Here is a 53,977-nt window from a genome sequence, read left to right on the forward strand (position 1 = left end):
TGCGCTCAATCGTCCGGTCATAGCTGTTGTCGCGCATCGGATCGTCCTCCGCTGGAGCGATCCAATCAGCGAATTAGTGAACATGCACAGCAATGACGACGTGTGGCGAGCAACATCGTGATGCTCGCGCCGCGGGCAAGAGCGTGCAAGGCTCCGCCTATTCGTCCTTGCCGCGCGTGATCGCGATGGACGCGTCCGACTTGGTGCGGCTGCATTCCATGTTGAGCCGCCGGTAGCGCATGCTGATCTTGTCGCCGCGCAACAGGCCCATCCGCTTCAGGCAGCGTGTCGCGCCCGTGGTGGTGTCGTCCTTCGTCACGGTGAAGACGATCGCCGCCATCGACCCCACCAGCGCATAGAACTCTGGCTTGGGCTTGCGATCGCCCTTGGCATAGAGCTCGATCGAATATTTGTCGCCGCGGCAGCCAACGGACAGGTCCTTGGCCGCCGGGTGCGTCAAATAGACGATGTTGGCGGCCCGGAAATTCACCTTAAGTCGATCGATCTGGTTCGCCAGCTCCTTGGCGCTGTCGTCGCAGCGGTCGGCGCGCGCGGGGAAGGTGAGAGCCACAAGGCCGGTGATGGCGGCGGCGACCAGGATCGCGCCGCGGAGGTTCAAGTTCAATGTCATGATGAAAAGCCCCTTGCGGCGTGCATTCAAGCGTCGGCGGGCGCGAAGCGCAAGGGTGGGCGCCGGCCTTTCCACGTGCTGTGCCAATGCCTTCCCGAGCCCCTAGCCACCCTCTCCCATGCGCCCCGGTCCCTTTCTTTTCCGTCCAAAATGGGCTTAGAACGCCTCTATGCCGAGGGCCTATGAGGCCACAAACCCCGAGATCCGCTATGAACGCTCCCACTGCCTTTCCCGACGAGTCAAAACCCGTGCCGCCCTACAAGCACACCCCGCTGTTCCCGCTGGGCAAGGACGAGACGCCCTACAAGAAGATCTCGTCCGAGGGTATCAGGGTTGAGAAGGTTCTGGGCAAGGACATGCTGGTGGTTTCGCGCGAGGCGCTGCGGGCGCTGTCGGAGGCCGCTTTCGGCGACATCAACCATTACCTGCGGCCGGGCCATCTGAAGCAGCTTCGCGCGATCCTGGAGGACGGCGAGGCGAGCCCGAACGACAAGTTCGTTGCCCTCGACTTTTTGAAAAACGCCAACATTGCCGCGGGCGGCGTGCTGCCGATGTGCCAGGACACCGGCACCGCGATCATTATGGGCAAGAAGGGCTGCAACGTCATCACCGACGGTGACGACGAGGCGGCGCTGTCGGAGGGCGCGCGCGATGCTTACTTGCGCCGCAATCTGCGCTACTCGCAGGTCGCCCCGCTCTCGATGTTTGAAGAGAAGAACACCGCCAACAACATGCCGGCGCAGTGCGAGATCTACGCCGAGGGTGACGACGCCTACAAGTTCATGTTCATGGCAAAGGGCGGCGGCTCCGCCAACAAAAGTTTTCTGTTCCAGGCCACGCCGTCCGTCCTGACCAAGGACCGGCTCCTCGCGTTTCTGAAGGAAAAGATCCTGACGCTCGGCACCGCGGCGTGCCCGCCCTATCACCTCGCCATCGTGATCGGCGGCACCTCGGCCGAGCTCTGCATGAAGACGGTGAAGCTCGCCTCCGCCCGCTATCTCGACGCGCTGCCGACCCACGGCTCGCCCGACGGAAATGCCTTCCGGGACGTCGAGATGGAGAAGGAAATCCACAAGATGACGCAAAGCTTGGGGGTGGGCGCGCAGTTCGGCGGAAAATATTTCTGCCACGACGTGCGCGTGATCCGGATGCCGCGTCATGGCGCTTCGCTGCCGATCGGGCTTGGCGTGTCCTGCTCGGCCGACCGCCAGGTGCTCGGCAAGATCACGAAGGATGGCGTTTATCTCGAGGAGCTCGAGCACAACCCGGCGCAATACCTGCCGCAGGTGGAGCAGTCGCTCGGCGGCGAGGTCGTCAAGATCGATCTCAACCAGCCCATGAAGGACATTCTGGCGACGTTCTCCAAGTACCCGATCAAGACGCGGGTCTCGATGACCGGCACCATGATCGTCGCGCGCGATTCCGCGCATGCCAAGCTGCGCGAGCGGCTGGAGAGGGGCGAGCCGCTGCCGGACTATTTCAAGAACCATCCGGTCTATTACGCCGGACCAGCCAAGACGCCCGAAGGCTATGCCTCCGGCGCGTTCGGCCCGACCACCGCAGGCCGCATGGATTCCTTCGTCGACCAATTCCAAGCTGCGGGCGGTTCGATGGTGATGGTGGCGAAAGGCAACCGTGCTCCGGCCGTGCGCGAGGCCTGCAAGAAATATGGTGGCTTCTATCTCGGCTCGATCGGCGGGGCCGCGGCGAACCTTGCCGAGCACTGCATCAAGAAGGTCGAGGTGCTCGAATATCCCGAGCTCGGCATGGAAGCGATCTGGCGCATCGAAGTCGTCGACTTCCCGGCGTTCATCATCATCGACGACAAGGGGAATGATTTCTTCAAGGAATTGAATTTGGGCTAGCGGCTTCACCCTGCTTGCGCGCTCGTGAGCGTGCATGTGCCCTTACGGAAGTCCGTGATGCCCGGGATTGCACGGATCTTTCTTGCTGCCGCGAGCACGTGAATGGCCGAGGCAGTCCCGGCCATGACGATGCGGAAAGCTTAGGCGCGCCCTGTCGCTGTCAGCGGACGGCAGACCGGCCTTAAGCGCGCGTGCCCGTAAACGGGAAGCTACCCATCGGGCCGATGCCCATCTCGCCACTGATGCTGTCGCCCGAGACGGTGCCGGTGAATTCGAGCGTGAGCGGCATCGGATTGGTGATCGAGACCTTCCAGGAGACGTTGTCGCCGCTGACGTTGCCGTCGAAAATCTCGGCGGTACTACCTTCCGCACCCTGCGTGCCCGTGAGCGTGCCGCCCGCGGCCTTCAGGCTGAGCGTCGCCTGGCGCTCGCCCATCGGCGTCGTCATGGTCAGATTCCAGTTGCCGTCCACGGCCATTCCCGTCTCCCGAACAAATCCCGGCGGGCCGCGACGATCCGCGGCCAGTCCTGTGGCGAGCCTATAACCCAACTCGCAGCTCCTGCCTAACGCTCCGATGGGGCAATTAGGCGCGGGCAGCGGCGCGCCGGCGGCTGGTGACGATGAGGCGCAGAACGACGTATTGCACGGCAAATGCCAGGATCTTGGCGCCGCCCGCGACGACGGTGAGATAGAACGCCCACAGCTTCAGATCGCCGGTCGAGGCGACGGCGATCACGCCGACGCCGATCGCGAACATCAGCACCGCCCAGGCATAGCCCGCAGCCGTCACATATTCCGGAACGGTCTCGACGACGATCGGCGGCATGTAGCGCAGCATCCAGCCGCGCTTGAGCATGATGAGTCCGATCGCGAAATGCGCGATCGCAGGCTTTGCCAGCATGAAGCGGGGATCATTGGTCAAGAGTGTGATCGCGCCCAGTCCAACAACGAGCGCGAGGCTCGCATAAGTCATGTAGTTGAGCTGCTGCCCCTTGACGCGGGCATAGATCACCTGCGCGATCGCGCCGGCGATCGCCACCGATGTCGCCAGGATGACGTTATCGGTGATGAGGTAGACGGCGAGGAAGACGATGGCGGAAAAGAGGTCGGAGGCGAGGCGAGCGAATACGTCCTTCATCGTCGATCCTGTTCAGCGGGCGCTGGGCAATGCGCGGGCGGGCGTACCGTACTTGATCTGGCGATACTCGGGATACCACTTTGTGAAGTAGATTGCGCTGTTGCGGGCGGCGAAGGCGACCGCAACACTCGACCAGAGCGGCAGCCCGGGGACGTAGAGCAGCACGAGATTGGCGCCGGCCATCAACAGCGCGGCTGCGGTCCAGGCGCCGGTTATGACGTAATTGGCGTAAAGGAAGCCAGGGATTGCCGCGGTTTCGGCCGGGACCGATTCAAGCGCATATTGCAGTGTGAAGGGACGGCGGGCCAGCATCGAGCCGAGTGAAATGACGAAGATGCCGATATCGACCGACAGCTTGACCCCGAGCGTGCCGAGCCCGGGATCGACCAGCGCGAGATAGAGGCCGATTGCGGCGAACACGGTCGCCGAGCCTGCAGCCAGGATCTTCACCGAGCGGCCGCGCGCGACATCGATTGCAACGGTGGCGAGGCAGATCGCGGAGGCCGCGAACACGCTGATCGTCGCCGAGGTCACCAGCATCAGCAACGCGAAGACGGCGTAGGGCGCGAGGATCAGGAAAATCGCCACATGCCACCTCGTCAGGCCGAATCTTTACAACGTCAAGATACGTAGCCGAACGCGAAAATTGGGTCAAGCGAAATCTTTACAGTGTCAAAATGACGAAGGCGGCCTCTAGAAGATGAATTGCTGCAGTGGCTTGTTCGGACGCCTCCTCGGCCAATTCCGCCCAGGGGAGGCGCGACAGGATCGGCGCCGCTGCGGCGCTCAAAAGAGCCGCGGCGAGCAAGATGCCGCCGTTGAAGATGGTATGGCTGCTTCGCTTCAGCCGGATCATCTCGAATGCGAGCGCGGCGCAGGAGAGAGCGAGAACGGCGAGGCAGGCTGCTGTGATCGAGGGCACGTGCATGTGGAACCTCTTGGTGATGCATCCGCGCCGTCATGCCGGCCTCGCCGAGTGCGCGCCCGGAATGACGAGGAGGGCGTTACGCCGCCCCAACCCAATTGCCGTGAAAGCCGTCGGGCACGCGGTGGCCGAGCTGGACAAGCGCGACGGGACCGGCCTCGACATCGGTGGCGTTGAACACGGCGAGGTCGCTGCGGTTCTCTCGCGCGCGCCAGACCAATGCGAGCAGCCAGCCGTCGCCCTCGGCCGCATCCTTCGATCGTTCGACGAACACCGGCTCGGAGATGGTGTCGCCGGCCGGCAGCAGATAATGGCCGAGCCGTCTACCGCTGCCGTCGACATGGACGATGCCTGAGAGCGCGTCGAACATCGGCAGCCGCGGATTGGCGCAGGCATACCAGCCGTGGCGGCTCTTCAGTCCGGCGCGGCGATCGTCGATGCGGGGGAATTCGCCGGTGAGATCGTCGAGATAAGTCTGCTGGAAGCGGTCGGTTTTTCCCGAAAGATCGAACGTCCAACGGCAGTGGCGGGCGCGCGACTTCTCCGGATCTGTCGGCCGACCGTCGGGACGCGGAAACAACGGCGGCTCCTCGAACTGCATGACGTCGGCGATGATGCGCTGATCGTCCTCCCACGCATTCATGACGTGGAAGACGTAGCAGGCCTCAGCTCGAAACCAGACGATATCCTTTGCCGTACCGTTGCGCTTCATCACGCCGACATAGGCGCCCTTGTCCGGCTCCCAGGCATAGGGCGGTCGTCCGCTCATCGCGCGTTCCATGCTGCCGGTGATGGGGAGGATCGGAAACAGCACATGGTTCGCGGTAACGATGAAGTCGTGCACCATGCTGGCATAGGGCGCCTCGAAACGCTCGAAGCGCGTCGCCCGTCCTGACGCATCGATCGCTCCGTAGGAGAGGGCAGGGGTCAGCGGTCCCGCCGCATTGTACCCGAAGAATACGAGTTCGCCGGTCACAGGATCGATCTTCGGATGCGCCGTGAAGCTGCCGGCGATGCGGCCTTGGTAGTTGTGATAGCCGCGCGTTGCCAGCGTACCCGGCTCGATCTCGGTCGGCAGGTGTGCTTCTTCCAGCGCCAGCAGCTTGCCGGCATGGAAGATGATGTTGGTGTTGGCGACGCCGCCGTCAGAGAGATCCGCCGGGGCATCCGGCAGCTTGCGGCCGAAGCCGCCGAACAAAGCGCGGCCGGCGTCGTGCTCGGCCAGCCATTTCGGCGTGCGGACCCAGCGGTTGCGGTAGCTCGCGCGTGCGTTCTCGAGGTGGAAGGCGTGCAGCATGCCGTCGCCCACAAACCAGTGCGCACCGGGCGACGAGAACTGCGGATTGGGGCCGTTGCGATAGAGCGTGCCGTTCAACTCGCGCGGCAATTCGCCGATGAGCTTGAGGTACGCCGCGTCGGCTTCGAAGGGAATTGGCGCGATATTGTTGCGCTGCTCGGTGACGACGTCCTGCTGCACGGCGTATCCTTCCCTATCTTTACATCGTAAAGATCAGATAGTGCCGATTGCCGTTGCGGTCAAGGGAAATCTTTACACTGTCAATATGGCGCCTTATAGCTTGAGCATGGGCAAAAGCGAAACCAGGGCGGCGCGCGGCCTACGCCCCCCGAAGAAGACATCGTCGACCTCGCACGTCTTGCCGCGTCTCGCGCGGCGCCCGGCAGTTGCGAAGGCTGAGACACCCTATCATCACGGCGCTCTGCCGGAGGCGTTGCTCGAGGCCGCCGAACGGGTGCTGGAGCGCGACGGGCTTGCCGGCCTGACATTGCGCGCGGTGGCACGCGAGGCGGGCGTCTCGCACGCCGCTCCCACCCATCATTTCGGAGACCTCACGGGCCTGCTCAGCGAGCTCGCGGCGGTCGGCTTCCGCCAATTCCACGCGGCGATGGCAGCTTCATCCGATGCCGCGTCCACGCCGCTTGAACACGCACTGGCGCGGCCGAAAGCCTATGTTGCCTATGCGCAGGCGCATCCCGGCATGTACGGCATCATGTTTCGCACCGAGCGGCTCGATTATTCCAGGCCCTCGCTGCGCGAGGCGGCCGAAGCCTCCTTTGCCGGGCTCGCCAATGCCGTCGGCATGATGCGCCAGGAGCAGATCAGCGGCGATGCGCTGACCTTGAACCAGGGCGCGGCGATCGCGCGGGCCTGGTCGCTGGTGCACGGCTTCACCATGCTGCTGCTCGATGGCCGGCTCGAAGATATCCTGGAGAGGTTGCCCGAGGGAACGACGGCCGAACGGCTGCTCGAGGCGATGCTGACGTCGCCCGTGACCACGAAATTGCCGCCTGGCGGCTGTTTGCCCCCGGCGAAGACCTAGCGCATGGTCGCGAGCTCGACGGCGCGGCCTCTTGTGCCGATGATCTTGACCTCGTCCTTGCCGCACCTGAAGCCGCGGGCGAAATCGTCGGCGGCCTTGCGCGCGAGCTCATTGGCGGTGGGATTCGCGATCGCATCGACATAGGCGACGTGACAGACCGGACCCGGCGGCAGCCGGGTCACGACCAGCATGGCTTTGGTGTTCGGCCGCCCCTGCTTGTCGGGATCGCTGCTGTCGGCGATGTGCCAGCGCTGAATGATCGCAAATGGCTTGGCGCCCGCAGCTCGCCATTCGACAGTCGTGTCCGATGAATTGAAGGGAGCGAACCAAACTTTGGCCGCCGGCTCCTCGGCCGCTTCCTTGCGATTGCGGCCGACCGAGACGACCTCGCGAAGATCATCCTCGGCGATCAGCACTACGAGGCCGGACTTGCCCGGACAGACCCGCATGGTGCTGCCGTCGAGCGCGCTGGGCTTACCGATCTGGCGGCAATCTTTCGGCGCGGTCGAGGTGTAGATGCCGCCCACGGACTCGGCGCAGGCCCAATTGACGGCGGCGCATATCAGCAACACGGATAGGCATGTGGTGACGATGCGGATCATGATGACGCTTCGATGCAGCTGGAACTTCGTAGCATCAGACGTCTTGACTGTGGGCAAGGTTCAAAAGCGCCTCCAGGCACCTGACAGCGGCGCGGAATCGTTCTAGAAGAGCGGCTCGCCTGGGCCGCTCCGGCCCCGTTCGCGTCCTCGTTCTCTTGATCATGCCAGCCATATCCTCGAACAAACCTTATCGCGTCGGCCGTTCCAAGACAGGGCTCGGCCTCTTTGCCACCAAGCCGATCAAGAAGGGCACCCGGATCATCCGCTATTTCGGGCCGATCCTGGACTCGCGGATTCCGGCGCACGACGAGATCGAGAACAAATATCTGTTCGAGCTCAACGGGCGCTGGACCATCGACGGATCGGTGCGCAAGAATCTCGCCCGTTACATCAATCATTCCTGCCGGCCCAACGCCGAGTCCGACGTCCGCCCGCGCGAGCGCAAGGTCTTCATCCGCGCCATCAAGAACATCGAGCCGGGCGACGAGATCAACTACGACTACGGCACCGACTATTTCAAAGCCTATCTGAAGCCGATCGGCTGCAAGTGCGATTCCTGCGAGAAGAAGCGCAAGAAGCTGCGCGCCGAGGCGCGGGCCCAACGCACCAAGGCGAAGGCGCGGGCCGAGCGCAAGGCCGCGAAGGCGGGCGCCAAGAGTGCGAAAAAGAAGGCTCCCAAAAAGAACCAGCTCAACGGTCACGCCGTCGCCAAGACGAACGGCCGCGCGCGGGCGTAGGAATCCAAGATTCCGGGGCGGTGCGCAGCGAACTAGGGTGCGCCCTTGCGCACCTGAGAATCTCGAGATTCCGGGTCTCTGGTGCTGCCGCACCAGCCCCGAATGGCAGTGATCGGTAGGTCACGCCGCCACCGCACTCGCGCTCCTCCGCAACCCCACATATTGCAACTCCGCGAACACGCCGGTCGCGATGGCTTGCGCCACAACCATCAGCTCGCCCATGAGGTTCGGCGACACCGCGCCTGAAAGCAGCAGCGCGATGCTGCCGACCGTCCAGGCCGCGTTGCCGATCACGACCAGCAGCACGAGCGCCTTGGAAACAGATGCACGCGCGGCGAGCCAGCCGACCAGTACGGTGTAGGCAATCAGGAAGAGGCCGGTCTCACCCAGCAGCGCTTCGGGAAGGTTGAACAGCGAGGCGAACGTGCTCGCGCCGAAAGTGAAACCCAGCGCGGCGACGCCGCTGAAGACGGCATCGGCGAGCAGTGCACGGCGCAGGAAAGTGGACGCTTCGATCATCGTGGTTCTCCTTGGTTGAGGTCGAGGGACATCACCGCAATCCGCGCCACCAGGCGCGGACGAGGCGGGCGAGGCGGAACGGGCACAGGCTCCTGCCGACGCCGTGCTCGAAGGCGATGACCTGCGCGACGACATAGTCGCCGGTCGAATGCACGAGCGGCTCCGGGACGTTGAGGCTGCCCGCCAGCATCCGGGTTGCGAAGGCCATGGCCCAGGGCAAGACGTGGTCAGCGATGGTCCGGTAGAGCAGCAGCGCGATCATGGTCATCTCCTGTTGCGACCGACGATGCGCGCGTCCGCGCCTCAATTCGATTACCTCGCGGGTAATGGAAGGGCCGAAATTCGCATGCTAGGTTTTCGATCATGAACGCACATGCATCCACGGCACGTACTGAGCGCAGCCAACCGGTCCATATCGGCGACCATTTGCGAGAATGGCGGCAGCGCCGCCGCATGAGCCAGCTCGATCTCGCCGGCGAGGCCGAGATCTCCGCGCGCCATTTGAGCTTCGTCGAGACCGGCCGCGCCGCGCCCTCGCGCGACATGGTGCTCAGGCTCGCCGAGCGCCTCGACGTGCCCTTGCGCGAACGCAACGTGCTGCTGGTCGCGGCCGGCTATGCGCCGGCGTTCCCGCAGCGCCCGCTGGAGGATCCCGCCTTGACATCAGCCCGCCAGGCGATCGACATCGTCCTCAAGGCACATGAGCCCAATCCGGCACTGGCGGTGGACCGGCATTGGAACCTGGTCTCGTCCAACCGCATGGTGGCGCCGCTGCTCGACGGCATCCCGCAGCATCTGCTCGGCCAGCCCTTGAACGTGTTGCGACTTGCCTTTCATCCCGAGGCGCTGGGGCCGCGTACCGTCAATCTTGCGGAATGGTGCGGGCATCTGCTCGAGCGGCTGCACCGGCAATGCGAGGCGACCGCCGATCCTGAACTGATCAAGTTGTATAACGATCTAAAAAGCTACCCCATCCCGGCGCGTGCGGCGCCGCTGCCGAGCGACAATGTCGCGATCCCGTTCAAGCTGCGCCACCAGGGTGAGATCCTGAGCTTCTTTTCCACCACCATGGTGTTCGGCACGCCCGTCGACATCACTCTGTCGGAGCTGGCGCTGGAGACCTTCTTCCCGGCGGACGAGCGCACTGCCGAGCGGCTGAAGCAGATGGCGGCCACACTTTCTTAGCCGCGTTTACAGGGTGCACGAGGGCCCGCATAATCGGCGGATGGATACACGCTCGTCCCGGTCCTTGCGGCCGGCCAATCCGGTCGGCAATCTCCTGCGCGCCTGGCGCATGCGCCGTGCGTTTAGCCAGGCGGAGCTGGCGTTCGAGGCCGGCATCTCTGTCAAGCATCTCAGTCATGTCGAGACCGGCAAGGCGGCGGCCAGTCGGGACATCCTCCTCCAGCTCGCCTCCGCGCTCGATTTGTCGCTGCGCGACCGCAATGCGCTGCTCGAGGCCGGCGGCTTCGCGCGGCAATATGGCGAGCGCGACCTCGCCGCGCCCGAGCTTGCCGATGCGCGGCGTGCCATCGATCTTCTGCTCAGCCGTCACGAGCCATTTCCCGCGATCGTCACCGACCGGCGCTGGAACGTGAAACAGGCCAACCGCGCGGCCTCGCGTCTGATGACGATGCTGCTTGGCTCTGAACGTATGCAGCGTCCGCTCAACCATATGCGCATGTTCCTCGCGCCGGACGAGCTCAAGCCGTTCGTCGAGAACTGGCCAATTGTCGCGGCAGCGCTGTTGTCGCGGGCGCGTCATGAAGCGATGGCCGCCCCGCTCGACGATGCCCTGCAATCGACCTGGCGCGAATTGATGCGCTTGCCGGAGCTGCCGGCGCCTCAACTCGAGGACGAGGCCGTGCCGGGGCCGTTGTGCGAGGTGCGCCTGCGCAAAGGTGAGGTCGGCATCGGCCTGATCGGTGCGGTCCTGACGCTCGGCACACCGCAGGACGTCACGCTCCAGGAGCTTCGTGTCGAGATGTTCATGCCGACGGATGCAGGGTCCGAGACGACGCTGATCGCGCTTGCGTCTCAGGACGCCTGAGCCTGCACGGCCTCACGCCGCTCGAAGCTCAGGGCCTGCATCACCTCGGCAAACGGACCGTTGCGATCGCTCAGCGTCGCCGTGGTCAGGCCCGCGCCGTTGGCGCCGACGCCCGTCGCCGCGCGGATCAGGATCCATTCGCCCTCCGGCGGCCGGACGAAATAGAGGCTGATCTCGGGATTGATGAAGGTCCATTGGCGCATATCGACCATCTGCGCGACGCCGCTGGAGAAGTCAGCGGCCTGCACCGCCTGGAGCAGCGGCGTGTTCGGCTCGCCTTCGACCAGTGCGGCGTCGAGCCGCATCCAGGCGGCGGCCGGACCCGGCTTCTCCAGTGCGCCCTCGATCAGCCGCACCGACACATTCTGGAAATAGCGGCTCCATTTCTGCGCGAAGGCCGGCGGCGGCGTGCCTGCCTCGGGCGCCTGGTCGAGCGCTGCGGGCGCCGCGAAGGGATCGACCGGCGATTCTCCGCTCTGCGCCGTCAGCAGCGCCGTGCAGCGGCCGATCTCGGTCTCGCCGTCCATCAGCCGCACTTGCGCGGTCTTGGCCTTGCGCCCGTCGCGCAGCAGTTCAGTGGTGGTCCTGAAGGCGCGCAGGCCTGCCGGTCGCCAGAGATCGAAGGTCAGGCGCCGCACCGCAAAGCCCGATTCGGTTGCGAGCCGCTCGACCTCACGGGCCATCAGCGCGGTGGTAGCGCTTCCCTGCAACATGTCCGGCGACCACGGACCGCCGGCATGCTCCGTAGCCCGAAATTGATGACCTTCCGGCCTGAAAATGGCTGTCATTGCAGTCTCCCGCTGGTTCGATCGTGCAGCGAGTATCGGGGCGGGTTGCGTTTCCTACAATAACCGCAGAGGTGAAGTCGTGAGCCATGCGGGATGGGCGCCTTGCGCGGCCTCTGGTTCGGCTTATCTTCCGACGGACCCGTAGACTGCCCGAAGGAGGCGCCGCCATGAGCACGCTGAAACCGCTCCAGATCGACGTCGTCTCCGACGTGGTGTGCCCCTGGTGCTATATCGGCAAACACCGCATCGAGAGCGCGTTGGCGCTCGTGCCTGATGTTCCGGTCAAGCTCAATTTCCGGCCCTTCTTCCTCAATCCCTGGGTGCCGCGCGAGGGCATCAGCCGCGAGGACTATCTCACCCAGAAGTTCGGCTCGGTCGAGGCCTATAAGGGCATTGCCGGGCGCGTCGTCGCGGCCGCAAGCGAGGAGGGGCTCGTCTACCGGCCTGAGCTCGTGGCGCGTCAGCCCAACACGACCGATTGCCATCGCCTGATCCTCTGGGCCGAGGCGATCGGCAAGGCGCCCGAGATGAAGCAGCGCCTGATGGAGCTCTATTTCCGCGACGGCGGCGACCTCACCGAGGTCAACGTGCTGGTGCAGGCAGCCGCCGATGTTGGCCTCGATACCGACGACGTGCGCAAGCGCCTTGCCACCGACGAGGATGTCGCGCGCGTTTCGGCGGACGCACAGGAGGCCGCCGAGAAAGGCATCTCCGGCGTGCCGACCTATGTGTTCGCACAGAAGTACGCCGTCTCCGGCGCGCAGGATCCGAACCTGCTCGCGCGCGCCATCCGCCAGGTCTCGGCGGAGGTCAACGCGCAGGCGGCGGAGTAGCTTTCTCTTATTTGCGGAGCCGATGGACCACGCCTCGCGCGGCCTGGTGCGCGACGTTGAGGCCGGCCAGCGCGGCATGAATGAGCGCGACGACCGGATCATTCCGCCGCAGCGGGACCAGCACGTCGCCGATTGCGAAGCGCCCGCGCCAGATCGGGTTGATCATGGGGTGGTTGGCGCTGGCCATCGAATCCGCGCTGGCAATGGCCGGATCAGCGCAGAGATGGCGAGTGAGGTCGAGCGTGAGCTGCACGCCCGGCGAATATCTTGCAAAGCGCTCGTCGATGCCGAGCTTGAAGAAGAAGGCGCGGTCCTGATGGCGCAGCACGACGCCGGCGGCGACCGGTGTCGTGCCGGCGCGCAGCGTGATGATCTCGCATTGCGCGGTTTCCGCCAGCGCCGCGACGGCGCGGCGGATGAAGGTCGCATCGCCCGCATGCTGGATCAGCGCGGTGCCGCGCTTGCCCTTCCAGCCGCTGGCCTCGAGCTGCAGGAACGTTTCCAGCGCGGGCCCGATCTCGTCGCGCCCTCGCGCGACCTCGAACACGACCGCGCCGTTTTCTTCGAGCCGATGGCGCTGGCGCCGCAGCTCCTTGAGCTTCCTGGCGCCGAGCGCTTCGCGCAGCAGCGCATCGCCGTCTTGCGTCGCATCGAGGCTGGCACGGATGTAGGAGCTGAGCAGGCGCGGTCTCAGGCCGTCGCGATTGAGAACCTGATTGAGGGCGATCATCGCAGCGCCATCGAGCGCAATGTCATTCAGCACCAGCGCATGGGCTCCCGCCTCGCGCGCCTGCTGCAACAGACGCATAGCGGCCTCGATCGGGGCGTCGCGGTCGATCAGCGGGCTACACAGCGTGCCATAGGGATGCGCGCTCACCAGCGCGGGCAAGGGAATCTTCCAGGCGCGCCACAGCGAGATCACCGGCATCAGTCCGATCAGCCGCGCCGAAGATCCGTCGAATGCGGGCAGTGCCGAGGCCGAGCTGCGGCCGCGCGCGGTTGCGCTGACGGCAAGCTCCCAGCCGGGCAAGTAGTAGCCGTTCGGCTCGACCGCCCGCTGCGCGAGCGCGCGCCATTGACCGGGGTCAATGGAGGTGAGCGGAACGAGCGCGCGCGCGGCCACAGCATCCCTTGCCGATGGCGGCTTGACCGCTGCCTGCTGCGCGATGTCGACCACGTCCCGTCGTTCCCCGTTCACGCAGGCCAAGGCCGCGTTACGGCCATGCTTAGCGCAACGATTGGAAAGATACCGTTGGGATGCTGCGTCAATTCGAGCGGTCGTGTTAACGTCTCGTTGACATTCCGGCGGCACTGCGCCGGTTGTAGCGGATGGGCGAGGGGTGCTCGACCGGAGGGATCAGGATGATCGCCACACCTTTCACGCCGCTGGCCTCGCTTCTGGGCGGGGCGCTGATCGGAATGTCCGCGGTGCTTCTAATGTGGGCGACGGGACGAATCGCCGGGGTCAGCGGCATCGCGGCGCGGCTGTTCCCGCCTTATGAGGATAGCGAATTCCCCGGCCGGCTCGCCTTCGTCGCGGGTCTCATCCTCGCGCCCGTGCTGGTTCGACTCACCACCGGAGGCCTGCCGGAGCAGACTATACTGGCGGGAACGCCGGTGCTGATCGTTGCGGGATTACTGACGGGATTTGGCGCAGTGTGGGGCAGCGGTTGCACGTCCGGCCATGGCGTCTGCGGCCTGTCGCGGCTGTCGGCGCGCTCGCTGGTCGCGACCATCGTCTTCATGGCGGCAGGCATGGCGACCGTCTTCGTGATGCGGCACGGGAGCTGACGGCGATGGCAATTTTCGTTCAGTTCGCGATCGGCCTGATCTTCGGCGTCGGCCTCATCGTCTCCGGAATGTCGAATCCAGCAAAGGTCTTGAATTTCCTCGATGCCGCCGGCATCCCGGCAGGGACGTGGGATCCGAGCCTTGCGTTCGTGATGGCCGGCGCTGTGGCCGTGACTTTCGTCGGGTTCAATCGCGTCCTGAAGGCTGGGACGTCCATTTTTCGCCGAGCGATTTTCTCTTCCCACGCGAGCAGACGTCGATCGGAGAATAGTGGTTGGTCCGGCGATCTTCGGCATTGGCTGGGGATTGGCGGGGTTCTGCCCGGGACCGGCGCTGACGGCGCTCGGATTTGGCTCGAGCTCCGCCCTCATTTTCGTCGCGGCGATGTTTGCCGGCATGTTGCTTGCGCGGTTCACCGCGCATTTGCCATCGAGGGCGCGCGTCACGACGCCGGCCGATCCGCACGAAACCTGATATGAAGGGACCGGGCGAGTCGTCTCGTCCGGTCCCGGCCATCAAGCGTTCATGGATTACCAGCGGTCGTCGACACCGACGCCGACGCTGACGCCAGGTGCGCGAATGCCGACGCCGGCGCGCGGTCCGTCATCCCAATCGCGATGATAGGTCCGACGCTCGTAATAGCGCTCGCGCGGCATGTAGTTATAGGAATCCCGCACGATCACGCGCGAACCGCCGCGCGTCCGATAGCAGCGGCCAGCGTCGTCACAGACAAGTCGTACCTGCTGGACGAGATCCGGATTGGTGTACTCGCTGCTCGTATAGATATCGGAAGCCTTCGCACCCGATGCGGCTGCCAAAGCACCGACACCCGCCAACAGCGCAATAGTCAACATCCTCATCATGTCCTCCTCGAAACTGCCCTCGGCGGTAACAAGAAGGGGAGGCGGTGATCGTTCCCGTCCGCGATGCTGGTTTTTCCCGGAACCGCAGCTTCGTTACAGCAATTTGTTCCTAGATCGGCTCGTAAGTCTCGGTCCCGCAGATGTCGTCGGCGTCCGCCCGCCGGCGGTCGACGACCTTTCCGCCGTTGATGGTCACGATGTAGGTCTGGGCGCCAAGCGGCGTGCCGGTCGCGGAGGTGAGCTGCGCGCGGACGCAGGCCGTCCAGCCCGGCCCTCGCACCTCGCGATGAGGCGGGGCGACGTGCACCTCGCGCGGATAGGAGGTGGCGAGGAAGACGACGTCGATCTGCTCGCGCACCAGGCGCTTGACGTCCGGGGGCGGCTCGGGCGGCGGCTGCTCGGCCTCGTTCATGCGCATGAACTCCGGCACCGGCGCGCGGCTGTCGGCAAAGCCACAGGCACCGAGCGCGAGCGCGCCGGCGAGCAGCGCGGCATGAGCAATGATCCGCAACATCCCTTGAAGGTCCCCTGCGGGCCAACAGATAGGCACGAATGCGATCCGGCGAAGTCCGCTCCGTTCAAAATTTGCTGAAGACGCGGAAACCGGGGCATTTGCGAATACGGGATTGCGGGCTAGTTTGTATCCCACATCAGGGGGATTGCACGGATGAGGATTTTGGTCATCGCGGCCGCGGTGCTGGCGCTGGCAGCTGGATCGGCGGAGGCGCAGGGCCGGCGCCAGCCCAGTGAGGGTGCAAAGCCGGCTGACACCAAACCCAAGGTCGACGAAAAGGCCTACAAGGCTGCGCTCGAGCGCATTCCCGAGCCAAAGGAAAAGTACGATCCGTGGGGCGGGGCCCGCCCTGGCGAGCCCACCAAGAAGCCGAAATAGAACGGGGCGGGGCGTTGCGGATCCACCTGCGCGCTGCGGTCGCATTCGTTACGCTCCTGTTGCTTGCCGTGCCGCCATGCTTCGCCTGGGAGAGCTGGGGCGGCGATCCCGGCGGCTCGCGCTTCTCGCCATTGCGGGAGATTTCGCCCGGCAATGTCGGCCAACTCGTCCGCGCCTTCGAATATCACACGGGCGATCTCACAGCGCGCGCACCCGAGCTGATGCGGCGAACCAAATTCCAGGCGACGCCGCTGTTCGTCGAAGACAGCCTGATCTTCTGCACGCCCTTCAACGAGGTCATCGCGCTCGATCCCGGCACCGGCGTGCAGAAATGGCGTTACGATCCGAAGATCGCGATCAACCAGCGGCCGGCCAATCGCTATGTCTGCCGCGGCGTCACCTATTGGGTCGACGACACGGCGCCGCCGGATGCTGCCTGCCGCGCGCGCATCTTCATGGGCACGAACGACGTCCGCCTAATCGCGCTCGATGCGAAGACAGGCGTTCCCTGTGCCGGTTTTGGCAATGGCGGGCAGATCAAGCTCGATACCGGAATGACCCTGGAATGGCCGGGCGAATTCCAGATCACCTCGCCGCCGGCGGTCGGCCGCGGTGTCGTCGTGGTCGGGTCTGCAATCGGTGACAACCGCCGCGTCGACGCGCCGAGCGGCCAGGTGCGTGCGTTCGATGCGCGAACCGGCCAGCCACGCTGGACCTTCGAGCCGCTCAAGCGCGATGGCATCGAAGCCGGTCACGCCAATGTCTGGGCGCCGATGTCGGTCGACGACAGGCGCGGATTCGTGTTCCTGCCGACGTCGTCGCCCTCGCCGGATTTCTGGGGCGGTAGGCGGCCGGGCAATAACGAGCACGCCAATTCGGTAGTCGCGCTGCAGATTGAGGCCGGCGACCTCGTATGGGCCTTTCAGACCGTGCATCACGACGTTTGGGACTACGATCTGCCGGCGCAACCGACGCTGGCGCGCCTCGACATTGGTGATGGCGAGCGCGACGTCGTGATCCAGCCGACCAAGCTGGGTTTCGTCTTCGTGCTCGATCGCGACACCGGCAAGCCGGTGTGGCCCGTCGAGGAGCGCGCCGTGCCGCAGGGCGGCGCGGAAGGTGAAGCGCTATCACCAACGCAGCCATTCCCGACGCATGTACCGCCACTAACGTCGCAGACGATCTCGACCGACGATGCGCTCTCGCTAATACCTGCACTGCGTCGCTCGTCCTGCGAGCGCCAATTCGCGGCGGCTCACAATGAGGGCCTGTTCACGCCGCCTTCCGTGCAGGGCACGCTGTTTTTTCCGTTCACCGGTGGCGGGGTGAACTGGGGCAGTGCGGCCTTCGATCCGGTCAGCCAGGTCCTCTACGCCAACACCAGCCGCGCCGTTCATCTCATCAAGCTGATTCCGCGCGCGGACGCCTTCGGGTTCAATCCGCCGCCCGGTCACGATTTCGGCCAGCAGCGTGGCACGCCGTTCGCGATGACGCGCGCCATGGTGACGTCGCCGCTCGGCCTGCTCTGCAACAAGCCGCCATGGGGCGAGATGGTCGCGGTTGATCTGAAGGCCGGAAAAATCCTCTGGCGCTCGACGGTCGGCACCACCGAGGATCTTGCGCCGCTCGGCGTGCCGCTGCCCTGGGGCGCGCCGCTCGTCAACGGGCTCGCGGTCACCGCAGGCGGGCTCGTCTTCACCGGAGCGATGGACGCCTATTTGCGCGCCTTCGATGCGCGGAGCGGCAGGGAGCTGTGGCAGGGCCGGTTGCCCGTCCCGGGCGTCGCCAACCCCATGACCTATCTCTGGCAGGGGGAGCAATATGTCGCGATCGGCGCCGGCGGCCACTCCGAGGCAGGCACGTCGATCGGCGACAGCGTCGTTGCGTTTCGTCTGGCGCGGCCGGGCGAGGGACCGTCATTGTGGTCACGCACCGTCGATCGTCCCGGTGGACGTTTCTTTGCGGCGTCCTCGGCGATCGCGCTCGCGGTCGTCGCGCTTGTGATCACGGGCCTGCGCTGGCGCCGCCGCCATCGTGTCACGCGATCATGATCGTGTTGTGGAGGCGATGCGAACGATCGTTCACATCGCGCGCGCTCACCCTGGCAGCATCGCGAACGCGCTCGACACGATCGCAACCGGCTTGTTGTCGAAGGCCGAGAGCAGCGTGACGCGGCCGAAGCTTATGGTGCGGCCGAGCCGCACCACGCGCGCGTCCGCCAGCACGTCCGACGAGGAGGCTGCGCGCATGAAATGCGTGGTTTGGTCGACCGTGGTCATCGGACGATAGCCGCGGTTGGCGGCGAGGATCGCGATCACCATCGCGGTGTCGGCGAGCGCCATCAGCGCCTGGCCGCAGACCACGCCGCCGTTCCGGCACAGCCGTTCCGAGAACGGCATGCGCAGGAGCGCGCCCGGCTGCCAGTCCGGCGCATTCGCTGGCTGTGCGTGCTCGATGCGCTCGACCGAGAGGTCGAGATCCTGGACCCAGGGTGCAAAGACCTCGCCGAGGATGCGTTTCGCATCGGTGATGCCGAACTCGGCGTCTGGCTGCGTTTGCATTGCTGTCGTTCCCTCCATTGTTGCCGGATGTTTCGTCTCATTCTGCGCGCATCGGCGCGGCAAAGTCACCGGGTCTGCTGCCGGCCGCGTCGGCTTGAAAATGCCCGACTTTGCCCGATATGATGGCCTTGCTTGGGTACGGGTGGATGATGTTGCGTCGATGTGTCCTGGTCTTTTGTCTGGCCGCGCTCGGCCTTGCGCTGAACGGCTGCACCAGATGCGGCCCGATCTGGGACGACTGGCTGCATGCGCCGAAATCGTGCAGATCGGACCGGATCTAGCGGCTATGCGGCCCTGAGCTTGCGGTCGGCCGCCACAAGGACGACAAGGCGCGGGCGATCCGCGCTTCGTGGATGATCAAGGAGTGAATGATGAAGCTTTTCCGTTTGGCCGCGGTGCTGGCCGTGCTGGCGGGACCGGCCTATGCGCAAATGCCCAATCTCAATTTGCTGCAGGATGGTCCGAGCAAGAGCCCCGAGGAGAAGGCCGCGGAAGCCGAACGTGAAAAGGCCTACAAGGAGACACTGAAGAAGATTCCGGACTCCAAGGCCTCCAACGATCCCTGGGGCGGCATGCGCTCCGATCCGCCGAAGCAGTCGGCGGCGCCGAAGGCCTCGGCCGCGACCAGTGCGCCGAAGAAGAAATCCGGCACGGCTGCCAATTGACCTTCCGCCGGTCGGAGGCGGTAGACGCCTCCGGCCGGGGACTCCTCTTTGCCCCACAGGCCTCCTACATCTCGCAAGAGCGTATTTGCGTAGAGGAGGGCGGCACATGGCCGATCGTCCGCGGGATCTCGCCGAACGGATGGCGCGCCGGCGCAAGATGGGCGGCAAGCCAGACCACGCGACCGGCGACGGCTATCTGCGCGAGACCTTCACGCTGCCGCGCGCAGCGGCACGGGCGAGGGCGGAGGCCTTCTTCGCCCGCTACCCCAAGGCGGGCTATATGAGCGCAGTCGAGAGCTGGCGCGAATTGCCCGGCGGCGACATCGAATTCACCATGCGGCGGCTGCCCAGCGCGGATTAGGGTCTCACCTTTTCGAGCGTTTCTGCGACGATGCGGATTCGGAATACGGGCTCCTTGGCCTCGTCCAGCAGCTCCATGTGCCATTCGGAATTTTCCTGGAGCTTGCGGGCGATCCCGGCGGCCATGTCGGCGCAGACGCTGGTCATCTCCTTCCAGGCCGAATCGCGATCGGCAAATTCGCTCGCCTGGTCCGCGCAGCCGGAATAACGGCCGTTCCGGATTCGAAAGAAGTAGAGCGGCATGGCTGGCACCGATCACGCGTGACGGCCCAACCCCCAAGGCCACGGGCGCGCAGTGCAATCCCAAACCCCGATCAGATCAATTCCGGGCGGCTACGGGATATGCCCCTCGCGAGGCGCCGCACCCGCCGCTGATCTCACTGGCGGTCTTGCTCAGGCCGTCTTGCGCTCGATCGCCTTCAGCTCGCGGTCGATGCGCGGCTGCACCCGGCGAATCGCCAACAGGTCGATCTTCGTCTCGGTTCGGCCGGTCTTGATCTGCTCGCCGATGCGGAATCGCCAGTGCCAGATTCCGGGAATTGCCGTCCTGGCGACGGTGAATTCGACACCCCTGTGATTCATGGTCACCTCCCACGATTCACTTTCCATGCCTGCAGCATGTTGGGCGCCATCATATTCCGGGGACAAGCAAAATCTGCCGGTAAACCCATCGTGGCCTCGCGCGCGGGAAGGGAACTCTGTTCATGGTCGGAGAACCACGGAGTCCACCGCGCCGGCGGCATGTGCCTTGCTTGGCCTCATGACGGCACGCAAACCATGGGCGCCTCATGCTCGGCATTCCCCGCCGCTACTCCCATTTCGTCTTCGGTATCATCCAGTCCGGATTGACCTCGCTGATCGCGGCCGGCATCGCGAGCCTTCCCGCGGGGAGCGCGATGGTCTTCCTCGGGCACTGGATGGTGTCGTGGCTGATCGCATGGGCCGCGATGCTGCCGATCGTGCTGCTGGCTGCGCCCGCGATCCGCGCCGTCTCGCTGCGGCTGACGCGCGAGGAGAAGGACCTGCGAACCGGCCGGCAGGCATGAAAAAACCCCGCCTGGGGAGAGCCAAGCGGGGAGGAAGTTATTGGAGGCTGAGGTGCTGGGCTGCAACACCATAGCCAAGCGACCCTAGCCGGTTCGGCTTACGACAGCCTGACAGGGCCAAATCGAGGCCGGTCGGTAATCGCCTTCGCCCATGGGCCGCAAACAGAAAACCCCGCTCGAGGGAGCGGGGTCGTCGGCCGGGTATGGAGGCCCAGTGTTGGTCCACCGAGCACGACGAGAATAGGCGATCAGGCTGACACGCGCCTGACGGGTGTCAGTGAAAGTCGCGGTCGCGAGGCCGCAGACTGGCCCCGCGCCTGTCCCAATTTCGACATCCGGCCGCACAACTGGCGACACACGGGTCGGCAAGATTCCACACCGTCCGGCGCGCCATGGGGGAACGTGGCACGGCGGCAACGGGGTGGCATCATGGATAACGTAGAGCGGTCATTCGCCGCCGCGACGGCGGCTGGCTTCGTCGTGCTGGTGATCAGCCTCGTGCTGCTGGCGGTGCTGTAAGGCAGCGCAAGCGCAGGTGCGGGGAGCGACCGGGGTCCGTATCGTCGCGGTTTGCCGATGATGAACCGGCGCTTTGTCCTTCAAAAATGGAAAAACAACCCCATGCACAGTAGGCCGTGGGATGATTTCGTCATTCCATCAATGACTTACATGAGGTATTTCGATACCTTAATCGAGCGAGAAGCGCATCCCGACGCGCGATGTTGGTCCCTTCGGGTTCACGGTAGCCGTGCGCAGCGGGCCCTGGCGAGCGCTAGTGGAGCTTGATCTCGTCCAGGGGCAGCCGCAGCTCGGCGGCGCGCTCGTCGCGGTCCTTCTTGCGGAACGCGTTCTCCTTGCGCTCGAACTTGATCATCTCCTCCTGCGCGGCCTTCAGGAGTGGATTGCGCCTGATGGCGTCGCGGTGTGTGTCTTCAGTATGGGCAGAGGCTCCGGAGGTGCAGTCTCGTCCCGAAGAAGACCACAGAGACCGCGAAAAGGTTCGGTGCCTCAGGATTAAGGATTTGTGACGGCCAGAGATCCTGGAAGGGCAGATTAGGACAGGAATACGAACGGTAGTTGCCCGGAATCCACTTGGCATTGTGATACCGGTACGGTGGCTCCCGCCGGGGCTGGCATTTCATCCCGAAACGAGATTGCAACCGGCAAAGGGGTCGCTGAAAGGCGGCCCCTTTTCGATTCAGGAGAGTGAATTAGGGACTCTTGCAAAGAACATATTGCGAACCTAGAACAAATGGGGTACATTGCTTTTATTGCCGGCCCGCCTCTCAATCGTTTGTCCCCCTAGCGAATCCTCGCCATAAGGAGCACGACCCAATGTCCGCCACTGCCCTGCGTATCGTCGAAGGATCTTCCATGGACAAGAGTAAAGCCCTGGCTGCCGCGCTCTCCCAGATCGAGCGCCAGTTCGGCAAGGGCTCGGTGATGAAGCTCGGCAAGAACGACCGGTCCATGGACATCGAGGCGGTGTCATCGGGCTCGCTCGGGCTCGATATCGCGCTCGGCATCGGCGGCCTGCCGAAGGGGCGCATCGTCGAGATCTACGGGCCGGAATCCTCGGGCAAAACCACGCTGGCGCTGCATACGGTGGCGGAAGCGCAGAAGAAGGGCGGCATCTGTGCCTTCATCGACGCCGAGCACGCGCTCGACCCGGTCTATGCCCGCAAGCTGGGCGTCAACATCGACGAGCTCCTGATCTCGCAGCCCGACACCGGCGAGCAGGCGCTGGAGATCTGCGACACTTTGGTGCGCTCCGGCGCGGTCGACGTGTTGGTGATCGATTCGGTCGCAGCGCTGGTGCCGAAGGCCGAGCTCGAGGGCGAAATGGGCGATGCGCTGCCGGGTTTGCAGGCCCGCCTGATGAGCCAAGCGCTGCGCAAGCTCACGGCCTCCATCAACAAGTCCAATACCATGGTGATCTTCATCAACCAGATCCGCATGAAGATCGGTGTGATGTACGGTTCGCCCGAGACCACGACCGGGGGCAACGCGCTGAAGTTCTACGCCTCCGTCCGCCTCGACATCCGCCGCATCGGCGCTATCAAGGAGCGCGACGAAGTCGTCGGCAATACCACCCGCGTCAAGGTGGTGAAGAACAAGCTGGCGCCGCCGTTCAAGCAGGTCGAGTTCGACATCATGTACGGCGAGGGCGTCTCCAAGATGGGCGAGATCCTCGATCTCGGCGTCAAGGCCGGCATCGTCGAAAAGTCCGGCGCCTGGTTCTCCTATGACAGCCAGCGCCTCGGCCAGGGCCGCGAGAACGCCAAGGCGTTCCTGAAGGCCAATCCCGACATCACCGCCAAGATCGAGACCTCGATCCGCCAGAACTCCGGCCTGATCGCCGAGCAGATTCTCGCCGGCACCCCCGAGCGCGACGCCGACGGCGAGGAGCCGACGGAGGAGTAAGACTTACCGCGAAGAATTTTCGCGAGGAGCGGGCGCTGAGGACGTTGAGTTGCCGACGTCGTCAGCGCCCGTTTCGTTTTGTGTTGTCGTGATCGGGTAGTGTGATGAAGCGTCTGATCCTGACCAGTTCGTCGGGCTTTGCTCTCGCCAGATCGAGGCTGGCCGAATTCGTCATAATGTTCTCGTTTCGCTTTCAGTGGGGACCCGTGCCTCCACCTGAAATGCGTGCGGCCTATTTTGCGGCACGTTCGGAGACTCTTGGGCCGGGTGATCACTGGTCGGACTGGGGCATCCATTGGCCTCGCGCCATGAGTCGTCGCAAAAATCTATCGCTTGTCGATTTCTGCGAACCTTACGATGTGATCGAACTCTGGTTCGATCCAAATCCCGAAGATCAGTTGCAACTTATTTGGTTGCTCGATCACCTCAGATCTCATTCCTGGCCGGCGCAAAAACTCAAAATGCGCCTTGTGGCGGACGATCTAATCGGGATGAGAGGCGATAACCTGGGAAAGTCTGCGTCGCATATTCCCGCCTTTAATGTCACTGCCAGGGAATTCGGGACTGCCGAGGCGGCGTGGCGGGCCTATTGCGAACCGGCACCGGAAAGCTGCGTCAATCTCCTCCGCAGCGACCTCAGTGCATTACCGATGCTGAGGCCGGCTTTGCTCAATGCCAGAATTGCCGTCACCCTCGACAGGGCTTGGTGCGACGGAGATGCGATTTCTGGAGCTTCTTTCCAGAGGGTTTGGGAACACGAATTCGTTGTTTCATCTGCGCTCGCATCGGCGCACGTTCGTGTTCGGAGAGACCGAGCTGGGTTGGTTGCTCGAGGGGCTGGCGCTCGGCCCCAATCCCGCAGTGGCCGGTTTGGGCGAGGAACTGCGCACAATCGACCTTAAGAATTTGAGGGCTCGGCATGAAGTCTATCTGCGCAGCCGCCTTTCGCTGACCGAATTCGGTAAAGCTGTCCTGGCACATCAGGATGATTTCAGCCGCCACAATCCGATCGATCGCTGGTGGGGCGGCACGCATCTGACCAACGACCGGCTGTGGCGGTACGGCCCTGGTTTGACGAGGCCCTGAGGCATGACGCGGCTCATTGTGACAACCGACTCGTCCACTGCCGGCGGGATACAACGCGCCGGTGTCGCCGATCTTGTCATTGCGATCGAGCATCGGCTGGTCTGGGGACCGCTGCCGTCGGATGCCGAACTCGAGGCGTTCTTTGCGCCACGCACAACGCAGCCGCATGGCCTCCATTGGCTGGACGACACACCATCCTGGCGTCTTGAAGAATCGGGGATGACGGGGCGTGGATTGATCGAGCTGATGGCCGAATGCGAATCGGTCGAATTATGGCCAGGACCTGAGCCGAATGCGCAATTGATTTTGCTGTGGCTGCTTGACCGTTGCGGCGGTGAGAGAGCGGCAGTCTCCAAGCTCGCGATACGTCACCTCGACATTGCCCTGGTATCGACCCGGAGCGGTTTGCGAAGCTAAACCCGCCGGCTGCTAGGTCCACGGCAGATCACCTCGCACTGGCTGGGCGTGCGTGGCAGGCCTATCGCGCCCTGACGCCGCAGGCCTGGTTCGATCTGCTCAAGGCCGATTTGAGCTTGCTGCCGCAGTTCGAGCCTTGCGCGGTTGACCTGCTCGAAGAGCTTCCGAACGTCACAACCGGTCTTGGAGCGACGGAAACACGAATTCTGGAATTGATCGCGCCCGGCGGCGTGCTGCCCTTTGACGTCTTTCCAGGCCATCAGAAGCCCAACGAGCGTCGCGTCTTCGACTACTGGGAAGTGGGCGCGCTGCTCGATGGACTGGCGCGATGTCCGGTGCCGGCTGTGTCCGGGCTGGACGAGGGGCCATTCTCGCTTGACATGCATGACGATGTTCTCCGTCACGCACGATACAAGCAATCCCGCTTGTCGCTTACAGATCTGGGAAAGGCGGTGCTGGCAGGCAAGGAGGATTTCTACCGCCATAATCCGGTTCCCCGCTGGTGGGGTGGAACGCTTCTCACCAGCGAACGGCTCTGGCGCTGGGATCGCGAAATCCGGTTGTTGATTGCGCCTGACTAACGCGTGCGTATCGCTCAGTGTGCTCCCGTATTGCGCATCAATTTTGAGAGGCGATCTTGTCTCATATGATCCTGACGACGAACGATGGAGCAGCCGCCGTGCTTGGCCGCTCTAACCTGGCGAACATCGCCCTCGGCTTTTCCCTTCGCTTCGTCTGGGGCCAATTGCCGTCCGAAGAGGAGCTCGCGGTGGGGCTGGAGGCACGTTCCGCGAAGCATTCCAGAAGAGGCGATCATTGGCTCGACGGGGTGGGACGAGATCGGCTGATGGGCTTCGGTTCGCCGGATATTGGTTTCTTCCAGCTCTGCGAGAAATTCGACTCCATTGAAATATGGGCCGACCCACGGCCGAACGATCAGCTCGTGCTCGTCTGGTTGCTCGACCTGCTTCGTCCCTACAAGGAAATCACGACCAAGCTGAGCCTCGTGCATACGGACGACATCATCGCGAACTATGCTCCGCCGTCGGTCGCAAAATGGAAGCTGCCGGCCTTCAAGGTGGCCGAGAACCATGTGACGACCGCGAGTCGCGCCTGGCAAGCCTATCGGGCTGACACGCCGCAACCCTGTTTCGATCTGCTGATGACGGACCTGATGATCCTGCCCAGACTTCGATCGGCACTGATAGCAATGCTTGAAGAGCTTCCGGACAGCGTCACGGGACTCGCTGCCAGCGAAACGGATTTGCTGGATTTTGTGAACGATGGCCACACCGACCCGAGGCTCGTCTGCGACGCGAGGTGGCTTCGCGATGTGCTCGAAGAACACGAAGCGCGCGATGCCTTGATCGAACTGGCGGAACATTCGACGCCCCCGGTCCTGCTGGGCGATCCGTCGTTCGACAATGAGGCCCGCTACCGCGGCGAGAGCGAGTGGAAGGTCACGCTGACAGAGCTCGGGCGTTCACTTGTAGCCCGCGAAGACGATTTGTGGCGCCACAACCCGCTCACACGTTGGTGGGGCGGTACCGAGCTGACCAACGAACGGCTCTGGCGTTGGGACGCCGAGACCCGTTCGTTGATCGCGCCGTAAGCCGCTACTCCGCGGCTTGCGCGTAATCGCTCGCCGGCGGGCAGGAGCACACCAGGTTGCGGTCGCCATAGACGTTGTCGACGCGCCCCACCGGACTCCAGTATTTGTCGCTGCGCGAGGTGCCCGCGGGGAAGCAGCCCTCGCTGCGGGTGTAGGCGCGATTCCATGCATCATCGGCGATGTCGTGCACGGTGTGCGGGGCGTGGCGCAGCGGCGAGGCCTCGATCTTGAAGCGGCCGGCTTCGACCTCGGCGATCTCCTTCCGGATCGCAATCATGGCGTCGCAGAAGCGGTCCAGCTCCGCCTTCGATTCCGACTCGGTCGGCTCGATCATCAGTGTGCCCGGCACCGGGAAGCTCATGGTCGGCGCGTGGAAGCCGTAATCGATCAGGCGTTTTGCGATGTCGTCGACGGTGACGCCTGAGGTCGTCTTCAGCGGCCGGGGATCGACGATGCACTCATGCGCGACACGGCCCTTGGCGTTCTTGTAGAGCACCGGGAAGTGCGGATCGAGCCTTGCCGCGATGTAATTGGCGTTGAGGATCGCAATCTCGGTCGCGCGCTTCAACCCTTCGCCGCCCATCATCAAGATATAGATGTAGGAGATCGTGAGGATCGAGGCCGAGCCGAACGGCGCGGCCGACACCGGGCCGACGGGTGCATCCGCCTTGGTCGCGGGATGACCGGGGAGGAACGGGGCGAGATGAGCTCTTACGCCGATCGGGCCCATGCCGGGGCCGCCGCCGCCATGCGGGATGCAGAAGGTCTTGTGCAGGTTGAGGTGGCTGACATCGGCGCCGTAATCGCCGGGCCGGGACAGCCCGACCTGCGCGTTGAGGTTGGCGCCGTCAAGATACACCTGGCCGCCATGGCCATGGACGATGTCGCAAATCTCGCGGATGTGCTCTTCGAACACGCCATGCGTCGAGGGATAGGTGATCATCACAGCGGCGAGGTCATTCGAATGTTTCTCGGCCTTGGCGCGGAGATCACCAACGTCGACGTCGCCGTTCTTGTCGCAGGCGACCACCACCACGTCCATGCCGACCATCGCGGCCGAGGCCGGGTTGGTGCCATGGGCGGAGGAGGGGATCAGGCAGATCTTGCGGTGGCTCTGTCCGCGCGCGGCATGATAGCCGCGGATCGCGAGCAGCCCGGCATATTCGCCTTGCGCGCCGGAATTCGGCTGCAGTGAGATCGCATCATAGCCGGTGATGTCGCACAGCCACTTTTCAAGCCGCGCGAACAGCGCGTGATAGCCGGCGGCCTGCTCGCGCGGGGCGAACGGGTGCAGCGTCGCAAACTCCGGCCAGGTCAGCGGCATCATCTCGGTGGTCGCGTTCAGCTTCATGGTGCAGGATCCCAGCGGAATCATCGCGCGGTCGAGCGCGAGGTCGCGATCACTGAGCTTGCGCATGTAGCGCAGCATCTCGGTCTCCGAGCGATGCGCATGGAACACCGGATGGGTGAGGAAAGCGGTCGTGCGCTTCAAGTCGTCCGGCAGCGCCTCGCGCGTCTCGGCGTCGATCTCGGCATAGGCAAGTGTGCCGCCGAAGGCGCGCCAAACCGCTTCCACCGTTGCAGGCGTCGTGGTCTCGTCGAGCGCAATGCGAAGCGCGGTTTCACTGATGCCGAGATTGATTGTCTCGGCGGTCGCGCGCGCAATGATCTCGGCACGCTTGGCGCCAGCATCGACGCTGAGCGTGTCGAAGAAGGTCTCCGATTGGAGCGCAAAGCCGAGCTTGCGCAGGCCGGTGGCGAGCACGGTCGCGCGGCGATGCACATTTTGCGCGATCTGCGTCAGGCCCTCGGGGCCGTGATAGACCGCGTACATCGAGGCGATCACGGCGAGGAGCACCTGCGCGGTGCAGATGTTGGAGGTCGCCTTCTCGCGGCGGATGTGCTGCTCGCGGGTCTGGAGGGCGAGGCGATAGGCCGGCATCCCGCGCGAATCCACGGAGAGGCCGACGATGCGGCCCGGCAGCGAGCGCTTCAGCGCGTCGCGCACCGCCATATAGGCCGCATGCGGTCCGCCATAGCCCATCGGCACGCCAAAGCGCTGCGCCGAGCCGATCGCGATGTCGGCCCCTAGCTCGCCGGGCGAGGCGAGCAGCGTCAGTGCCAGCAGATCGGCGGCGACGATCGCGAGCGCGCCCTTGGCGCGCAGTGTCGCGATCGCGGGACGCAGGTCCCGCACCGCGCCCGACGAGCCCGGATATTGCAGCAGCGCACCTAGCACGTCACTCTTAGCGAGATCGGTGAGGGGATCGCCGACGATCAGGCTCCAGCCGAGCGGCTCGGCGCGGGTGCGCATCACCGCGAGCGTCTGCGGATGCACGTCCTTGTCGACGAAGAAGGCTTTTGCCTTCACCTGTGAGTGCCGCTCGGCGAGCGCCATGGCTTCGGCCGCCGCGGTCGCCTCGTCGAGCAGCGAGGCGTTGGCAACGTCGAGCCCGGTGAGGTCGCAGATCATGGTCTGGAAATTGAGCAGCGCCTCGAGCCGGCCCTGGCTGATTTCGGGCTGGTAGGGCGTATACGCCGTGTACCAGGCCGGATTCTCCAGGATGTTGCGCTGGATCACCGCGGGCAGGATCGTGCCGGAATAGCCCTGACCGATCAGCGAGGTGAAGACCTGGTTCTGCCGCGCGAGCTCGCCCATATGCGCGATCGCCTCGGTTTCGCTCAAGGCTTTGCCGAGATCGAGCGGGGCGGCCTGCCGGATCGAGGCCGGCAGCGTCTCCCCCATCAGCGCATCGACGCTCTTGGCGCTGACGGCCTCGAGCATTGCGGTGACGTCGCGCGTCGAGGGGCCAATGTGGCGGCGAACGAAGCTGGCGGCGGTGTCGCCGTTGGATTTGCGGTGCGCGGTCATCATAGGGTCCTCGCTAGGAGTTGCTGTCATCGTCCGCCTTGTGCGCACTTGCGCACAGGGGCGGACGATCCAATACGCCGTGGCCCCTCGGCTCTAGCCGAAGCGGCTGCGTCGACTGGATGCCCCGCCTTCGCGAGGCATGACAGTGAGTGTGAGGCGGCTACTTGCTTCATCTCACGCCGTATGCGCTTTGTACGCAGCCTCATCCATGAGGCCGCCGAGCTCGTTTCTGTCGGCAATCTTGATCTTGAAGAACCAGGCCGCGCCCTGCGCATCCGTGTTCACCAGCGCGGGCTCGGCCGCGAGTGCGGGATTGGTCTCGAGCACCTCGCCCGTAACGGGCGCGTAGACGTCAGAGGCGGCCTTGACGGATTCCACGACCGCGGCGGCTTCTGCCTTCTTCAGCACGCGGCCGATCTTGGGCAGCTCGACGAACACGACGTCGCCGAGCTGCTGCTGCGCGTAATCGGTGATCCCGACGGTGGCGATGTCGCCCTCGATGGCGAGCCATTCGTGGTCGGAGGTGTACAGCGTCGTGGTCATGGGCGAATCCTCAGCGTTTGTAGGTGTTTTTCACGAAGGGCATGGCGGCGACCTCGACGGCTAGGCGCTGGCCGCGCACCTCGGCGAACAGCTTGGTGCCGAGCGCGCTCTGGCTCGTGGGCACATAGCCCATCGCCACCGGCGCATTCAGGCTCGGGCCGAAGCCGCCCGATGTAACCTTGCCGATCGGCTCGCCCGCCGTCGCATCCGCAAACAGCAGCGCGCCCTCCCGCACCGGCGCGCGTCCCTCAGTGCGCAGGCCGACGCGGCGGCGGGATGCACCCTGGTCGAAATGGGCGAGAATCTTCTCGGCGCCGGGGAAGCCGCCGGCGCGCGTCCCACCGCTGCGGCGGCTCTTCTGCACCGACCATTCCAGCGCGGCTTCGACCGGCGTGGTCGTGGTGTCGATGTCGTGGCCGTAGAGACAGAGCCCGGCCTCCAGCCGCAGGCTGTCGCGGGCCCCGAGCCCGATCGGCAGCACGTCCGGGTTTTCGAGCAGCGTCTTGGCGAGGCGCTCGGCATCGCCAGCGGGCACGGAAATCTCGAACCCGTCCTCGCCGGTATAGCCCGAGCGCGAGACGAAACAGGGGAGGCCGGCGACCTCGCGCGGGCCGGCATCCATGAATTTCATGGACGGCGCCTCTGCACACCATTTCGCCAGCGCCGTTTCCGCCTTCGGGCCCTGGAGCGCGATCAGCGCGCGGCCGTCCAGGGGATCGATGACGCAGTCGTCGGAGAGATGCACGCGCAGATGCGCCTCGTCGGCGTCCTTGCAGGCGGCATTGACGACCAGGAACAGGTGATCGCCGAAATTGGCGACCATCAAATCGTCAAGGATGCCGCCATCCGCATTGGTGAACTGGGCGTAGCGCTGCCGTCCCGGTGCAATCGCAATGATATCCTGCGGCACCAGCCGCTCCAGCGCACGGGCGGCGTCCTCGACCTTGCCGGATTTCGGCCGTAGCGCGATCTGCCCCATGTGGGAGACGTCGAACAGGCCGGCGGAGGCGCGGGTGTGGAGATGCTCCTTCAGCACGCCCGCAGGGTACTGCACGGGCATGTCATAGCCCGCGAACGGCACCATCTTGCCGCTCTGGGACACATGCAGGGCGTGGAGCGGGGTACGTCGGAGGAGGGAATCGTGGTCGTCGGGTGCAGGCATTACAGGGGCCCTCGGCGGTTCCCCGGGGACGATTCCCCGGCAGCAACCCATCGAAGCCCCATCTGTCGCTGTGCCTGAGAGTATTATCCCGTCGGCGGACGCTGTCCGGGTCTTAACCCCCGTCGGCGCCTCTTTCCAGATGTTGTCAAAGCCACGCGGTCCTTTTGCCTGAGAGTTTCCGGGGCGGTTGCTCCTTCGGCGCCGGCTGCCTAAAGCCGGTCTCTCCCGACGTGGCCGTACGATACAGATAGGTAAAGACCACAGCCTGGCCAAGCCTGTCAACGCGGCCGGCATCGGCTTTCAACCGGGATTGCGCGACTGCGGCAACCTACTGATCTGCTTGCACATCTCCTTGCACAGTTTCTGGACAGCGAAGCTGGCCTTGTCTAAAAGCGCTTTGGCCCGCAGATATCAGCCTTTAGCGTCTGTTTTGGATGGCGAGAAGCGGGCCCAAGCATACCCGATTGGATGAACATGAGCGGCGTCAACGAGATCAGGTCGACCTTTTTGAACTTCTTTGCCGAGAACGGCCACGAGATCGTGCCGTCCTCGCCACTCGTGCCGCGCAACGATCCGACCTTGATGTTCACCAATGCCGGCATGGTGCAGTTCAAGAACGTCTTCACCGGCGTCGAGAAGCGGCCCTATCAGCGCGCCACCACCTCGCAGAAATGCGTGCGCGCCGGCGGCAAGCACAACGACCTCGACAATGTCGGCTACACCGCGCGCCATCTCACCTTCTTCGAGATGCTCGGCAACTTCTCGTTCGGCGACTATTTCAAGGAGCGCGCGATCGAGCTCGCCTGGAAACTGATCACCAGCGAGTTCGGGCTGAAGAAGAACAAGCTGCTCGTCACGGTCTACCACACCGACGACGAGGCGGCGGGCCTGTGGAAGAAGATCGCCGGCTTCTCCGACGACCGCATCATCCGGATTCCGACTTCGGACAATTTCTGGGCGATGGGCGACACCGGCCCGTGCGGCCCGTGCTCGGAGATCTTCATCGACCGCGGCGAGCACATCTGGGGCGGGCCTCCGGGCTCGCCCGAGGAGGACGGCGACCGCTTCCTCGAATTCTGGAATCTCGTCTTCATGCAGTACGAGCAGGTGACGAAGGAGGAGCGCGTGGGCTTGCCGCGTCCCTCGATCGACACCGGCATGGGCCTGGAGCGCATGGCCTGCATTCTCCAGGGCGTCGAGAGCGTGTTCGAGACCGACCTGTTCCGCAATTTGATCGACGCGGCGGCGTCCGCACTCGGCAGCGGGCCGAACGAGCAGACCGTCGCCTCGTTCCGGGTCATCGCCGACCATCTGCGCTCCTCGGCCTTCCTCATCTCCGACGGCGTGCTGCCCTCGAACGAGGGCCGCGGCTATGTGCTGCGCCGGATCATGCGCCGCGCGATGCGCCATGCGCAGCTTTTGGGCGCGAAAGAACCGCTGATGCATCGCCTGGTCTGGGCGCTGGTGCGCGAGATGGGCCAGGCCCTTCCGGAACTGGTCCGCGCAGAGAAGCTGATCGAGGAGACGCTGCGGCTGGAAGAGACCCGCTTCCGCAAGACGCTGTCGCGCGGACTTGCCATCCTCGATGAGAAGAGCGCGTCCTTGAAGAAGGGCGACATGTTCGACGGCGACGTCGCCTTCACGCTCTACGATACCTACGGCTTCCCGCTGGACCTGACGCAGGACGCGCTGAAGTCGCGCGGCATCGGCGTCGACCAGGCGGCGTTCTCTGATGCGATGGAGCGTCAGAAGGCCAAGGCGCGCGAGTCCTGGAAGGGTTCTGGCGAGGCGGCTTCCGAAGCGATCTGGTTCCCGCTGCGTGAGAAGCTGGGTGCGACCGAATTCCTCGGCTACGAGACCGAGAGCGCCGAAGGCGTGGTTTCCGCGCTGGTCAAGGACGGCAAGGAGGCGGACAGCCTCAAGGCCGGCGAGACCGGCGCGATCGTGCTGAACCAGACACCATTCTATGCGGAATCCGGCGGCCAGGTCGGCGACACCGGCGTGCTGCTCGGCGAGGGCGGCATCAAGGTCCGCATCACCGACACGCAGAAGAAGCTCGGCGATCTCTTCGTCCATATCGGCACGGTCGAGAGCGGCGAAGTGAAGCTCGGCACCGCGCTCCAGCTCGAGGTGGATCATTCGCGTCGTGCGTCGATCCGCGCCCACCACTCGGCGACGCACCTCATCCACGAGGCGCTGCGCCAGGTGCTCGGCGACCACATCGCTCAGCGCGGCTCGATGGTCGCGCCCGACCGGCTGCGCTTCGACTTCGTGCATCCGAAGCCGATCACGGCCGAGGAGCTCGCCCGCGTCGAGGACATCGCCAACGACGTGGTGCTGGAGAACGACGAGGTCACCACGCGTATCATGGGCGTCGATGAAGCCCGTGAGGCGGGGGCGCGCGCCCTGTTCGGCGAGAAATATGGCGACGAGGTCCGCGTCGTCTCGATGGGCAGGACCGCACGCGAGCGCGGCGCCAACACGCTCGGCTGGTCGGTCGAGCTCTGCGGCGGCACGCATGTGAAGCGGACCGGCGACATCGGTCTGATCACGCTCACGAGCGAGAGCGCGGTCGCCTCAGGCGTGCGCCGCATCGAGGCGCTGACCGGCAATTATGCGCGCAAGCACGCCAATGACACCATGGCGCTGGCGAAGATTGCGGCGAACGAGCTGCGCACCTCCATCGACGACGTGCCGGCGCGCATCGCCGCGCTGATGGAGGAACGCAAGAAGCTCGAGCGCGAGCTCTCCGACGCGCGCAAGAAGCTCGCGATGGGCGGCGGCGCGTCATCGAGCAACGGCGCGGCGGCGGGCGTGCGCGAGGTCGGCGACGTCAAGCTGATGGCGCGCGCGGTCGAGGGCATCGAGATGAAGGATCTCAAGAGCCTTGCCGACGACGGCAAGAAGCAGATCGGCTCCGGCGTCGTCGCTATCGTCGGCGTCACCGAGGACGGCAAGGCCGGTGTCGTGGTCGGCGTGACACAGGATCTGACCGCGCGCTTCAACGCCGTGAACTTGGTGCGCATCGCGTCCGAAGCGCTCGGCGGCAAGGGCGGCGGCGGCCGGCCCGACATGGCGCAGGCCGGCGGCCCTGACGGCGCCAATGCGGCCGCGGCGCTCTCGGCGATCGAAAAGGCGATGGCAGGCGCTTAAAACCCCGTATCCCCCGTTCGGCGAGGACGGGGTCGGCATGATGCTTCCTCGGACACAAGTGTCGTCGTTGCGAGGAGCTCGCGACAAAATTGCAGAGCTATTTTGCGCTGATGCGATGGAGCAATCCAGTGTCCGCCGTGGAGGCAGTCTGGATTGCTTCGCTTCGCTCGCAATGACGGTTGAGGCGAGACGCCAGCTTACGCTGCCAGCGCCTTCGTGAGGTTCTCGGCGACCTTGTCGAGAAAGCCGGTGGTCGAGAGCCAGCGCTGGTCGGCGCCGACCAAGAGTGCGAGATCCTTGGTCATGTAGCCGGCTTCGACGGTGTCGACGCAGACCTTCTCCAGCGTGTTCGCGAACTTGGCGAGCTCGGCATTGTTGTCGAGCTTGGCGCGATGCGACAGGCCGCGCGTCCAGGCGAAGATCGAGGCGATGGAATTGGTTGAGGTCTCCTTGCCCTTCTGGTGCTCGCGGTAGTGGCGGGTCACCGTGCCGTGGGCGGCTTCGGCTTCCACCGTCTTGCCGTCGGGGGTGAGCAGCACCGAGGTCATCAGGCCGAGCGAGCCGTAGCCCTGCGCAACCGTGTCGGACTGCACGTCGCCATCGTAATTCTTACAGGCCCAGACGTAGCCGCCGGACCATTTCAGCGCCGAGGCCACCATGTCGTCGATCAGGCGGTGCTCATAGGTCAGGCCCTTGGCGTCGAATTCCTTCTTGAACTCGCGGTCGAAGATATCCTGGAAGATGTCCTTGAAGCGGCCGTCATAGACCTTCAGAATCGTGTTCTTGGTCGACAGATAGACCGGGTAGCCGCGCAGCAGGCCGTAGTTGAAGGAGGCGCGGGCGAAGTCGATGATGGAGTCATCGAGATTGTACATCTCCATGGCGACGCCGGCGCCCGGCGCCTTGAACACTTCCTTCTCGATCACGGTGCCGTCCTCGCCGACGAACTTCAGCGAGAGGGTGCCCTTGCCCGGGAACTTGATATCCGTGGCGCGGTACTGGTCGCCATAGGCGTGGCGGCCAATGATGATCGGCTTGGTCCAGCCGGGAACGAGACGCGGCACGTTCTTGCAGATGATCGGCTCGCGGAAGATCACGCCGCCGAGGATGTTGCGGATGGTGCCGTTCGGCGACTTCCACATCTGTTTGAGATTGAACTCCTTCACCCGGGCTTCATCAGGGGTGATGGTGGCGCACTTGACGCCGACGCCGACCTTCTTGATCGCCTCGGCGGCGTCGATGGTGACCTGATCGTTGGTGTGGTCGCGGTATTCCATCCCCAGGTCGAAATAGAGCAGCTCGACGTCAAGGAACGGGTTGATCAGCTTGTCCTTGATGTACTGCCAGATGATCCGGGTCATCTCGTCGCCATCGAGTTCGACGACGGGATTGGATACCTTGATTTTTGCCATGATCGGGGAAGCCTCTTGGGAACGGCGCTTTGGGCGCGCCACGGGAATATCCGGCGCCTCTTAGCACCGCCGCGCGGCGGGCGAAAGCCAAGGGATTATGCACTTTTAGCCCATCCAGCTTGCGCAGACGGGAAGCGGCAGCCGGCTCCCCGGCCGGGCCGGGCTGACGTTCCAGGCGAGATTCAAAAGTCGAATCCAAGCCGTTATTTCCCTTGAGAATTCTGTCAGGACAGGCAAACGACAAGCGGCGATGCGGCCGGTCCGGTGGGCCGGCTTGAATCAACTCCTGAAGCGGCCTCTGCAAGGCCTTGAGAGACAGCGTGAAAGCGAAGTGAGATGTCGGGGACTGACAAGAGCAAAGCGGGGCTTTCCCTCGACGGTCCCATCGTGATCCTGGTCGAGCCGCAGCTCGGGGAAAACATCGGCATGGCCGCGCGCGCCATGGGCAATTTTGCGCTTGCCGCCTTGCGCATCGTCAATCCCCGCGACGGCTGGCCCAACATCGCCGCGCAGCGCGCCGCGGCCGGCGCCGACCACATTCTGGAAAAGGCCGAACTGTTCGAGACGGTGGAAGAGGCCGTCGCCGATCTCGATCTGTTGTTCGCCACCACGGCGCGGGCCCACGACCAGGCCAAGCCGGTGGTCGGGCCGGAGGCGGCAGCGGCCGAGATCTCGGGTCACATCGCCACAGGGGGCAAGGCCGGTATCCTGTTCGGCCGGGAGCGCTGGGGCCTGACCAACGAGGAGGTCGGGCTCGCCAACCGTATCATCACCTTCCCGGTCAATCCTGGCTTTGCCTCGCTCAACCTCGCCCAGGCCGTGCTGCTGGTCGGCTATGAATGGTTCAAGCGCGCCACGTCAGGCGAGCTGCCGCACGGCATGCCCGAGCGCTCCGAACGCGCCTCGCAGCACCAGATGCAGGCCTTCTTCGACAACCTCGTGCGCGAGCTCGACAAGGTGGAATTTTTGCGCCCGGCCGAGAAGCGGGACACCATGCTGGTCAACCTGCGCAACATCTTCACCCGGATGGAGCCGACCAAGCAGGACATGCACACGCTGCACGGCGTGGTGATGGCGATCGCGGAAGGCCGCAAGGGCCCGGCCAAGGGCGGCGTGCTCGACGGCGAGCAGGCGACGCGCCTGCGCGCGCTCTTGGCCGAGCACGGGCAGGGCGGCAGCGTGCCTGACAGCGGCTCGACTGTGCGCGGGCTCGCGCGCCTGCTCCGCCGCAACCCGACCGACGCCGAGCGCCTGCTGTGGCAGGCGCTGACCCGCGACCGCCGCTTCGCCGGCCAGTTCAAGCGCCAGACCCCAGTGGGGCGGCACATTCCCGACTTCGTCTCCTTCCCGCACCGGATCGCGATCGAGCTGGTCAACGCGGGCGAAGGGGAAGCCATTGCGGCAGATCGCGCGTCGCGGCAGGCTTGGCTGGAGGCGCGGGATTATCGCGTGCTGGAGATCCGGGCGGCGGACGTGGAGCGCGATCTGGAGGCGGAGCTGGTGCGGCTGCAGGGGCTGATGTCGGAAGGATCGAGCGCTTCGTAGCAGGTAGCCTCAGACAGGGTGCCACCATCGAACAAAGACTATTGGCTGCTTCGTCGAGCAACGTCTTCGATAACGTTGCTCTTATCGCAGTCGCTGGAGAACGCGCGGAGAGGACATCATCGACGAGCGGGCGGTCAGGCGGATTCACGGACTTGCCGTCACGAGAGGCGCCGCCATGAAGCGCTAGCCTCATTTATTGGCACGCTTCGTGCCTCCCAAAGCGGCAGGCCCGGCACAATGCCGAACCAAGAGGAGACCCTGACATGAAACGCGAAGACCTCACCGAAAAGCTGCTCGACATCAAGCGCGAGAAGGGCTGGAGTTGGAAATACATCTGCGAGAAGATCGGCGGCTATTCCGAAGTGCTGATAACGGGCGCGATCCTCGGCCAGATGAAATTGACAAAACCGCAGGCCGCCAACGCCGGCGAGCTGTTCGGCCTGTCGAAGGCGGAAGTTGCGATGCTCAACGAGGTGCCGATGCGCGGCACCGGCACGCCGATGCCGCCGACCGATCCCCTGATCTATCGCTTCTACGAAATGGTGATGGTGAACGGCCCGGCCTGGAAGGCGCTGATCGAGGAAGAGTTCGGCGACGGCATCATGTCGGCGATCGACTTCGACATGGGAATCGAGCGCGTCGCCAACCCGAAGGGCGACCGCGTCAAGATCACCATGAGCGGCAAGTTCCTGCCGTACAAATATTACGGCGCCAGCGGTAACGTGCCGGAATACGGCTTCAAGGAGGGGTGATTCAGCTCTGTCATTCCAGACGCCGCGCCAGCGGCGATCCGGAATTCCGAGATTCTCAGGTGCGCACTTGCGCACCTGAGTTCGGACCTGCGGACCGCCCCGGAACGATGGTGTGTGTGGATGCGCCTCGCGTCTACTTTCCCGCCTTCACCTCGGCGGCCGCCACTGCGAGCAATTCGCTCATCTTGGCGCGAATCGCCTGCTCGGTGACGGCAACGTTCTTGGCGGCGAAATCGGCCATGATCTTGCGCAGGACGTCGGCATCGCCGGCCTCCTCGAAATCCGCCGCGACCACCTCCTTGGCATAGGCAGTGGCGGCATCGCCGGTGATGCCGAGCTTTTCCGCCGCCCACAGGCCGAGCAGCCGGTTGCGGCGGGCCTCTGCCTTGAATTTCTGCTCCTCGTCGAGGGCGAACTTCTTCTCGAAACCTTCCTGCCGCTTGTCGAACTCGCTCATGCCTTGTTCCAAATCCCTCTGAATGGAGCGGAGCCTTCCGTTGCGGCGCCCCGACTGCATGCCTACATAGATAGCAGATATCGGCAAAACAACGGGCCGTTAAGCCGCAGTCAAGGCGGTATAAGTCGGCGTCGGATGGACCGGATCGATTGTGCTGGGACAGCCAATCGGATAGGTTGCCTGAAGGTTTGGTTCCTGTTCTGTTTCCAGAGGTTCCAGGCCGTTCACGGCAGCTCCGCTGTGGGTCGTAATCCTAGTCAACCGGAGCACACCAGATTCATGGATTTCAACAAAACACGGTACATCCCAATGAGCCGTCGGCGTCGCATTTATGAAGGCAAGGCAAAGGTTCTCTATGAAGGCCCGGAGCCCGGTACCCTGATCCAGCACTTCAAGGATGACGCCACCGCGTTCAATGCGAAAAAGCATCAGGTGATCGAGGGCAAGGGTGTCCTCAACAACCGGATCTCGGAGTACCTGTTTCAGCACCTCAACGACATCGGGGTGCCGACCCATTTCATCCGCCGGCTCAACATGCGCGAGCAGTTGATTCGCGAGGTCGAGATCGTGCCGCTGGAAGTGGTGGTGCGGAACGTTGCCGCCGGCTCGCTGTCGCAGCGCCTCGGCATCGAGGAGGGCACCCAACTGCCCCGTTCGATCATCGAGTTCTACTACAAGAATGACCAGCTCAACGACCCCATGGTGTCGGAAGAGCACATCACTGCGTTCGGCTGGGCGACGCCGCAGGAGATCGACGACATCATGGCGCTCGCCATCCGCGTCAACGATTTCCTCACCGGCCTCTTCCTCGGCATCGGCATCCGCCTCGTCGACTTCAAGATGGAGTGCGGCCGCCTGTTCGAGAACGAGATGATGCGGATTATCGTCGCCGACGAGATCTCGCCGGACTCCTGCCGTCTATGGGACATCAAGTCGAACGAGAAGCTCGACAAGGACCGCTTCCGCAGAGACCTTGGCGGCCTGCTCGAGGCCTATACCGAAGTCGCAAAGCGCCTCGGCATCCTCATGGAGAACGAGCGTCCGCAGGGCTCCGGCCCAGTGCTGGTGAAAAGCTGAAAGAGGATCTTTGACGTGAAGGCACGTGTTACCGTTACCTTGAAAACGGGTATCCTCGATCCGCAAGGCAAGGCCATCGAAGGCGCGCTGAAGTCGCTCGGCGTCGACGGCATCGCCAGCGTCCGGCAAGGCAAGGTGTTCGACATCGAGCTCGCCGGCGCCGACAAGGCCAAGGCGGAAGCCGCGCTGAAGGAAGCCGCCGACAAGCTGCTGGCGAACACCGTGATCGAGAATTATCGGGTCGAGATCGTCTAATGCGCGTGCCGCTCACAGCCATCCCACGCTGCGAAAACGCCAGTACAGCGCGCCGCATGCCGTCAGCATCACGCCGAGCAGCATGTAATAGCCGTATTCCCATTCCAGCTCCGGCATGTGCTTGAAGTTCATGCCGTAGATGCCGGCGAGGGCAGTCGGGATGGCGATGATCGCGAGCCAGGAGGCGAGCTTCTTGGACACCGCCGTCTCCTGCGCCTGGCCGACCAGCAGGCTCGCCTCGAAGGCGAAGGCCAGCACCTCGCGCATGGAATCGATGCGCTCCTGGATGTTGCGGACGTGGTCCGTGACGTCGCGGAACAGCGGCTGCATGGCTTGGCGCACCATGGCGAGTTCGTCGTGCTCCAGCCGGCGGCAAACCTCCACCAGCGGGCCGATCGCGGTCCTGAGCCGCAACAGGTCGCGGCGCAGCATGTAAAGCCGCTCGATCTGCGCCTTGCTGATCGGCTTGGAGAGCACGTCGTCCTCGATGGCCTCGACTTCATCGTGAATGCTTTCGAGCACGGGCGAGTAATTGTCGACGATGAAATCGAGGATGGCGTAGAGGATGTAATCCTCGCCGCGCGCCAGCGCCCGCGGGCAGCTTTCGCAGCGTTCGCGTACCGGCGTGTAGGAGGTCGAAGCGCCGTGGCGCACCGACACCAGATAGCCTTCGCCGACGAAGATGTGCGTCTCGCCGAAGGCGATGCGGCCCTCGATCAATTGCGCGGTGCGCGCGACGATGAACAGAGCCTCGCCATATTGCTCGATCTTGGGCCGCTGATGGGCGTGGTTGGCGTCCTCGATGGCGAGCTCGTGCAAATCGAACTGCTTCTGCACGGCGCCGAGGAGCGCCATGTCGGGTTCGTGCAGGCCGATCCAGACCACGTGTCCGGGCTTGGCCCGCCAGCTCGAGGCCTCGCTGATGGCGATATTGGCAACGCGGCGGCCGTCGACATAGGCGCCGGCCGCGACGACGCCCTCGGCGGACACCGGTTCGGCAGGAGATGCGGACAGCGACGGGACGTTCATGGCTTCAATCCCGGGCAATTCGAGCGGCCAAACCGCATGCGGCCATGGCCTGTGTACAAGGCCCTTTGCCGAGGCTAGCACTGGTAAAATCCCCGTCAAATCGTTATGTCTCTTGGCGAATTGGCCCTCCCTGCCATCTCGATTCCAGCCACCGTCGGAACATTACGCCATGAAAGCCGCCATCCTCGTCTTTCCCGGAATCAACCGCGAGCGCGACATGGCGCGTGCCTTGAGGCTGATCTCCGGCCGCGAGCCCGTGATGGTGTGGCACGCCGAGACTTCACTGCCTGCGGGCACCGACCTCGTGGTGGTGCCGGGCGGCTTCTCCTATGGCGACTATTTGCGCTGCGGCGCGATCGCGGCGCGCGCGCCCGTAATGGACGCGGTGCGCGACTATGCAGCCAAGGGCGGCCTCGTGCTCGGCGTCTGCAACGGTTTCCAGATCCTCTGCGAATCCGGCCTGTTGCCGGGCGTCTTGATGCGCAATGCGCGGCTGAAATTCATCTGCCACGACGTGCATCTGCGGGTCGAGCGTTCCGACACGCCGTTCACCCGCGGCTACAATGCCGGGCAGGTGATCCGCGTGCCCGTCGCGCATGGCGAGGGCAATTACGAGGCGGACGAAGAGACTATCAAGCGGCTCGAAGGCGAGGGGCGGGTGCTCTATCGCTACTGCTCCCCTGAGGGCGTGGTTGATGAGACCCATAACATCAACGGCGCGGCGCATTCCATCGCCGGCATCGTCAACGACAAGGGCAACGTGCTCGGCATGATGCCGCATCCGGAAAACCACGTCGAAGACATCATGGGCTGCACTGACGGCCGCGGCCTGTTCGCCGGCCTCGTCCAGCATTTGGAAAAAGCCGCGTGATCTGGTTCGTGCTGAAGCGCTCGCTCGCCGCGCTCGCGGCGCTGTCGTTCGCGACCGTTGCGTTCGCGCAGGATTATCCCAAGCGTCCAATCACCATGATCGTGCCGTTCGCGGCCGGCGGCACCTCGGACGTGATCGCGCGGACCGTGGCCGAGCAGATGGGCATCGCGCTCGGCCAGACCATGGTGATCGAGAACGTCGCCGGCGCCGGCGGCTCGACGGCGCTGGCACGCGCCTCCCGCGCCGAGCCCGACGGCTACACCATCGCGATCGGCAATGCCGGCACCAACGCGGCGACCTACACGATCTATCCAAAGCTGCCGTTCACGCCGGAATCGTTCGTGCCGATCGCCATGGTGGCGAAGACGTTCGGCGTCGTCGCCGTGCGCAAGGATTTTCCGGCCAAGGACCTGAAAGAGTTCATCGCCTACGCCAAGGCCAATCCAGGCAAGATCAATCTCGGCCATGCCGGCGTCGGCTCCTCGAACTATCTGATCTGCAAGAGCTTCGTCACCGCCGCCGGGATCGACGCGACGCTGGTCGGCTATCGCGGTGCCGCGCCCGCGCTGACCGATGCGATCGGCGGCCAGATCGACGGCGTCTGCGATGCGGCCGCCTCCGTCTCGCAAGCAATCAACGACAAGCTGGTAAAGGGCCTCGTGGTCGGCTCGACCGTGCGGCTGGCCTCTTTGCCCGATCTGCCGACATCAGCCGAAGCCGGCCTAGCCGAATTCGAGGCGCAGGGCTGGAACGGCCTGTTCGCGCCCAAGGGCACCCCGCCGGCCGTGATCGCCAAGCTGAATGCCGCCGCGCGCACGGCTGTGGAATCCGACGCGGTGAAGAAGCGCTTCGCTGACCTCTCGACCGTTGCGCCCGATCCCGACGAGCACACGCCGGAAGTGCTGCAAAAGCTCGTGACGCGCGACGTGGAAAAATACCGGAAAATGCTCGCGGACGAGGCCAAGTAGCGGCCAGCCTTCGATCGACAATCATTCATTTGTTTCAGGCGGCGCAGCTATGGTTGCGCATCACTAGCGCCTGACCGAAAGTCAGCTCAATCAGGAGGGGTCGGGCTCGTCACAAAAATGGAGCGGAAGAAGGGGGCGCATCTTCCTCGTGGCGGCCGCTACGCCCCATCTCATCCCGCTCTAGCGCAGCTTCAGCCGTTCGGTCGGCACCGTCATTGCCGCAACACCGGCCATGACCAGCAGCAGACCCAGCGCGAGGTTCGACGGCACGCTCTCGCCGAGCAGCAGCACGGAGAGGCCGACGCCGATCGGGATGCGCAAATAGCCTTGGGCGTTCGTCGTGAGCGTGCCGAGCCGCCCGAGGCAGACATAGAACAGCATCAAGCCCAATGCGCTCGACACGATGCCCATGACGATGGTGGCGGTGATCGCGGTCGGCGTCGGGTGCAGCGTCCAGGGCTGGTCGATGAGAAGCGAGGGCGGCAGCAGGATGATGCCGCCGAACAGCAGCGAACCGGCCGCCACCACCATCGGGTCGTAATCGGACAGGCGCAGGCCGAAGATCGTGGCGCAGGCAAACGAGATGGTGGCGAAGAGGATCGCGACCTCCGCGATGATCTCGCGACTGAGCCCGCGCAGCGCATCGAGGCCGACGATGAGAATCGTGCCGGCAAGCCCGAGGATCGCGCCCGCGAGCTTGAGCAGCGTCGCCGGCTCGTGCCGCGTGATCAGCGATGTGATCAGGAAGGCGAAGATCGGCGTCGTCGAAGCCAGCACCACCGTGTTCGACGCCGGCACATATTGCTGCGACCAGGTGATGATCAGGAACGGAAAGGTCGAGTTGATCAATTGCTGGGTCGCGAACAGCTTCCAGGCTTTCGCGTCGGTCGGGATCGTGACGCCGCGCATCCACAGGATCGCGAACAGGAAGGCGGCCGCGATCAGCGAGCGCGCCGCGATGAAGGTGATGGGTGGGATCGTGTCCAGCGCCAGCTTGGCCAGCGGATAGGTCGAGCTCCAGCAGCAGGCCAGCGCCAGCAGCAGCGCGAAGTCGCGCCAGCTGCGTGCCCCGGTGGTGGCGATTGACGGCAACGGCGTTGATGCGGACGCCGTCGTGCGACCCGCCTCCGATGTGCTCTGCGGCACCTTGTTCTTGCTCCCCGGCGCACAAGCGCTTGACCAACTCTGGGCGAGGGAGCGTGAAAAGGGAAGGCGTCGAGCTATGCGTTTGGCTGGGGCTGCGGCTTCCGCTTCACCCGCTTGATCGTCCCGGAAAAAGTGAACAGCGGCCGTCCGTCGGAGGCCAGCTTGCCACGCAGGAAGATCAGCGAGCCGCCGGCGCGAGACACTTCGCCCACGCATTCGATCAACTCGCCCTCGCGTGCTGCATCGAGGAAGTCGCAGGCGAAATTGGTGGTCACGGCAGGCCCATCCAGCTCATGGGTGGCGATTGCAAACAGGCAATAATCGGCGAATGCCATGAAGCAGCCGCCATGGACGTTGCCGGAGCCGTTGAGGTGCTTCCTCTCCACCCGGAAGGCGCAGCGGACGCTGCCGTCCGCCTCGATCCGGTGCCAGAAGGGGCCGACATGGGATTCAAAACTGTCGCGAATCCAGGTCCGCCAGCCCTTGAATTCGCCGTCTGTGGCGACGTGGAGGTCGGGGCGGCGGGGCGGAGGGGCTTTGGTCAATTCGTGCAAGGACGTGGGCCTTCAATTGCGGGTCTTTAGCCCTTAAATCCGATCCGTCCGCGCCGTGCAATTCCTGTTCCCGCAGGTCGCCTGCCGCAAAACGTGGGACAGCGGGAAAATGCGCCACAAAGGGCTTTTCGTGAGCCCCCGATGTTCCTAAGAACGGCCAAACGCTGCCGAAAGCCCCCAATCCATGAAGAATGAACCCAAGATCACCCCAGAACTGGTTGCCGCCCACGGGCTCAAGCCCGACGAGTATGAGCGCATCCTCAAGCTGATCGGGCGGGAGCCGACCTTCACGGAACTCGGCATCTTCTCGGCGATGTGGAACGAGCATTGCTCGTACAAGTCCTCACGCATCCATTTGCGTGGTCTGCCGACCAAGGCGCCCTGGGTGATCCAGGGGCCCGGCGAGAATGCCGGCGTGATCGATATCGGGGATGGGCAGGCTGTGGTCTTCAAGATGGAGAGCCACAACCACCCGAGCTACATCGAGCCGTACCAGGGCGCGACCACCGGCGTCGGCGGCATTTTGCGCGACGTCTTCACCATGGGCGCGCGTCCGGTCGCTTGCCTCAATGCGCTGAGCTTCGGCGCGCCGGAACATCCCAAGACGCGGCATCTCGTCTCGGGCGTGGTGGCTGGCGTCGGCGGCTATGGCAATTCCTTCGGCGTGCCGACGGTCGGCGGGCAGGTGCGCTTCCACACCCGCTATGACGGCAACATCCTCGTCAACGCGATGGCCGTGGGCCTCGCCGATGCCGACAAGATCTTCTATGCGGCTGCCTCCGGCGTGAACATGCCGATCGTCTATTTGGGCTCCAAGACCGGGCGCGACGGCATTCATGGCGCCTCGATGGCGTCGGCCGAGTTCGACGACAAATCCGAGGAGAAGCGCCCGACCGTGCAGGTCGGCGATCCCTTCGCCGAGAAGCTGCTGCTCGAGGCCTGCCTCGAGATCATGGAGAAGGGCTGCGTCATCGCGATCCAGGACATGGGCGCGGCGGGCCTGACCTGCTCGGCGGTCGAGATGGGCGCCAAGGGCGACCTCGGCGTCGATCTCGATCTCGATGCGGTGCCGACGCGCGAGACCGGCATGAGCGCCTACGAGATGATGCTCTCGGAGAGCCAGGAGCGCATGCTCATGGTGCTCAAGCCCGAGAAGGAGAAAGAGGCCGAGGCGATCTTCAGGAAGTGGGGGCTCGACTTCGCTGTCGTCGGCTACACCACGCCGAGCAAGCGTTTCGTGGTCAAGCATGGCGGCGACGTCATGGCTGATCTGCCGATCAAGGAGCTCGGCGACGAGGCGCCGGTCTATGACCGCCCGCATGTCCCCTCCGCCGCGCTGCCGATCGTGCACGCCCGCGACGTGCCGGCGCCGATGGGCCTCGGTGCGGCCTTGGAGAAGCTGATCGGCACGCCGGACATGTGCAGCAAGCGCTGGATCTGGGAGCAGTACGACCACGTCATTCTCGGCAACACCATGCAGCGTCCCGGCGGCGATGCCGCCGTGGTGCGCGTGCAGGACGGGCCGAAGGGCCTGGCGCTCACTGTCGATGTCACGCCGCGCTATTGCGAGGCCGATCCGTTCGAGGGTGGCAAGCAGGCGGTGGCGGAAGCCTGGCGTAACATCACCGCGGTCGGCGGCAAGCCGCTGGCGATCACCGACAACCTCAATTTCGGCAATCCTGAACGGCCCGAGATCATGGGCCAGTTCGTCGGCTGCCTGCAGGGCATCTCGGAAGCCTGCCGTACGCTCGACTTCCCGGTCGTCTCCGGCAATGTCTCGCTCTACAACGAGACCAACGGCCGGGCGATCCTGCCGACTCCCTCGATCGGCGGCGTCGGTCTGCTCGACGATTTCACCAAGTCTGCCTCCCTGGCCTTCAAAGCCGAGGGCGAAGCGATCCTGCTGATCGGCGAGACCCATGGCTGGCTCGGCCAGTCGGTGTACCTGCGCGACATCTGCGGTCGCGAGGAGGGCGCCCCGCCGCCGGTCGATCTTAGCGCCGAAAAGCGCAACGGCGATTGCGTGCGCGGCATGATCCATGCGGGCACCGCGACGGCCGTGCACGACCTCTCCGATGGCGGTCTGCTGGTCGCGCTCGCCGAAATGGCGATGGCGAGCGGCATCGGCGCAAGACTGCTCGCAGCACCGACCGCGCTCGTTCCGCAGGCCTATTGGTTCGGCGAGGACCAGGCGCGCTATCTCGTCACCGTGCCGGAAACGGAGGCCGGCCGCGTGCTCGCCAAGATGCGCGGCTGCGAGGTGCCCTGCGTGCGCATCGGCACCACTGGTGGCGATGCGGTTGCGATCTCAGGTGAAGCGGCGGTGGCGATCGACGTGTTGCGTCAGTCGTTCGAGCGCTGGCTGCCGGAGTATATGGGCGGGAAGGTGGCCTGAGCGGCTTCCGCATACTCAGACCCGGATTACGCCTCACAACACGTGCGACGCGCCCGGAATCTTCCGCAACGCCGCAGTCAGGCCCCAGCTCAGGATCACCGTGAGCACGAAGCCGATCGCCGCCTTCGCGATCGCAGGCCACGCATAGTCGAACAGGGCGTACTGGATCCACAGCGCGATCGGATAATGCACCAGGAACATGCCGTAGGCATCCGCCTGCATGCGGTCGAGCAGGGTCGACCCCGGCGCCTTCGAATGCAGGAAGAAGGCGAGAATCGCGAGCAGGATCGAGGCCGAGAACAGCACGACGAAGGTGCCGTAGAACACATGATACCAGTGCGGCAGCCGATCCGGATTCCCGAGGATCTCACGCTTGATATAGATCATGCCCCACATCAGGCAGTAGGGGATCAGCGTGACGACCACCCACAGCCAGCGGGTTTTCGGCAACTGGCCCTCGGCGCTGAGCACACCGCGGTCGAAGTTCGCCGCACCGACGCTGACGCCTATGAAGAAATACGCGAAATAGAGCAGGATGCGGCTCGCCTGCACCGAGAACGGCCCGAACTCGAACCACTTGTTGGCCCCGAAATAGACCAGCGCCGGCACGTAGACGATGACACTGATGGCCGCGAGCAGCAGCCAGAATAGGGCCGGCTGCTCGAAACCGCGCACCGAGATGCGGTTGACCGGATCGACCAGATGCGCCGAGACCCGGTAGAGCAGGCTCGCCGTCAGGTCGAACGCCAGCAGCACCCAGACGAACCAGATCGGGCCGCTCGGCCACGGGCCCGCCGTCACCGTCTTCCACCAGAACGAAGCGAAGGTCAGCTCCGGCTCCTGCCGCAGCGCGATCGCGTAATAAGCGAGCGGAATGACGGTGAAGGCCGCGATCACGAACGGCAGCCCGAGGCGCAACAGGCGGTCGCGGAGAAAGACTGACGGCGCCTTGCGCGCGATGCCCGGCCAGGTGAACAGTCCCGACAGGAAGAAGAACATCGCCATGAAGAAGCTGTCAGTGGCGAGCACGATCACGTCGAAGCCGGCCCAGGAGGCCGGATCGGTGTGACCGAAATGCGTGTAGGGGATCACCGCGTGATGCAGCAGCACGACCAGCGTCAGGAAGGTGCGGGCGCGATCGAGCGACAAATTGCGCGCCTTGCTCTTGGGCGCAGCATGCGCCTCCGCGCCGATCGTCGCTGAATGTGACATCGTGATCATCGTTGCCCCGCGCTCCCGCTCCCGGTGCGGACTGTGCCGCCGGGAACCAGATTCATCAAGGGCCCTTTGGGCCGCCCCCAGTCATAGGAACCAGTTCCGCGCAGCGAAGTTAGCGTTCGCGAAAAAGGTGTGAGGGCCGCGAGGGGGCGGCACCAATTCGGAGGCGGCGATGACGATCCTGAAGTGGGCGCTGATCTTCTTACTTGTCTCGATCGTGGCCGGTGTGCTCGGCTTCACCGGCATTTCGGCCGCCTCCGCCGATATCGCCCGCTTCCTGTTCTACGTCTTCGTCGTGATCTTCCTGGTGCTGCTAATATTGGGGCTCACGATCTTCAGGGCGTAGCCCCGCGGCATCCATGCTTACACTCGTCATGGCCGGCGACGAGCCCGGCCGTGACGGCGGCGTCTAGCCAGGGCTAGCCCACTTCCTCGATCTTCACCTTGTCCGGATAGAAGGCGAGATGGCCGGAAATCTCCGTCATCGCGGGGAAGGGCGTCTCGTAGGTCCAGATCGCATTGTCCAGCGTCTTGCCATCGGCCTTGATGCTGTAATAGCTCGCGTCGCCCTTGTACGGGCAGTGGGTGACGCGGTCGGTGCGCTCGAGCAGCGCCATATTGGCGTCCTCCCGCGGTACATACTGCACCGCCGGATATTTGGCCTCCTTTAGAGTCAGCGCCTTGCTGGTCTCGGCAATCACGATGTCGCCGGCCGTGACGCGGACGCGCCGGGGATTTTGGGTGATGGTGATGGGGTGGTCGGGCCCTGGAAGCTTCATGATGTCACGCCTTTTCGATCAACCTGCCGCGCGCGGCACTTTGTCGTGCCTTCCTGTTGCGATCAGGGATATAGTGCCGGACGGCGTGACGGTGAAGGCCGTCCACGCTAAGTTTGGCCGTGCCGGTGAGGGGACCCCGGCAAGCGATTCGAGACCAGAAGGAGCAAGACCCGAAATGCCCATGGACGCCCACGATATCGAGGCGATGATCAAGGCAGCGATCCCCGATGCCGAGGTGACCATCCGAGACCTCGCCGGCGACGGCGATCACTATGCCGCGACCGTGATCTCTGAATCCTTCCGCGGCAAGTCCCGCGTCCAGCAGCACCAGATCGTGTATCAGTCCCTGCGCGGGCAGATGGGCGGCGTCCTGCACGCCCTGGCGCTGCAAACCGGGGTACCTGGCGGACCCGGGGCGCCGGGCACCTGATCTGAACGGCACCTGATCTCGGCGCGACGGGGGACGATGATGGCTGCGGACAACCCGCGCGGCGCAATGTTTCGCGTCATCGGTCCGAACCAGCACGGCCGCGTCACCAATGCCGAGCTGTTCTTCGACCTCGTCTTCGTCTTTGCCGTCACGCAAATCTCCCACACGCTGCTGCACCATTTCACGCCGCTCGGCGCGGTCCATGTCGCGGTGCTGTTTCTGGCGGTGTGGTGGGTGTGGGTCTACACCGCCTGGGTCACCAACTGGCTAAATCCCGAGCTGACGCCGGTCCGCATCCTGCTGTTTGCGATGATGCTGGGCGGCCTCGTGCTGTCGACGACCATCCCAACCGCCTTCGAGGGCCGGGGCCTGTGGTTTGCGATTGCCTATGCGGCCATGCAGGTCGGACGCACGGCGTTCTGGCTGTTCGCGACCCCGCATCATCGCACCGCGGTGCGGCACAACGCTATTCGCATCCTGACCTGGCTCTCGCTCTCCGCTGTGTTGTGGATCGCAGGCGGCTTGTCCGAGGGAGACACCCGGCTATGGCTGTGGATCGCAGCAGTGACCTGGGAGTACATCTCGCCGGCCGCACGCTTCTGGGTCCCGAAGCTGGGCTTCTCGTCGGTCGAGGCCTGGGCCGTCGAAGGCGCGCACATGGCCGAGCGCTGCTCTTTGTTCGTCATCATCGCGCTTGGCGAAGCCGTCGTCGTCAACGGCGCCACTTTTGCTGAGCTGACCTGGACCGCGGGCAACATCCTCGCCTTCGTCTCGGCCCTGGTCGGCGCCATCGCGATGTGGTGGGTCTATTTCCACAAGGGCGCGGAGGCCGGCTCCGAGCGCATCTCCAAGTCCACCGAATCCGGGCGGCTGGCGCGGCTCGCCTACACCTATCTGCACATGCCGATCGTCGCCGGCATCATCCTGACCGCGGTCTCGGACGAGCTGGTGCTGAAGCATCCCACTGGTCATTCCGACCTGCGGATCATCCTGAGCACGATCGGCGGGCCGCTGGTATTCCTGGTCGGCACCATCCTGTTCAAGCACGCCATTCGCGGCTTCCTTCAGCTCTCCCACGGCATCGGCATCATCCTGCTGCTGGTGCTGTGGTGGTTCGCCGCCGACCTCTCGCCGCTCTGGCTGTCGGTCGCGACGTCCGTGATCATGATTGTCGTTGCGGTGTGGGAATCGGTGTCGCTCGGGTCGGCAACCGAGGCCTAAGCGCGGAAGGCCTAGTCGGCGACCTCCAGCGCGTGCACCGAGAACATCTTGGCCGCATCGGTCCAGCTGTCGCGCACGCGCCAGCCTGCGTCTTGCGCCAACGCAGCAAAGCGCTCGAGGCTGTATTTGTAGCTGTTCTCGGTGTGGATGCTCTCACCGGCGCGGAACGAGAAGCTGGTGCCGAGCAGGCGCACGGTCTGGCTCTTCTTGCTGATCAGGTGCATCTCGATCCGATGACGCTCGCGATTGTAGATCGCGCGATGGGTGAACGCGGAGAGATCGAAATTGCCGCCGAGCTCGCGATTGATGCGGACCAGCACATTGAGGTTGAAGCGCGCGGTGACGCCGGCGGCATCGTTATAGGCATCAAAGAGCACCCGCTCGTCCTTCTCGAGATCGGCGCCGATGATCATCTGCGCGCCGCGGCCGAGGATCTTGCGTGCGCTCTTCAGGAAGCCCTCGGCTTCCTGCGGCTCGAAATTGCCGATGGTCGAGCCAGGGAAGAAGCCGACCTTGGACATGGACGCGACCGCCCTGGGCAGCTCGAACGGCGTGGTGAAGTCGGCCGCCACCGGGTGGATGCCGAGCGCGGGAAAATCCCGCTTCAAGCCGTTCGCCTGCGCCTTCAGGAAATCGCCGGAGATGTCGACCGGCACATAGGCTGCAAACTTGCAGTGGTTCAACAGCAGCCGGACCTTCGTGGTCGCGCCGGCGCCGAACTCGACCAGGGCCGCATGCTCTGGGATGATCTTCGCGATCTCGCTGCCGCGCTCTTTCAGGATCGATAGCTCGGTGCGCGTCGGATAATATTCCGGCAGGCGCGTGATCGCCTCGAACAATTCCGATCCGGTCGCATCGTAGAAATATTTCGGCGACAGTTTTTTCGGCTGCTGCGAGAGATTCTCGATCGCCTCGCGGGCGAAGGCAGTCGTCTGCTCGTCGGGGAGATGGGCTTCGGCCAAAGCGCTGGCGTGCACATTCATGATACTCTCCTGAACGCGCTGTCCGGCGCGCATTTGTCGTCGGAAGTTTTTTTACTCGTAGCCGGCAAGCCGCAGCCCCGTGAACTGCCAGCGGTGGTGCGGATAGAAGAAGTTGCGATAGGTGATACGGCTGTGGCCTTCGGGAGTTGCAAGCGAGGAGCCGCGCAGCACCAACTGGTTGACCATGAATTTTCCGTTGTATTCGCCGAGCGCGCCTTCGACGGCGCGGTAGCCGGGGTAGGGCGCGTATGAAGAGCGGGTCCATTGCCAGACAATGCCGAAAGCATCGTTGAGCTGGCCCGTGCGGGCCGCGACCTCCCATTCTATCTCGGTCGGCAGGTGCTTTCCGGCCCAGCGCGCGAACGCATCCGCCTCGTAATAGCTGACGTGGCAGACCGGCGCGTTCGGATCGATCGGCTTGAGGCCGGCCAGCGTCATCACGTGCCAGGCGCCATCGACCTCGCGCCAATGGCCCGGAGCGTCCCAGCCCTCGTTGCTCACGGTGGCAAAACCGTCCATCAGCCACAGCGTTGCGGTCCGGTAGCCGCCGGCGCGCATGAAGGCGAGCCATTCGCCGTTGGTGACGAGATGGCGGGCGATCTTGACCGGGCCGACGAGGGCGCGATGCGGCGGCTTCTCATTGTCGAAATGGAAGCTGTCGTCGACGTGGCCGACGGTGTGGATGCCCTCGTTCAGCGTCAGCCAGTCCTCGCCGCCCCGGGTCGCGGCCGGGAAACGCCAGTTCGCATCGTAGGCCGGCGAGACCGGGTTTTGCGCGAAGGCGTGCAGGATGTCGGTGAACATCAATTCCTGATGCTGCTGCTCGTGATTGAGCCCGACCTCGACCAGCGGTGCGATCTCGCGCAGCTTGTCCCAGCCGGCCTCGCGGAAGAATTTGACGACGGCCGCATCGACATAGTTGCGATAGGCGCCGACCTGGTCGGCGCTGGGACGGGTGATATCGCCGCGGCGATGCCGGGCATGACGCGGGCCGGCGCTGACGTAATAGGAATTGAACAGGAACGCGAAATCGGGGTGGAAGGGCCGGTAATCAGGACAGTGCTCGCCGAGCAGGAATTGCTCCCAAAACCAGGTGGTATGCGCGCGGTGCCATTTCGTCGGGCTCGCATCGGGCATGGACTGGATCTGTTGGTCCTCCGGCGACAGGGGGGCGGCGCGGCGCTCGGTCTCGTCGCGGACGGTCAGAAACGCGTCTTGAAGCCGCTGGGCGAACTTGCCCGGATCGGAGGACAGCGACGAAAGCTGGGGGGCGGCCGTAGCGGAGGCTGGTTTCGTCACGGTTTTCTCCAGACAGGACAAGAGAACGTTGTTCGCGTTTCCCGGTTCCATGACCAGGGTTCGTCCTAGATAGGGGCTCCGTTACGGTATGAAAGTCCTCCCCGGCGATGATATTGTTGTCATCAGCCTATGGACCGGCGCGGTTCAGACCGGCCGCCGCCGACCGTTCGCCGCCATTTTACTTTGGATGCACAACGGTTTGGGCTACATATATGACAGATATCGGGTTAGATCGGCTGAGCCGGCCCGACGTGAAAGAAGGGCTCCGCCCCAGAAGGACACGGATATGAGCATCGAGGAATTCATCGCCAACGAAGTGAAGTCGAACGACGTGGTTCTGTTCATGAAGGGCACGCCGCAATTTCCGCAGTGCGGGTTCTCCGGCCAGGTCGTCCAGATCCTCGACCACATCGGCGTCGGCTATAAAGGCCTCAACGTCCTCGAATCCGCCGAGCTGCGCAACGGCATCAAGGAATACTCGAACTGGCCGACCATCCCGCAGCTCTATGTGAAGGGCGAGTTCGTCGGCGGATGCGATATCGTCCGCGAGATGTTCCAGGCCGGCGAATTGCAGCAGCTCCTCTCCGAGAAGGGCGTCGTCGTCGCGGCTTGATGCATGGCCCGGCTGACGCGCCGGATCGGCGGCGCCGAGCTCGAGGTCATCGTTGCCGACATCACCACGCTCGGCGTTGACGCCATCGTCAACGCCGCAAATTCGTCTCTCCTTGGTGGAGGCGGTGTCGACGGGGCGATCCACGACGCTGCCGGTCCCGAGCTTCTCGCCGAATGCCGGACGCTCGGAGGATGCCCGACCGGCGATGCCAAGATCACCAAGGGCTATCTTCTGCCTGCGCGCCATGTGATCCATGCGGTCGGCCCCGTCTGGCACGGCGGGGGCCGCGGCGAGGCGGAGGCGCTGCGCTCGTGCTATCGGCGCGCGCTTGAGCTCTGTCAGGCCAACGGGCTGACTTCGCTGGCCTTCTCCGCGATCTCCACCGGCGTGTATCGTTTCCCGGCTGACCAGGCCGCGACGATTGCAGTTCATACGACCATCGACACGCTGCCGGCCACGCCCTCGGTCACCCGCGTCATATTCTGTTGTTTCTCGGAGAGAAGCGCCGCTCTTCACACGGCCGTTCTGGCGCGATACGGCAGCCCTTGTGCCTGACAACGCGGTCGGTACACTCCGCGGGCCATGTTCCGGGGAGGGGATATGATTTCACGATCAGGATTGCGTGCGCTGGTCTGCGGCGCGCTGATGTCGCTTGGCCCCGTGTCGCTGGCGCGGGCGGAGGGCATTTACGAGATTCCAGCCGGCGCGCATTTCAACCAGGACAAGCTCGCGAGGATCAGCGAGTTCTTCAAGAACGAAGTCGCTACCGGCAAGATCGCCGGCGCGACCGTGCTGATCAAGCAGCACGGTAAGCCGGTCTTTCACGAAGCGTTCGGCGTTCAGGACGTGGTCAGCAAGGCCCCGATCACCGATAAGACGATCTTCCGCCTGTTCTCGATGACCAAAGCGATTACCTCGGTGGTCGCGATGCAATTGGTCGAGGAGGGCAAGATCAAGCTCGACGATCCCGTCGCGAAATACATCCCGTCCTTCGCCAATGTGAAGGTCGGCGTCGAGAAGAAGGCCGAAGACGGCAGCAGGTCGCTCGAACTGGTGTCGCCCAACCGGCCGATGACCGTGCTCGACCTGATGCGCCAC

59 protein-coding genes, 1 pseudogene and 1 riboswitch (1 of these 61 cut by a window edge) are annotated in these 53,977 nt (G+C 64.4%); of the genes and pseudogenes, 32 read left to right on the forward strand and 28 right to left on the reverse strand.

Annotated elements, in window-relative coordinates; translation table 11 throughout:
• Positions 1-157 precede the first annotated feature (157 nt).
• The gene (locus tag IVA96_RS19520; RefSeq protein ID WP_247418724.1) at positions 158-631 is read right to left on the reverse strand and encodes a hypothetical protein; all 474 of its coding nucleotides are present in this window, start codon (positions 629-631) and stop codon (positions 158-160) included.
• A gap of 209 nt (positions 632-840) precedes the next feature.
• Between IVA96_RS19520 and IVA96_RS19525 the strand changes: the two genes are divergently transcribed.
• Complete coding sequence (locus IVA96_RS19525) at positions 841-2,496, forward strand: fumarate hydratase (protein WP_247280642.1); 1,656 nt, start codon at positions 841-843, stop codon at positions 2,494-2,496.
• Between the two features lie 181 nt (positions 2,497-2,677).
• Here the strand turns inward: IVA96_RS19525 and IVA96_RS19530 are convergent, their stop codons facing one another.
• The 5 genes from IVA96_RS19530 to IVA96_RS19550 form a co-directional block, all read right to left on the reverse strand.
• Positions 2,678-2,974 (reverse strand): hypothetical protein, encoded by a 297-nt coding sequence (locus IVA96_RS19530; RefSeq protein WP_247280643.1) that lies wholly within the window; start codon positions 2,972-2,974, stop codon positions 2,678-2,680.
• 106 nt (positions 2,975-3,080) lie between these two features.
• Positions 3,081-3,635 carry a septation protein IspZ gene (locus IVA96_RS19535; RefSeq protein WP_247280644.1) on the reverse strand — a complete coding sequence of 185 codons (555 nt, stop codon included), beginning with the start codon at positions 3,633-3,635 and terminating at the stop codon, positions 3,081-3,083.
• Positions 3,636-3,647: 12 nt separating this feature from the next.
• The gene (locus tag IVA96_RS19540) at positions 3,648-4,223 is read right to left on the reverse strand and encodes a hypothetical protein (RefSeq protein ID WP_247280645.1); all 576 of its coding nucleotides are present in this window, start codon (positions 4,221-4,223) and stop codon (positions 3,648-3,650) included.
• Positions 4,224-4,299: 76 nt separating this feature from the next.
• Positions 4,300-4,563 carry a hypothetical protein gene (locus IVA96_RS19545; protein WP_247280646.1) on the reverse strand — a complete coding sequence of 88 codons (264 nt, stop codon included), beginning with the start codon at positions 4,561-4,563 and terminating at the stop codon, positions 4,300-4,302.
• Positions 4,564-4,639: 76 nt separating this feature from the next.
• Positions 4,640-6,037, reverse strand: coding sequence for a carotenoid oxygenase family protein (locus IVA96_RS19550; RefSeq protein WP_247418728.1), 1,398 nt, complete (start codon positions 6,035-6,037; stop codon positions 4,640-4,642).
• A 106-nt stretch (positions 6,038-6,143) separates the two neighbouring features.
• Between IVA96_RS19550 and IVA96_RS19555 the strand changes: the two genes are divergently transcribed.
• Complete coding sequence (locus IVA96_RS19555) at positions 6,144-6,899, forward strand: TetR/AcrR family transcriptional regulator (RefSeq protein ID WP_247418800.1); 756 nt, start codon at positions 6,144-6,146, stop codon at positions 6,897-6,899.
• Here the strand turns inward: IVA96_RS19555 and IVA96_RS19560 are convergent.
• On the reverse strand, positions 6,896-7,501 hold the full coding sequence (locus tag IVA96_RS19560; protein WP_247280648.1) for a hypothetical protein: 606 nt from the start codon (positions 7,499-7,501) through the stop codon (positions 6,896-6,898). The two genes, IVA96_RS19555 and IVA96_RS19560, sit on opposite strands and share 4 nt — an antisense overlap.
• Before the next feature lie 161 nt (positions 7,502-7,662).
• Here IVA96_RS19560 and IVA96_RS19565 point away from each other — a divergent pair, with 161 nt between their 5' ends.
• Positions 7,663-8,238: an SET domain-containing protein gene (locus IVA96_RS19565; RefSeq protein ID WP_247280649.1), complete on the forward strand. Its 576-nt coding sequence runs from the start codon at positions 7,663-7,665 to the stop codon at positions 8,236-8,238.
• 120 nt (positions 8,239-8,358) lie between these two features.
• On the opposite strand, the gene IVA96_RS19570 is transcribed toward IVA96_RS19565, so the two are convergent.
• The gene (locus tag IVA96_RS19570; protein ID WP_247280650.1) at positions 8,359-8,757 is read right to left on the reverse strand and encodes a hypothetical protein; all 399 of its coding nucleotides are present in this window, start codon (positions 8,755-8,757) and stop codon (positions 8,359-8,361) included.
• Between the two features lie 31 nt (positions 8,758-8,788).
• Positions 8,789-9,019, reverse strand: a complete 231-nt coding sequence (locus IVA96_RS19575) for a hypothetical protein (protein ID WP_247418730.1) — start codon at positions 9,017-9,019, stop codon at positions 8,789-8,791.
• Positions 9,020-9,120: 101 nt separating this feature from the next.
• On the opposite strand from IVA96_RS19575, the gene IVA96_RS19580 reads away from it, so the two are divergent.
• Together IVA96_RS19580 and IVA96_RS19585 are read left to right on the forward strand one after the other, a co-directional pair.
• On the forward strand, positions 9,121-9,942 hold the full coding sequence (locus IVA96_RS19580; protein WP_247418731.1) for a helix-turn-helix transcriptional regulator: 822 nt from the start codon (positions 9,121-9,123) through the stop codon (positions 9,940-9,942).
• A gap of 40 nt (positions 9,943-9,982) precedes the next feature.
• The gene (locus IVA96_RS19585) at positions 9,983-10,807 is read left to right on the forward strand and encodes a helix-turn-helix transcriptional regulator (protein WP_247418733.1); all 825 of its coding nucleotides are present in this window, start codon (positions 9,983-9,985) and stop codon (positions 10,805-10,807) included.
• Here IVA96_RS19585 and IVA96_RS19590 read toward each other — a convergent pair.
• Entirely contained in the window at positions 10,795-11,595 is an 801-nt protein-coding gene (locus tag IVA96_RS19590; protein ID WP_247418744.1) for a thioesterase family protein, read from the reverse strand. The genes IVA96_RS19585 and IVA96_RS19590 overlap by 13 nt on opposite strands.
• A gap of 167 nt (positions 11,596-11,762) precedes the next feature.
• Here IVA96_RS19590 and IVA96_RS19595 point away from each other — a divergent pair, with 167 nt between their 5' ends.
• Entirely contained in the window at positions 11,763-12,428 is a 666-nt protein-coding gene (locus IVA96_RS19595; RefSeq protein WP_247418746.1) for a DsbA family oxidoreductase, read from the forward strand.
• Between the two features lie 7 nt (positions 12,429-12,435).
• Here IVA96_RS19595 and IVA96_RS19600 read toward each other — a convergent pair whose 3' ends face one another.
• Positions 12,436-13,605, reverse strand: coding sequence for a GNAT family N-acetyltransferase (locus IVA96_RS19600; RefSeq protein ID WP_247280656.1), 1,170 nt, complete (start codon positions 13,603-13,605; stop codon positions 12,436-12,438).
• A 185-nt stretch (positions 13,606-13,790) separates the two neighbouring features.
• Here IVA96_RS19600 and IVA96_RS19605 point away from each other — a divergent pair, with 185 nt between their 5' ends.
• Both IVA96_RS19605 and IVA96_RS19610 read left to right on the forward strand, forming a co-directional pair.
• On the forward strand, positions 13,791-14,219 hold the full coding sequence (locus IVA96_RS19605; RefSeq protein ID WP_247418748.1) for a YeeE/YedE family protein: 429 nt from the start codon (positions 13,791-13,793) through the stop codon (positions 14,217-14,219).
• Between the two features lie 5 nt (positions 14,220-14,224).
• Positions 14,225-14,693, forward strand: a pseudogene (locus tag IVA96_RS19610) (YeeE/YedE family protein).
• Between the two features lie 56 nt (positions 14,694-14,749).
• Here the strand turns inward: IVA96_RS19610 and IVA96_RS19615 are convergent.
• Entirely contained in the window at positions 14,750-15,082 is a 333-nt protein-coding gene (locus IVA96_RS19615; protein WP_247280659.1) for a hypothetical protein, read from the reverse strand.
• Between the two features lie 109 nt (positions 15,083-15,191).
• A complete protein-coding gene (locus IVA96_RS19620; RefSeq protein WP_247418750.1) occupies positions 15,192-15,596 on the reverse strand; it encodes a hypothetical protein in 405 nt (134 codons plus the stop codon).
• A gap of 153 nt (positions 15,597-15,749) precedes the next feature.
• Here IVA96_RS19620 and IVA96_RS19625 point away from each other — a divergent pair, with 153 nt between their 5' ends.
• Together IVA96_RS19625 and IVA96_RS19630 are read left to right on the forward strand one after the other, a co-directional pair.
• Entirely contained in the window at positions 15,750-15,974 is a 225-nt protein-coding gene (locus IVA96_RS19625; protein ID WP_247280661.1) for a hypothetical protein, read from the forward strand.
• 56 nt (positions 15,975-16,030) lie between these two features.
• Positions 16,031-18,025: a pyrroloquinoline quinone-dependent dehydrogenase gene (locus IVA96_RS19630; RefSeq protein WP_247418802.1), complete on the forward strand. Its 1,995-nt coding sequence runs from the start codon at positions 16,031-16,033 to the stop codon at positions 18,023-18,025.
• 45 nt (positions 18,026-18,070) lie between these two features.
• Here IVA96_RS19630 and IVA96_RS19635 read toward each other — a convergent pair whose 3' ends face one another.
• A complete protein-coding gene (locus tag IVA96_RS19635) occupies positions 18,071-18,535 on the reverse strand; it encodes a PaaI family thioesterase (RefSeq protein ID WP_247418753.1) in 465 nt (154 codons plus the stop codon).
• Between the two features lie 371 nt (positions 18,536-18,906).
• Between IVA96_RS19635 and IVA96_RS19640 the strand changes: the two genes are divergently transcribed.
• Both IVA96_RS19640 and IVA96_RS19645 read left to right on the forward strand, forming a co-directional pair.
• Positions 18,907-19,200 (forward strand): hypothetical protein, encoded by a 294-nt coding sequence (locus tag IVA96_RS19640; RefSeq protein ID WP_247280763.1) that lies wholly within the window; start codon positions 18,907-18,909, stop codon positions 19,198-19,200.
• A gap of 106 nt (positions 19,201-19,306) precedes the next feature.
• Positions 19,307-19,561: a hypothetical protein gene (locus IVA96_RS19645; RefSeq protein ID WP_247280663.1), complete on the forward strand. Its 255-nt coding sequence runs from the start codon at positions 19,307-19,309 to the stop codon at positions 19,559-19,561.
• On the opposite strand, the gene IVA96_RS19650 is transcribed toward IVA96_RS19645, so the two are convergent.
• Positions 19,558-19,803: a hypothetical protein gene (locus IVA96_RS19650; protein WP_247280664.1), complete on the reverse strand. Its 246-nt coding sequence runs from the start codon at positions 19,801-19,803 to the stop codon at positions 19,558-19,560. The two genes, IVA96_RS19645 and IVA96_RS19650, sit on opposite strands and share 4 nt — an antisense overlap.
• Positions 19,804-19,953: 150 nt before the next feature.
• A complete protein-coding gene (locus tag IVA96_RS19655) occupies positions 19,954-20,142 on the reverse strand; it encodes a hypothetical protein (RefSeq protein WP_247418755.1) in 189 nt (62 codons plus the stop codon).
• Positions 20,143-20,348: 206 nt separating this feature from the next.
• Between IVA96_RS19655 and IVA96_RS19660 the strand changes: the two genes are divergently transcribed.
• The 6 genes from IVA96_RS19660 (at position 20,349) to IVA96_RS19685 (ending at position 26,145) form a co-directional block, all read left to right on the forward strand.
• Positions 20,349-20,606 (forward strand): DUF2798 domain-containing protein, encoded by a 258-nt coding sequence (locus IVA96_RS19660; RefSeq protein ID WP_247418756.1) that lies wholly within the window; start codon positions 20,349-20,351, stop codon positions 20,604-20,606.
• Between the two features lie 1,335 nt (positions 20,607-21,941).
• Positions 21,942-23,030 carry a recombinase RecA gene (gene recA, locus IVA96_RS19665; RefSeq protein WP_247280668.1) on the forward strand — a complete coding sequence of 363 codons (1,089 nt, stop codon included), beginning with the start codon at positions 21,942-21,944 and terminating at the stop codon, positions 23,028-23,030.
• A 717-nt stretch (positions 23,031-23,747) separates the two neighbouring features.
• A complete protein-coding gene (locus IVA96_RS19670) occupies positions 23,748-24,116 on the forward strand; it encodes a hypothetical protein (protein ID WP_247418758.1) in 369 nt (122 codons plus the stop codon).
• Positions 24,117-24,119: 3 nt separating this feature from the next.
• On the forward strand, positions 24,120-24,533 hold the full coding sequence (locus IVA96_RS19675; RefSeq protein WP_247418760.1) for a hypothetical protein: 414 nt from the start codon (positions 24,120-24,122) through the stop codon (positions 24,531-24,533).
• Positions 24,534-24,649: 116 nt separating this feature from the next.
• On the forward strand, positions 24,650-25,114 hold the full coding sequence (locus IVA96_RS19680) for a hypothetical protein (RefSeq protein WP_247418762.1): 465 nt from the start codon (positions 24,650-24,652) through the stop codon (positions 25,112-25,114).
• Positions 25,115-25,179: 65 nt separating this feature from the next.
• A complete protein-coding gene (locus IVA96_RS19685) occupies positions 25,180-26,145 on the forward strand; it encodes a hypothetical protein (RefSeq protein ID WP_247418764.1) in 966 nt (321 codons plus the stop codon).
• A gap of 4 nt (positions 26,146-26,149) precedes the next feature.
• Here IVA96_RS19685 and gcvP read toward each other — a convergent pair whose 3' ends face one another.
• The 3 genes from gcvP to gcvT all read right to left on the reverse strand — a co-directional run bounded on the left by gcvP (position 26,150) and on the right by gcvT (position 30,722).
• The gene (gene gcvP, locus IVA96_RS19690) at positions 26,150-29,017 is read right to left on the reverse strand and encodes an aminomethyl-transferring glycine dehydrogenase (RefSeq protein ID WP_247418803.1); all 2,868 of its coding nucleotides are present in this window, start codon (positions 29,015-29,017) and stop codon (positions 26,150-26,152) included.
• A gap of 174 nt (positions 29,018-29,191) precedes the next feature.
• The gene (gene gcvH / locus IVA96_RS19695) at positions 29,192-29,560 is read right to left on the reverse strand and encodes a glycine cleavage system protein GcvH (RefSeq protein WP_247280671.1); all 369 of its coding nucleotides are present in this window, start codon (positions 29,558-29,560) and stop codon (positions 29,192-29,194) included.
• 10 nt (positions 29,561-29,570) lie between these two features.
• A complete protein-coding gene (gene gcvT, locus IVA96_RS19700) occupies positions 29,571-30,722 on the reverse strand; it encodes a glycine cleavage system aminomethyltransferase GcvT (protein ID WP_247418766.1) in 1,152 nt (383 codons plus the stop codon).
• A 147-nt stretch (positions 30,723-30,869) separates the two neighbouring features.
• Positions 30,870-30,960: riboswitch (glycine riboswitch) on the reverse strand.
• Positions 30,961-31,196: 236 nt separating this feature from the next.
• Between gcvT and alaS the strand changes: the two genes are divergently transcribed.
• Positions 31,197-33,875 (forward strand): alanine--tRNA ligase, encoded by a 2,679-nt coding sequence (gene alaS, locus IVA96_RS19705; RefSeq protein ID WP_247418768.1) that lies wholly within the window; start codon positions 31,197-31,199, stop codon positions 33,873-33,875.
• 197 nt (positions 33,876-34,072) lie between these two features.
• On the opposite strand, the gene IVA96_RS19710 is transcribed toward alaS, so the two are convergent.
• On the reverse strand, positions 34,073-35,287 hold the full coding sequence (locus IVA96_RS19710) for an NADP-dependent isocitrate dehydrogenase (protein WP_247280674.1): 1,215 nt from the start codon (positions 35,285-35,287) through the stop codon (positions 34,073-34,075).
• A gap of 336 nt (positions 35,288-35,623) precedes the next feature.
• Here IVA96_RS19710 and IVA96_RS19715 point away from each other — a divergent pair, with 336 nt between their 5' ends.
• Positions 35,624-36,832 carry a TrmJ/YjtD family RNA methyltransferase gene (locus IVA96_RS19715; RefSeq protein ID WP_247418770.1) on the forward strand — a complete coding sequence of 403 codons (1,209 nt, stop codon included), beginning with the start codon at positions 35,624-35,626 and terminating at the stop codon, positions 36,830-36,832.
• A 263-nt stretch (positions 36,833-37,095) separates the two neighbouring features.
• Positions 37,096-37,584: a cyanase gene (gene cynS / locus IVA96_RS19720; protein WP_247280676.1), complete on the forward strand. Its 489-nt coding sequence runs from the start codon at positions 37,096-37,098 to the stop codon at positions 37,582-37,584.
• A 133-nt stretch (positions 37,585-37,717) separates the two neighbouring features.
• On the opposite strand, the gene IVA96_RS19725 is transcribed toward cynS, so the two are convergent.
• Positions 37,718-38,041 carry a DUF1476 domain-containing protein gene (locus IVA96_RS19725; protein WP_247280677.1) on the reverse strand — a complete coding sequence of 108 codons (324 nt, stop codon included), beginning with the start codon at positions 38,039-38,041 and terminating at the stop codon, positions 37,718-37,720.
• A gap of 309 nt (positions 38,042-38,350) precedes the next feature.
• On the opposite strand from IVA96_RS19725, the gene purC reads away from it, so the two are divergent.
• Together purC and purS are read left to right on the forward strand one after the other, a co-directional pair.
• On the forward strand, positions 38,351-39,118 hold the full coding sequence (gene purC, locus IVA96_RS19730) for a phosphoribosylaminoimidazolesuccinocarboxamide synthase (RefSeq protein ID WP_173015815.1): 768 nt from the start codon (positions 38,351-38,353) through the stop codon (positions 39,116-39,118).
• Positions 39,119-39,133: 15 nt separating this feature from the next.
• On the forward strand, positions 39,134-39,373 hold the full coding sequence (gene purS / locus IVA96_RS19735; protein ID WP_247280678.1) for a phosphoribosylformylglycinamidine synthase subunit PurS: 240 nt from the start codon (positions 39,134-39,136) through the stop codon (positions 39,371-39,373).
• 12 nt (positions 39,374-39,385) lie between these two features.
• Here purS and IVA96_RS19740 read toward each other — a convergent pair whose 3' ends face one another.
• Complete coding sequence (locus IVA96_RS19740) at positions 39,386-40,402, reverse strand: magnesium and cobalt transport protein CorA (protein WP_247280679.1); 1,017 nt, start codon at positions 40,400-40,402, stop codon at positions 39,386-39,388.
• A 169-nt stretch (positions 40,403-40,571) separates the two neighbouring features.
• Here IVA96_RS19740 and purQ point away from each other — a divergent pair, with 169 nt between their 5' ends.
• Both purQ and IVA96_RS19750 read left to right on the forward strand, forming a co-directional pair.
• Positions 40,572-41,273 (forward strand): phosphoribosylformylglycinamidine synthase subunit PurQ, encoded by a 702-nt coding sequence (gene purQ / locus IVA96_RS19745; protein WP_247280680.1) that lies wholly within the window; start codon positions 40,572-40,574, stop codon positions 41,271-41,273.
• A complete protein-coding gene (locus IVA96_RS19750; RefSeq protein WP_247280681.1) occupies positions 41,270-42,241 on the forward strand; it encodes a tripartite tricarboxylate transporter substrate binding protein BugD in 972 nt (323 codons plus the stop codon). The genes purQ and IVA96_RS19750 overlap by 4 nt, the downstream gene beginning before the upstream one ends.
• Positions 42,242-42,421: 180 nt before the next feature.
• Here IVA96_RS19750 and IVA96_RS19755 read toward each other — a convergent pair whose 3' ends face one another.
• Together IVA96_RS19755 and IVA96_RS19760 are read right to left on the reverse strand one after the other, a co-directional pair.
• Complete coding sequence (locus IVA96_RS19755) at positions 42,422-43,387, reverse strand: DMT family transporter (protein WP_247280682.1); 966 nt, start codon at positions 43,385-43,387, stop codon at positions 42,422-42,424.
• 74 nt (positions 43,388-43,461) lie between these two features.
• Complete coding sequence (locus IVA96_RS19760; RefSeq protein WP_247280683.1) at positions 43,462-43,941, reverse strand: PaaI family thioesterase; 480 nt, start codon at positions 43,939-43,941, stop codon at positions 43,462-43,464.
• A 184-nt stretch (positions 43,942-44,125) separates the two neighbouring features.
• Here IVA96_RS19760 and purL point away from each other — a divergent pair, with 184 nt between their 5' ends.
• Positions 44,126-46,336, forward strand: coding sequence for a phosphoribosylformylglycinamidine synthase subunit PurL (gene purL, locus IVA96_RS19765; protein ID WP_247280684.1), 2,211 nt, complete (start codon positions 44,126-44,128; stop codon positions 46,334-46,336).
• A 33-nt stretch (positions 46,337-46,369) separates the two neighbouring features.
• Here purL and IVA96_RS19770 read toward each other — a convergent pair whose 3' ends face one another.
• Positions 46,370-47,557: an acyltransferase gene (locus IVA96_RS19770; RefSeq protein WP_247280685.1), complete on the reverse strand. Its 1,188-nt coding sequence runs from the start codon at positions 47,555-47,557 to the stop codon at positions 46,370-46,372.
• Between the two features lie 169 nt (positions 47,558-47,726).
• Between IVA96_RS19770 and IVA96_RS19775 the strand changes: the two genes are divergently transcribed.
• Positions 47,727-47,900, forward strand: coding sequence for a DUF1328 domain-containing protein (locus IVA96_RS19775; RefSeq protein WP_007612121.1), 174 nt, complete (start codon positions 47,727-47,729; stop codon positions 47,898-47,900).
• 73 nt (positions 47,901-47,973) lie between these two features.
• On the opposite strand, the gene IVA96_RS19780 is transcribed toward IVA96_RS19775, so the two are convergent.
• Positions 47,974-48,333 (reverse strand): DUF427 domain-containing protein, encoded by a 360-nt coding sequence (locus tag IVA96_RS19780; protein ID WP_247280686.1) that lies wholly within the window; start codon positions 48,331-48,333, stop codon positions 47,974-47,976.
• Positions 48,334-48,508: 175 nt separating this feature from the next.
• Here IVA96_RS19780 and IVA96_RS19785 point away from each other — a divergent pair, with 175 nt between their 5' ends.
• Positions 48,509-48,763 (forward strand): BolA family transcriptional regulator, encoded by a 255-nt coding sequence (locus IVA96_RS19785; RefSeq protein WP_028137365.1) that lies wholly within the window; start codon positions 48,509-48,511, stop codon positions 48,761-48,763.
• A gap of 39 nt (positions 48,764-48,802) precedes the next feature.
• Positions 48,803-49,984: a low temperature requirement protein A gene (locus IVA96_RS19790; RefSeq protein WP_247280766.1), complete on the forward strand. Its 1,182-nt coding sequence runs from the start codon at positions 48,803-48,805 to the stop codon at positions 49,982-49,984.
• 11 nt (positions 49,985-49,995) lie between these two features.
• On the opposite strand, the gene egtD is transcribed toward IVA96_RS19790, so the two are convergent.
• The gene (egtD, locus tag IVA96_RS19795; RefSeq protein ID WP_247280687.1) at positions 49,996-50,967 is read right to left on the reverse strand and encodes an L-histidine N(alpha)-methyltransferase; all 972 of its coding nucleotides are present in this window, start codon (positions 50,965-50,967) and stop codon (positions 49,996-49,998) included.
• A gap of 51 nt (positions 50,968-51,018) precedes the next feature.
• Positions 51,019-52,317, reverse strand: coding sequence for an ergothioneine biosynthesis protein EgtB (gene egtB, locus IVA96_RS19800; RefSeq protein WP_247280688.1), 1,299 nt, complete (start codon positions 52,315-52,317; stop codon positions 51,019-51,021).
• Between the two features lie 235 nt (positions 52,318-52,552).
• Between egtB and grxD the strand changes: the two genes are divergently transcribed.
• The 3 genes in view from grxD to IVA96_RS19815 are tightly spaced (at most 45 nt apart) and all read left to right on the forward strand, a layout consistent with a single transcriptional unit that may run on beyond the window.
• A complete protein-coding gene (gene grxD, locus IVA96_RS19805) occupies positions 52,553-52,879 on the forward strand; it encodes a Grx4 family monothiol glutaredoxin (protein ID WP_247280689.1) in 327 nt (108 codons plus the stop codon).
• Positions 52,880-52,882: 3 nt separating this feature from the next.
• Positions 52,883-53,434, forward strand: a complete 552-nt coding sequence (locus IVA96_RS19810) for an O-acetyl-ADP-ribose deacetylase (RefSeq protein WP_247280690.1) — start codon at positions 52,883-52,885, stop codon at positions 53,432-53,434.
• A gap of 45 nt (positions 53,435-53,479) precedes the next feature.
• A protein-coding gene (locus IVA96_RS19815; RefSeq protein WP_247280691.1) for a serine hydrolase domain-containing protein crosses the window boundary here: on the forward strand, positions 53,480-53,977 show its 5' end (the start). 789 nt of this gene lie beyond the right edge of the window; only the first 498 of its 1,287 coding nucleotides appear in the window; it begins with the start codon at positions 53,480-53,482; its stop codon lies off the right edge, out of view.

This window comes from Bradyrhizobium sp. 159 (assembly GCF_023073795.1).
Taxonomy (GTDB): Bacteria; Pseudomonadota; Alphaproteobacteria; order Rhizobiales; family Xanthobacteraceae; genus Bradyrhizobium.

What these genes read in the sequence shown, in the direction of transcription:
- IVA96_RS19520 (WP_247418724.1), bottom strand. Translation starts at nt 631, where the DNA reads ATGACATTGAACTTGAACCTCCGCGGCGCGATCCTGGTCGCCGCCGCC.
- IVA96_RS19525 (WP_247280642.1), top strand. Translation starts at nt 841, where the DNA reads ATGAACGCTCCCACTGCCTTTCCCGACGAGTCAAAACCCGTGCCGCCC.
- IVA96_RS19530 (WP_247280643.1), bottom strand. Translation starts at nt 2,974, where the DNA reads ATGGCCGTGGACGGCAACTGGAATCTGACCATGACGACGCCGATGGGC.
- IVA96_RS19535 (WP_247280644.1), bottom strand. Translation starts at nt 3,635, where the DNA reads ATGAAGGACGTATTCGCTCGCCTCGCCTCCGACCTCTTTTCCGCCATC.
- IVA96_RS19545 (WP_247280646.1), bottom strand. Translation starts at nt 4,563, where the DNA reads ATGCACGTGCCCTCGATCACAGCAGCCTGCCTCGCCGTTCTCGCTCTC.
- IVA96_RS19555 (WP_247418800.1), top strand. Translation starts at nt 6,144, where the DNA reads ATGGGCAAAAGCGAAACCAGGGCGGCGCGCGGCCTACGCCCCCCGAAG.
- IVA96_RS19560 (WP_247280648.1), bottom strand. Translation starts at nt 7,501, where the DNA reads ATGATCCGCATCGTCACCACATGCCTATCCGTGTTGCTGATATGCGCC.
- IVA96_RS19565 (WP_247280649.1), top strand. Translation starts at nt 7,663, where the DNA reads ATGCCAGCCATATCCTCGAACAAACCTTATCGCGTCGGCCGTTCCAAG.
- IVA96_RS19570 (WP_247280650.1), bottom strand. Translation starts at nt 8,757, where the DNA reads ATGATCGAAGCGTCCACTTTCCTGCGCCGTGCACTGCTCGCCGATGCC.
- IVA96_RS19575 (WP_247418730.1), bottom strand. Translation starts at nt 9,019, where the DNA reads ATGATCGCGCTGCTGCTCTACCGGACCATCGCTGACCACGTCTTGCCC.
- IVA96_RS19580 (WP_247418731.1), top strand. Translation starts at nt 9,121, where the DNA reads ATGAACGCACATGCATCCACGGCACGTACTGAGCGCAGCCAACCGGTC.
- IVA96_RS19585 (WP_247418733.1), top strand. Translation starts at nt 9,983, where the DNA reads ATGGATACACGCTCGTCCCGGTCCTTGCGGCCGGCCAATCCGGTCGGC.
- IVA96_RS19590 (WP_247418744.1), bottom strand. Translation starts at nt 11,595, where the DNA reads ATGACAGCCATTTTCAGGCCGGAAGGTCATCAATTTCGGGCTACGGAG.
- IVA96_RS19595 (WP_247418746.1), top strand. Translation starts at nt 11,763, where the DNA reads ATGAGCACGCTGAAACCGCTCCAGATCGACGTCGTCTCCGACGTGGTG.
- IVA96_RS19605 (WP_247418748.1), top strand. Translation starts at nt 13,791, where the DNA reads ATGATCGCCACACCTTTCACGCCGCTGGCCTCGCTTCTGGGCGGGGCG.
- IVA96_RS19615 (WP_247280659.1), bottom strand. Translation starts at nt 15,082, where the DNA reads ATGATGAGGATGTTGACTATTGCGCTGTTGGCGGGTGTCGGTGCTTTG.
- IVA96_RS19620 (WP_247418750.1), bottom strand. Translation starts at nt 15,596, where the DNA reads ATGTTGCGGATCATTGCTCATGCCGCGCTGCTCGCCGGCGCGCTCGCG.
- IVA96_RS19625 (WP_247280661.1), top strand. Translation starts at nt 15,750, where the DNA reads ATGAGGATTTTGGTCATCGCGGCCGCGGTGCTGGCGCTGGCAGCTGGA.
- IVA96_RS19635 (WP_247418753.1), bottom strand. Translation starts at nt 18,535, where the DNA reads ATGCAAACGCAGCCAGACGCCGAGTTCGGCATCACCGATGCGAAACGC.
- IVA96_RS19640 (WP_247280763.1), top strand. Translation starts at nt 18,907, where the DNA reads ATGAAGCTTTTCCGTTTGGCCGCGGTGCTGGCCGTGCTGGCGGGACCG.
- IVA96_RS19645 (WP_247280663.1), top strand. Translation starts at nt 19,307, where the DNA reads ATGGCCGATCGTCCGCGGGATCTCGCCGAACGGATGGCGCGCCGGCGC.
- IVA96_RS19650 (WP_247280664.1), bottom strand. Translation starts at nt 19,803, where the DNA reads ATGCCGCTCTACTTCTTTCGAATCCGGAACGGCCGTTATTCCGGCTGC.
- IVA96_RS19655 (WP_247418755.1), bottom strand. Translation starts at nt 20,142, where the DNA reads ATGAATCACAGGGGTGTCGAATTCACCGTCGCCAGGACGGCAATTCCC.
- IVA96_RS19660 (WP_247418756.1), top strand. Translation starts at nt 20,349, where the DNA reads ATGCTCGGCATTCCCCGCCGCTACTCCCATTTCGTCTTCGGTATCATC.
- recA (WP_247280668.1), top strand. Translation starts at nt 21,942, where the DNA reads ATGTCCGCCACTGCCCTGCGTATCGTCGAAGGATCTTCCATGGACAAG.
- IVA96_RS19670 (WP_247418758.1), top strand. Translation starts at nt 23,748, where the DNA reads ATGCGATTTCTGGAGCTTCTTTCCAGAGGGTTTGGGAACACGAATTCG.
- IVA96_RS19675 (WP_247418760.1), top strand. Translation starts at nt 24,120, where the DNA reads ATGACGCGGCTCATTGTGACAACCGACTCGTCCACTGCCGGCGGGATA.
- IVA96_RS19685 (WP_247418764.1), top strand. Translation starts at nt 25,180, where the DNA reads ATGATCCTGACGACGAACGATGGAGCAGCCGCCGTGCTTGGCCGCTCT.
- gcvP (WP_247418803.1), bottom strand. Translation starts at nt 29,017, where the DNA reads ATGACCGCGCACCGCAAATCCAACGGCGACACCGCCGCCAGCTTCGTT.
- gcvH (WP_247280671.1), bottom strand. Translation starts at nt 29,560, where the DNA reads ATGACCACGACGCTGTACACCTCCGACCACGAATGGCTCGCCATCGAG.
- gcvT (WP_247418766.1), bottom strand. Translation starts at nt 30,722, where the DNA reads ATGCCTGCACCCGACGACCACGATTCCCTCCTCCGACGTACCCCGCTC.
- alaS (WP_247418768.1), top strand. Translation starts at nt 31,197, where the DNA reads ATGAGCGGCGTCAACGAGATCAGGTCGACCTTTTTGAACTTCTTTGCC.
- IVA96_RS19710 (WP_247280674.1), bottom strand. Translation starts at nt 35,287, where the DNA reads ATGGCAAAAATCAAGGTATCCAATCCCGTCGTCGAACTCGATGGCGAC.
- IVA96_RS19715 (WP_247418770.1), top strand. Translation starts at nt 35,624, where the DNA reads ATGTCGGGGACTGACAAGAGCAAAGCGGGGCTTTCCCTCGACGGTCCC.
- cynS (WP_247280676.1), top strand. Translation starts at nt 37,096, where the DNA reads ATGAAACGCGAAGACCTCACCGAAAAGCTGCTCGACATCAAGCGCGAG.
- IVA96_RS19725 (WP_247280677.1), bottom strand. Translation starts at nt 38,041, where the DNA reads ATGAGCGAGTTCGACAAGCGGCAGGAAGGTTTCGAGAAGAAGTTCGCC.
- purC (WP_173015815.1), top strand. Translation starts at nt 38,351, where the DNA reads ATGAGCCGTCGGCGTCGCATTTATGAAGGCAAGGCAAAGGTTCTCTAT.
- IVA96_RS19740 (WP_247280679.1), bottom strand. Translation starts at nt 40,402, where the DNA reads ATGAACGTCCCGTCGCTGTCCGCATCTCCTGCCGAACCGGTGTCCGCC.
- purQ (WP_247280680.1), top strand. Translation starts at nt 40,572, where the DNA reads ATGAAAGCCGCCATCCTCGTCTTTCCCGGAATCAACCGCGAGCGCGAC.
- purL (WP_247280684.1), top strand. Translation starts at nt 44,126, where the DNA reads ATGAAGAATGAACCCAAGATCACCCCAGAACTGGTTGCCGCCCACGGG.
- IVA96_RS19770 (WP_247280685.1), bottom strand. Translation starts at nt 47,557, where the DNA reads ATGATCACGATGTCACATTCAGCGACGATCGGCGCGGAGGCGCATGCT.
- IVA96_RS19775 (WP_007612121.1), top strand. Translation starts at nt 47,727, where the DNA reads ATGACGATCCTGAAGTGGGCGCTGATCTTCTTACTTGTCTCGATCGTG.
- IVA96_RS19780 (WP_247280686.1), bottom strand. Translation starts at nt 48,333, where the DNA reads ATGAAGCTTCCAGGGCCCGACCACCCCATCACCATCACCCAAAATCCC.
- IVA96_RS19785 (WP_028137365.1), top strand. Translation starts at nt 48,509, where the DNA reads ATGCCCATGGACGCCCACGATATCGAGGCGATGATCAAGGCAGCGATC.
- IVA96_RS19790 (WP_247280766.1), top strand. Translation starts at nt 48,803, where the DNA reads ATGGCTGCGGACAACCCGCGCGGCGCAATGTTTCGCGTCATCGGTCCG.
- egtD (WP_247280687.1), bottom strand. Translation starts at nt 50,967, where the DNA reads ATGAATGTGCACGCCAGCGCTTTGGCCGAAGCCCATCTCCCCGACGAG.
- egtB (WP_247280688.1), bottom strand. Translation starts at nt 52,317, where the DNA reads ATGGAACCGGGAAACGCGAACAACGTTCTCTTGTCCTGTCTGGAGAAA.
- grxD (WP_247280689.1), top strand. Translation starts at nt 52,553, where the DNA reads ATGAGCATCGAGGAATTCATCGCCAACGAAGTGAAGTCGAACGACGTG.
- IVA96_RS19810 (WP_247280690.1), top strand. Translation starts at nt 52,883, where the DNA reads ATGGCCCGGCTGACGCGCCGGATCGGCGGCGCCGAGCTCGAGGTCATC.